The 57,671-nt window shown below is 35.5% G+C and carries 46 protein-coding genes (2 of these 46 only partly in view); 28 read left to right on the top strand and 18 right to left on the bottom strand.

The features are described from left to right. A protein-coding gene (gene alaS, locus BD809_RS02510) for an alanine--tRNA ligase (RefSeq protein ID WP_148781377.1) crosses the window boundary here: on the bottom strand, window positions 1–2,347 show its 5' portion. Its footprint begins 290 nt before the window's first position; 2,347 of the gene's 2,637 nt are visible here — the first part of the coding sequence; the start codon lies at window positions 2,345–2,347; its stop codon lies beyond the left edge, outside the window. A 200-nt stretch (window positions 2,348–2,547) separates the two neighbouring features. Between alaS and BD809_RS02505 the strand changes: the two genes are divergently transcribed. From BD809_RS02505 to BD809_RS02480, 6 genes are read left to right on the top strand one after another with little or no spacing between them, the layout of a single operon-like run. Further along, window positions 2,548–3,525 carry a M23 family metallopeptidase gene (locus BD809_RS02505; RefSeq protein ID WP_148781376.1) on the top strand — a complete coding sequence of 326 codons (978 nt, stop codon included), beginning with the start codon at window positions 2,548–2,550 and terminating at the stop codon, window positions 3,523–3,525. Window positions 3,526–3,529: 4 nt separating this feature from the next. Next, window positions 3,530–4,645: a CapA family protein gene (locus BD809_RS02500; protein ID WP_148781375.1), complete on the top strand. Its 1,116-nt coding sequence runs from the start codon at window positions 3,530–3,532 to the stop codon at window positions 4,643–4,645. A gap of 2 nt (window positions 4,646–4,647) precedes the next feature. Beyond that, the gene (locus BD809_RS02495; protein ID WP_148781374.1) at window positions 4,648–4,977 is read left to right on the top strand and encodes a MerR family transcriptional regulator; all 330 of its coding nucleotides are present in this window, start codon (window positions 4,648–4,650) and stop codon (window positions 4,975–4,977) included. 30 nt (window positions 4,978–5,007) lie between these two features. Beyond that, entirely contained in the window at window positions 5,008–5,610 is a 603-nt protein-coding gene (locus BD809_RS02490) for a LemA family protein (protein ID WP_148781373.1), read from the top strand. Further along, on the top strand, window positions 5,610–6,047 hold the full coding sequence (locus BD809_RS02485) for a TPM domain-containing protein (RefSeq protein ID WP_148781372.1): 438 nt from the start codon (window positions 5,610–5,612) through the stop codon (window positions 6,045–6,047). The genes BD809_RS02490 and BD809_RS02485 overlap by 1 nt, the downstream gene beginning before the upstream one ends. Then, complete coding sequence (locus BD809_RS02480; RefSeq protein ID WP_148781371.1) at window positions 6,048–6,854, top strand: TPM domain-containing protein; 807 nt, start codon at window positions 6,048–6,050, stop codon at window positions 6,852–6,854. A gap of 85 nt (window positions 6,855–6,939) precedes the next feature. Here BD809_RS02480 and BD809_RS02475 read toward each other — a convergent pair whose 3' ends face one another. From BD809_RS02475 to era, 7 genes are all read right to left on the bottom strand, one after another. Further along, window positions 6,940–7,521, bottom strand: coding sequence for a biliverdin-producing heme oxygenase (locus BD809_RS02475; RefSeq protein ID WP_148781370.1), 582 nt, complete (start codon window positions 7,519–7,521; stop codon window positions 6,940–6,942). Beyond that, a complete protein-coding gene (locus BD809_RS02470) occupies window positions 7,502–8,065 on the bottom strand; it encodes a response regulator (RefSeq protein WP_148781369.1) in 564 nt (187 codons plus the stop codon). Before BD809_RS02470 ends, BD809_RS02475 begins: the two co-directional genes overlap by 20 nt. Beyond that, on the bottom strand, window positions 8,052–8,480 hold the full coding sequence (locus BD809_RS02465) for a response regulator (protein WP_148781368.1): 429 nt from the start codon (window positions 8,478–8,480) through the stop codon (window positions 8,052–8,054). Before BD809_RS02465 ends, BD809_RS02470 begins: the two co-directional genes overlap by 14 nt. 11 nt (window positions 8,481–8,491) lie before the next feature. Next, a complete protein-coding gene (locus BD809_RS02460) occupies window positions 8,492–10,693 on the bottom strand; it encodes an ATP-binding protein (RefSeq protein ID WP_148781367.1) in 2,202 nt (733 codons plus the stop codon). 8 nt (window positions 10,694–10,701) lie between these two features. Beyond that, window positions 10,702–14,316, bottom strand: a complete 3,615-nt coding sequence (locus tag BD809_RS02455; RefSeq protein ID WP_246131398.1) for a chemotaxis protein CheB — start codon at window positions 14,314–14,316, stop codon at window positions 10,702–10,704. Between the two features lie 184 nt (window positions 14,317–14,500). Further along, window positions 14,501–15,808 (bottom strand): ribosome biogenesis GTPase Der, encoded by a 1,308-nt coding sequence (gene der / locus BD809_RS02450; RefSeq protein WP_148781365.1) that lies wholly within the window; start codon window positions 15,806–15,808, stop codon window positions 14,501–14,503. 168 nt (window positions 15,809–15,976) lie between these two features. Then, window positions 15,977–16,858, bottom strand: a complete 882-nt coding sequence (era, locus tag BD809_RS02445; RefSeq protein WP_148781364.1) for a GTPase Era — start codon at window positions 16,856–16,858, stop codon at window positions 15,977–15,979. Between the two features lie 126 nt (window positions 16,859–16,984). On the opposite strand from era, the gene BD809_RS02440 reads away from it, so the two are divergent. From BD809_RS02440 to BD809_RS02415, 6 genes are read left to right on the top strand one after another with little or no spacing between them, the layout of a single operon-like run. After that, the gene (locus tag BD809_RS02440; RefSeq protein ID WP_148781363.1) at window positions 16,985–17,146 is read left to right on the top strand and encodes a DUF2256 domain-containing protein; all 162 of its coding nucleotides are present in this window, start codon (window positions 16,985–16,987) and stop codon (window positions 17,144–17,146) included. Between the two features lie 6 nt (window positions 17,147–17,152). Further along, complete coding sequence (locus BD809_RS02435; RefSeq protein WP_148781362.1) at window positions 17,153–18,454, top strand: DASH family cryptochrome; 1,302 nt, start codon at window positions 17,153–17,155, stop codon at window positions 18,452–18,454. Between the two features lie 4 nt (window positions 18,455–18,458). After that, window positions 18,459–19,991, top strand: coding sequence for a cryptochrome/photolyase family protein (locus tag BD809_RS02430; RefSeq protein WP_148781361.1), 1,533 nt, complete (start codon window positions 18,459–18,461; stop codon window positions 19,989–19,991). Further along, window positions 19,981–21,465: a cryptochrome/deoxyribodipyrimidine photo-lyase family protein gene (locus BD809_RS02425; protein ID WP_148781360.1), complete on the top strand. Its 1,485-nt coding sequence runs from the start codon at window positions 19,981–19,983 to the stop codon at window positions 21,463–21,465. The genes BD809_RS02430 and BD809_RS02425 overlap by 11 nt, the downstream gene beginning before the upstream one ends. A gap of 12 nt (window positions 21,466–21,477) precedes the next feature. After that, on the top strand, window positions 21,478–21,756 hold the full coding sequence (locus tag BD809_RS02420; RefSeq protein ID WP_148781359.1) for a TIGR03643 family protein: 279 nt from the start codon (window positions 21,478–21,480) through the stop codon (window positions 21,754–21,756). Window positions 21,757–21,758: 2 nt separating this feature from the next. Beyond that, window positions 21,759–22,157: a DUF2452 domain-containing protein gene (locus BD809_RS02415; protein ID WP_148781358.1), complete on the top strand. Its 399-nt coding sequence runs from the start codon at window positions 21,759–21,761 to the stop codon at window positions 22,155–22,157. 5 nt (window positions 22,158–22,162) lie between these two features. On the opposite strand, the gene BD809_RS02410 is transcribed toward BD809_RS02415, so the two are convergent. Then, on the bottom strand, window positions 22,163–23,512 hold the full coding sequence (locus BD809_RS02410; protein WP_148781357.1) for an alanine/glycine:cation symporter family protein: 1,350 nt from the start codon (window positions 23,510–23,512) through the stop codon (window positions 22,163–22,165). A gap of 70 nt (window positions 23,513–23,582) precedes the next feature. Then, window positions 23,583–24,053, bottom strand: a complete 471-nt coding sequence (locus tag BD809_RS02405) for an RNA methyltransferase (protein WP_148781356.1) — start codon at window positions 24,051–24,053, stop codon at window positions 23,583–23,585. A 574-nt stretch (window positions 24,054–24,627) separates the two neighbouring features. Here BD809_RS02405 and BD809_RS02400 point away from each other — a divergent pair. The 9 genes from BD809_RS02400 to BD809_RS02360 all read left to right on the top strand — a co-directional run bounded on the left by BD809_RS02400 (window position 24,628) and on the right by BD809_RS02360 (window position 35,604). After that, window positions 24,628–25,194, top strand: coding sequence for a hypothetical protein (locus tag BD809_RS02400; RefSeq protein ID WP_148781355.1), 567 nt, complete (start codon window positions 24,628–24,630; stop codon window positions 25,192–25,194). A 142-nt stretch (window positions 25,195–25,336) separates the two neighbouring features. Further along, on the top strand, window positions 25,337–28,468 hold the full coding sequence (locus tag BD809_RS02395) for a ligand-binding sensor domain-containing protein (RefSeq protein WP_148781354.1): 3,132 nt from the start codon (window positions 25,337–25,339) through the stop codon (window positions 28,466–28,468). Between the two features lie 2 nt (window positions 28,469–28,470). Then, window positions 28,471–29,217: a LytR/AlgR family response regulator transcription factor gene (locus BD809_RS02390; RefSeq protein ID WP_148781353.1), complete on the top strand. Its 747-nt coding sequence runs from the start codon at window positions 28,471–28,473 to the stop codon at window positions 29,215–29,217. A gap of 213 nt (window positions 29,218–29,430) precedes the next feature. Further along, window positions 29,431–29,730 (top strand): hypothetical protein, encoded by a 300-nt coding sequence (locus BD809_RS02385; protein ID WP_246131396.1) that lies wholly within the window; start codon window positions 29,431–29,433, stop codon window positions 29,728–29,730. 136 nt (window positions 29,731–29,866) lie between these two features. Next, window positions 29,867–30,265 carry a DoxX family protein gene (locus BD809_RS02380; RefSeq protein ID WP_148781351.1) on the top strand — a complete coding sequence of 133 codons (399 nt, stop codon included), beginning with the start codon at window positions 29,867–29,869 and terminating at the stop codon, window positions 30,263–30,265. A gap of 6 nt (window positions 30,266–30,271) precedes the next feature. After that, on the top strand, window positions 30,272–30,697 hold the full coding sequence (locus BD809_RS02375) for a sulfur reduction protein DsrE (protein WP_148781350.1): 426 nt from the start codon (window positions 30,272–30,274) through the stop codon (window positions 30,695–30,697). A 26-nt stretch (window positions 30,698–30,723) separates the two neighbouring features. Further along, entirely contained in the window at window positions 30,724–32,382 is a 1,659-nt protein-coding gene (locus BD809_RS02370) for a bifunctional metallophosphatase/5'-nucleotidase (protein ID WP_148781349.1), read from the top strand. A 10-nt stretch (window positions 32,383–32,392) separates the two neighbouring features. Next, window positions 32,393–33,025, top strand: a complete 633-nt coding sequence (locus BD809_RS02365; protein ID WP_148781348.1) for a TlpA family protein disulfide reductase — start codon at window positions 32,393–32,395, stop codon at window positions 33,023–33,025. A gap of 518 nt (window positions 33,026–33,543) precedes the next feature. Further along, entirely contained in the window at window positions 33,544–35,604 is a 2,061-nt protein-coding gene (locus BD809_RS02360) for an N-acetylmuramoyl-L-alanine amidase (protein ID WP_148781347.1), read from the top strand. A gap of 90 nt (window positions 35,605–35,694) precedes the next feature. On the opposite strand, the gene BD809_RS02355 is transcribed toward BD809_RS02360, so the two are convergent. Together BD809_RS02355 and BD809_RS02350 are read right to left on the bottom strand one after the other, a co-directional pair. Then, window positions 35,695–37,440: a hypothetical protein gene (locus tag BD809_RS02355; protein WP_148781346.1), complete on the bottom strand. Its 1,746-nt coding sequence runs from the start codon at window positions 37,438–37,440 to the stop codon at window positions 35,695–35,697. A 235-nt stretch (window positions 37,441–37,675) separates the two neighbouring features. Next, on the bottom strand, window positions 37,676–38,746 hold the full coding sequence (locus tag BD809_RS02350) for a hypothetical protein (RefSeq protein ID WP_148781345.1): 1,071 nt from the start codon (window positions 38,744–38,746) through the stop codon (window positions 37,676–37,678). 110 nt (window positions 38,747–38,856) lie between these two features. On the opposite strand from BD809_RS02350, the gene BD809_RS02345 reads away from it, so the two are divergent. The 7 genes from BD809_RS02345 to BD809_RS02315 all read left to right on the top strand — a co-directional run bounded on the left by BD809_RS02345 (window position 38,857) and on the right by BD809_RS02315 (window position 46,815). After that, entirely contained in the window at window positions 38,857–39,372 is a 516-nt protein-coding gene (locus BD809_RS02345) for an RNA polymerase sigma factor (RefSeq protein WP_148781344.1), read from the top strand. Between the two features lie 63 nt (window positions 39,373–39,435). Further along, complete coding sequence (locus BD809_RS02340; RefSeq protein WP_148781343.1) at window positions 39,436–40,350, top strand: FecR family protein; 915 nt, start codon at window positions 39,436–39,438, stop codon at window positions 40,348–40,350. After that, window positions 40,343–42,850, top strand: a complete 2,508-nt coding sequence (locus tag BD809_RS02335; protein ID WP_148781342.1) for a TonB-dependent receptor — start codon at window positions 40,343–40,345, stop codon at window positions 42,848–42,850. The genes BD809_RS02340 and BD809_RS02335 overlap by 8 nt, the downstream gene beginning before the upstream one ends. 196 nt (window positions 42,851–43,046) lie before the next feature. Then, complete coding sequence (locus BD809_RS02330) at window positions 43,047–43,703, top strand: hypothetical protein (RefSeq protein WP_148781341.1); 657 nt, start codon at window positions 43,047–43,049, stop codon at window positions 43,701–43,703. A 123-nt stretch (window positions 43,704–43,826) separates the two neighbouring features. Next, complete coding sequence (locus BD809_RS02325) at window positions 43,827–44,501, top strand: hypothetical protein (RefSeq protein WP_148781340.1); 675 nt, start codon at window positions 43,827–43,829, stop codon at window positions 44,499–44,501. A gap of 30 nt (window positions 44,502–44,531) precedes the next feature. Beyond that, a complete protein-coding gene (locus BD809_RS02320; RefSeq protein WP_148781339.1) occupies window positions 44,532–44,945 on the top strand; it encodes a hypothetical protein in 414 nt (137 codons plus the stop codon). 1,054 nt (window positions 44,946–45,999) lie between these two features. Beyond that, window positions 46,000–46,815, top strand: coding sequence for an HAD-IIB family hydrolase (locus BD809_RS02315; protein WP_148781338.1), 816 nt, complete (start codon window positions 46,000–46,002; stop codon window positions 46,813–46,815). Between the two features lie 71 nt (window positions 46,816–46,886). Here the strand turns inward: BD809_RS02315 and BD809_RS02310 are convergent, their stop codons facing one another. From BD809_RS02310 to BD809_RS02285, 6 genes are all read right to left on the bottom strand, one after another. After that, the gene (locus tag BD809_RS02310) at window positions 46,887–47,768 is read right to left on the bottom strand and encodes a carbohydrate kinase family protein (RefSeq protein ID WP_148781337.1); all 882 of its coding nucleotides are present in this window, start codon (window positions 47,766–47,768) and stop codon (window positions 46,887–46,889) included. Between the two features lie 89 nt (window positions 47,769–47,857). Beyond that, window positions 47,858–49,555: a RagB/SusD family nutrient uptake outer membrane protein gene (locus tag BD809_RS02305; protein WP_246131395.1), complete on the bottom strand. Its 1,698-nt coding sequence runs from the start codon at window positions 49,553–49,555 to the stop codon at window positions 47,858–47,860. A gap of 59 nt (window positions 49,556–49,614) precedes the next feature. Further along, the gene (locus tag BD809_RS02300) at window positions 49,615–52,776 is read right to left on the bottom strand and encodes a SusC/RagA family TonB-linked outer membrane protein (RefSeq protein WP_148781335.1); all 3,162 of its coding nucleotides are present in this window, start codon (window positions 52,774–52,776) and stop codon (window positions 49,615–49,617) included. Between the two features lie 6 nt (window positions 52,777–52,782). Further along, window positions 52,783–54,393 carry a glycoside hydrolase family 32 protein gene (locus BD809_RS02295; protein WP_148781334.1) on the bottom strand — a complete coding sequence of 537 codons (1,611 nt, stop codon included), beginning with the start codon at window positions 54,391–54,393 and terminating at the stop codon, window positions 52,783–52,785. Window positions 54,394–54,403: 10 nt separating this feature from the next. After that, entirely contained in the window at window positions 54,404–55,720 is a 1,317-nt protein-coding gene (locus BD809_RS02290; RefSeq protein WP_148781333.1) for a sugar porter family MFS transporter, read from the bottom strand. A 554-nt stretch (window positions 55,721–56,274) separates the two neighbouring features. Then, window positions 56,275–57,671, bottom strand: the 3' portion of a protein-coding gene (locus BD809_RS02285; protein WP_148781332.1) for a hybrid sensor histidine kinase/response regulator transcription factor. 1,336 nt of this gene lie beyond the right edge of the window; the window shows 1,397 of its 2,733 coding nt (coding positions 1,337–2,733); the start codon falls outside the window, past its right edge; its stop codon occupies window positions 56,275–56,277.

Below are 57,671 nucleotides of genomic sequence, written 5' to 3'. Positions count from 1 at the left end.
CAACTGCTTTTGCCAAGAATTTAATTTCATCGACATCCTGAAATTCAAGTTTGAGTTCGCTTTTCAAATTCTTTGCTTTGTCTTTAAGCAAGGTCTCAATTTGTTTTTTAAGTTGCGTATTTTCTTCCTGTAACGTACTAATTGCTTTGACCGGATCTTTTGCATTTTTTAATACCTTCTTCACTTCAGTGAAAGCGTCAGATTGCGAAGTAAAATACTCTTTTGCTGCATCATTCGTAATTGCTTCAATACGTCGAATTCCGGCAGCAACTGCACCTTCAGATATAATTTTAAAATGCCAGATATTGCTGGTATTTTGTACGTGAGTTCCCCCACAAAGCTCCATAGATTCGCCAAAACGAATGGCTCTAACGTCATCCCCATACTTTTCACCAAATAAGGCTATAGCTCCCTCTTTTATCGCCTGATCATATGAAATGCCACGCTGCTCTTCAAGAGATAATCCTTCTCTGATTCTAGCATTCACAAAATCTTCTACTTCTTTTAGCTCTTCGGCAGTAACCTTAGCAAAATGAGAAAAATCAAAACGTAAATTACCACTATGCACCATCGACCCCTTTTGCTCTACATGGGTTCCTAAGATTGATCGCAATGCTTGATGTAATAAATGCGTTGCCGTATGATTTGCCGCGGTTCTGGCACGTTGTTTTGCATCAACAACTGCTTTAAAAGTAGTCTCTATATTGTTGGGTAAATTCTTTGTAATATGGATTATAAGATTATTTTCTTTTTTGGTATCAATAATATAGACAACATCACCATTAGCGGCCTCCAAATACCCTTTGTCTCCCACTTGTCCTCCTCCTTCGGGGTAAAATGGGGTTTGGTCAAACACAATTTGATACAGCTCTCCGTCTTTTTGACTTTCCACCTTGCGATAGCGCGTTATTTGTACATCAGACGTTAAGGTGTCATAGCCAACAAAAATTTCCGATTGATTGGCTTGTAAAATATTCCAATCTCCGGCAGACACTTTAGAAGCTGCTCTGGATCTATCTTTTTGTTTTTGTAATTCTGCAGTAAAACCAACCTCATCCAACGCATACCCCTGTTCACTTAAAATTAAAGCAGTTAAATCGATTGGAAAACCATAGGTGTCATATAATTCAAATGCCTTTTCACCGGAAACCTTCTGATCTTTGGTATTTGCAATCACCGCATCCAATAGTGACAATCCCTGATCCAACGTACGTAAAAAGGATTGTTCTTCTTCACGAATTACATTAGTGATTAAATTCTTTTGAGAGGTAAGCTCAGGAAATGCCGAGCTCATTTGAGCACTCAATGTCTCTACCAACTTGTAGATAAAAGGTTCTTTAGTATTTAAAAAAGTAAAACCATAGCGTATAGCACGACGTAAAATTCTACGAATCACATAACCAGCACCCGTATTGCTTGGCAACTGACCATCAGCTATAGAAAAAGAAACAGCTCTTAAATGATCTGCAATCACGCGAATAGCCACACTCACTTTTCCGTCGGTTACATTCGGATCACTATCTTTATCGTACGTGGTATTTGTTATAGTTTCAATCTCTCTGATCAAGGGTGTAAAGACGTCGGTATCATAATTGGATTTTTGTCCTTGCAATACCATACATAATCGCTCAAACCCCATACCTGTATCCACATGTTGCGCCGGTAATTTTTCAAGAGAGCCATCAGCTTTGCGATTAAACTGCATAAATACCAGATTCCAGATTTCTACCACCTGAGGATGATCCGCGTTTACTAAGTCTCTTCCGGAAACCTTTGCTTTCTCTTCTGCTGATCGAATATCCACGTGTATTTCAGAACAAGGTCCGCAAGGTCCCTGATCTCCCATTTCCCAGAAGTTGTCTTTTTTATTACCCATGATGATGCGATCTTCGGGCACAATTGCTTTCCATAAATCATATGCTTCCTGATCCATACCCAAGCCATCCTCTTCTGCGCCTTCAAAAACGGAGACATATAAGATATCTTTATCAACACCAAAAACTTCAGTCAATAATTCCCACGCCCAATGAATAGCTTCTTTTTTGAAGTAATCTCCAAAACTCCAATTCCCTAGCATCTCAAACATTGTATGATGATAGGTATCCATCCCCACCTCTTCAAGATCATTGTGCTTACCACTAACCCGAAGACATTTTTGCGTATCTGTCAGGCGATTGCTTTTAGGAATACCGTTACCTAAAAAGTACTCCTTAAATTGATTCATCCCAGCATTGGTAAACATCAATGTTGGATCATCTTTGATCACCATTGGTGCCGATGGAACAATGGTATGTTGTTTTGAAGTAAAAAATTCTAAAAATGTATTTCTAATTTCTTGGGATTTCATGCGCTTTTTTCTACAATTAATCAGGCTATTCACCTATTTTGCTTACCTAAAAATTTCACACCAATTTAACGTAGCATTACTATCGCTATATTGCTAGTTTATGTTGGACTTTACAACAATTTCTTATATTTGTTGCGTTCAACCGGGTTCAATTAAGCCTTTTTTGGCTGGCACCCTGCAAAAATAGCATATTTTAAATTATGTCAAAGGTTAAATATTACTATGATAGCGATACACTTTCATATCGCAAAATTGAGCAAAAGAAAGGACGCAAGCTAGGCTTGGCACTCATTGGAGTGTTAGGTACTTTTCTAGCCGGATTCGTTTTATTGGTAATCTACCTTAACATTCCGCAACTAGAAACACCTAAAGAAAAAGCATACAGGAGAGAATTGGAAAATATGGAATTGCAATTTGATATTCTTAACAACCGCTTAAAACGGGATGAAGATATTTTAAGAGAAATTGCAGAACGCGACGATAATATCTACCGATTGTATTTTGGCGCACCCCCAATTCCGCAAGAATTACGTAACGCAGGCTTTGGCGGAATCAATCGCTATAGAAATCTGGAGGGCTTTGATAATTCTGAAATGATTATTGAGAGCAATAAACGCCTAGACAAATTGACAAAGCAAATTGTTGTCCAGTCAAAATCCCTTGATGAAATAGCGGACTTAGCAGAACAGAAAGAAGAATTACTAGCGACAATCCCTGCGATACAACCTATCAAAAATTCAGATCTTAAGCGTATGGCTTCCGGATACGGATGGCGTAATGATCCTTTTACTAAAGCTAGAAAATTTCATCATGGTATGGATTTTTCTGCACCCACAGGTACACCTATCTATGCATCGGGAAATGGAATCGTAAAAAGAGCAGATGCTAACTCTACAGGTTATGGAAACCACGTACGTATTGATCATGGTTTCAACTACGTAAGTTTATATGCGCATTTAAGTAAATACAATGTAAAAAGAGGTCAGAAAGTTAAGCGGGGTGATATCATAGGGTTTGTAGGAAGTACCGGAAGATCTGTAGCACCTCATTTACATTATGAGATTTTTAAAGATGGAGAACGCATTAATCCAAGAAATTTCTATTACGGTAGTTTAACTTCGGAAGAATTCAATGAAATGCTAAAAGCTTCTTCCCTTATTAATGAAACTTTAGATTAACGCTATGCGCAAAGCACTGTTCTTTACAATTTTTATCGGCTTTACTTTTACAGGTCAAGCTCAAAAATTTCCTCAAAAAGTTCTGGATTCAATGACTGTGCTGGTTGAGCAGGCAATTGTTGCTCAACAAAAATTAGCTAAACCTGATCTTATTACCCTAATGGCTGTTGGTGATATTATGATGGGAACAAATTTTCCTAATGAGAGCTATTTGCCTCCTCCGGGAAAGGGTCCCTTTGATAACGTACAACACGTATTACAACAAGCCGATATTCTTTTTGGTAATCTGGAAGGTACACTTACTGATGAAGGTGAAAATGCTAAACGTTGTTCGGATCCATCCAAATGCTATTCTTTTAGATCTCCAGAAATCTATGGTGAATTTTTGGAAGCTGCCGGCTTTGATGTTATGAGTGTTGCTAACAACCACATTGGTGATTTTGGAGCTATTGGGATTGAAAACACAGCTAAAACTTTAGAAAAGCATGGTATTGCGTATGCCGGAATTTTTGCCCAACCCTCTATGATTTTTGAAAAAGATGGTATTACCTACGGCTTTTGTGCCTTTGCACCAAATAAGGATTGTTTAAAGATTCAAAATATAACGAAGGCCAAAGCTATTGTTGAAGAGCTTGAACGTAAAGTAGATATCGTTATCGTATCTTTTCATGGTGGTGCCGAAGGCGCAGACCACACCCATGTGACCCGAGAGACCGAACGTTTCTATGGTGAGGACAGAGGGAATGTTTACAAATTTGCCCATACAATGATTGATAGTGGTGCCGATGTTATTTTGGGTCATGGACCTCATGTATCCCGAGCTTTTGAAGTGTACAATAACAAATTTATCGCTTATAGTCTAGGTAATTTCTGCACCTATTCCAGATTCAATCTTAGAGGAATTAAGGGGTATGCACCCATTGCGGCTATTGAGATTGATGCTAAAGGTAATTTTGTAAAAGGAAGAATACACTCTGCCAAGCAGATTGACGAAATTTATCCTTTTATGGATGAAAAACAGGACGCTTTGAAAGAAATTCGTAAATTAACCCAAGAAGATTTTCCCGAAAGTAAGCTAATATTTAACGACGACGGGAGTTTTACTCAAGAAATCAAGTAAGCATGTTTGTCGAACTACCAAATAAAATGTACTACGGTATCGGTGAAGTTGCTGAAGCTTTTGCCGTCAATACTTCATTAATTAGATTTTGGGAAAAAGAATTTGATATTCTCAAGCCTAAAAAGAATGCTAAGGGTAATCGTAAATTTACACCCGAGGACATTAAAAACCTTGAATTAATCTATCATTTGGTTAAGGAGCGTGGATTTACACTTGAAGGAGCTAAAGTCCATCTAAAAGAACAGAAACAAGAAGCATTAGAAAGTTTTGATATTATTCGCAAATTGGAGTCTATCAAAGCACAATTACTTAAAATAAAAGAAAATTTATAAGCAATCACAGATCATTTTAATTTTTAATTTATGAAAAAAATCCTAGTTCCTATATTAGTAATTGCCGGTATCGCAATGGTGTTATATTTTGTATTTGCAGGTCGCTATAACAAAGCTGTTACCTTAAAAGAAGATGCAAAAACAGCCTGGTCAAATGTAGAAAGTGCATATCAAAGACGAAATGACTTAATCGGAAATCTTGTAAAAACAGTACAAGGTGCTGCCGATTTTGAAAGAACTACATTGACCGAAGTAATTCAGGCAAGAGCAAAAGCAACCTCTGTGACTATAGACCCAACCAATATCACTCCGGATCAGCTGCAACAATTTCAACAAGCGCAAAGTGGTTTATCATCTGCATTATCCAGATTATTAGTTTCTGTAGAGCGCTATCCTGATCTGAAAGCGAATCAAAACTTTATGAATTTGCAAACACAATTAGAAGGAACTGAAAACCGTATCAATGTAGAACGTAATCGCTACAACCAACAAGTTGGCGAATTTAACAAGTACATAAAAGTATTTCCTAACAATATAATTTTAAGCATGTTCGGGAGTTTTGATGAAATGGCACGTTTTGAAGCAGATGCCGGTTCAGAAAACGCACCTGACGTAGATTTTGATTTCAAATAATGTCCAAAACAGAACAATTTTTAACTCCTGCTCAAGAGAAGCGTATAGTAGATGCTATTCGTGTAGCCGAAAAGGCTACCTCAGGAGAAATTAGAGTACATTTAGAAAAATCTTCCAAGCTCGATCCTATTGATCGGGCTAAGGAGGTTTTTCACTTACTCAAAATGGATCTGACTGAGCTGCACAATGGAGTTTTAATTTATGTTGCCGTTGAGGATCGGAACTTTGTAATCTACGGCGATCAAGGCATCAATGATGTAGTTCCTTCTGATTTTTGGGAAACCACTAAGGACATAATTTTAGCACATTTTAAAAAAGGAGACTTTACACAAGGCTTGATCGACGGCATACTATTAGCAGGAAAACAATTACAGGAGCATTTTCCTTGGGATCATACTGACACTAACGAACTCTCCGATGAAATTTCAAAAGGATAAATGCAACAAAAAGTATCTACAATACAACTCCTATTTTTAGTTTTTTTAGGCTTTCTTTTTTTCAACAGTGGCTATGGTCAACGCGAAATTCCTAAAATTCCTACTCAACAAACAGCAGTCTATGACGAGGCTCAGTTATTGAGTGCCGGGGAGGCACAACAATTAGAGCAAAAACTTGTACGTTATTCTGACACTACCTCCACCCAGATTGTCATAGCAATAATTGTATCCCTTGAAGGAGAAAATATAGGGTTATACGCTGCAGAATGGGCGCATGAATGGGGAATCGGTCAGGAGAAAGAGGATAACGGTGTTTTTATTCTGGTCGCCAAAAATGAGCGGAAAATATGGATAACTACGGGGTACGGAGTTGAAGAAAAGCTGACTGATTTCAATACAAAAACAATTATTGATCAAATCATAACGCCCCAGTTTAAAAATGGAAATTTTTATTCAGGTTTAGACATGGGTACCACGGCTATCTTTGAAGTATTAGCCGGAACTTTTGAAGGCACTCGAAAAAAGGATGCTCCTAACTTTCCCATTGCACAAATTATTATTCTGTTTTTTGTGTTTCTTATTATTATCAGAGCTATTGCAAAGGGTAATAAAGGTGGAAAAGGCGGAGGCAATCGCGGTCATCGATCAACCACAGGAAGTATCCTTGATGCTATCATCTTAAGCAGTCTTGGTCGAGGTGGCTTTGGCGGTGGTGGTGGTTTTGGAGGTAGTTCTGGCGGTGGCGGATTTGGTGGTGGCTTCGGCGGCGGCGGCTTTGGCGGTGGTGGAGCCGGAGGAAGCTGGTAATTTACTCACTAATAAAATACTAAAACACGCATCTCTGCTTAATTAGCTATTAGATGCGTGTTTCTTTATTTTGTCATATACAACTTTAACTAACTACTAGGGGAGTCTCATAGGTTTGTTTGAAAACATTAAACGCGGCATTGGCACCTAAAACTGCTTCGTTGATATCGTGTTCGTTATAGTCACTTGCCTCTATGGTTGCGCAGAAAGATTTCCAACGAGCTACATGCACTTTAGGATCTCCTCCAAAAAAATGATGTTCTTTAATTTCTTGTAACGCTGGACATTTAGGTAAGTGCTTACTAATCATCATTCCCCCCAACATAGAACCCTCAATCACATATAACATGCCAATTAGTTGCATTGGAGAAGGCTTCTGCTTCAGACTGATCTCTGTTGTTTCATATTCCTCTGATAGCTGTGCTAAATCTTTACGCAAGACAGCAGACTTTTGAGTGGAAACAAATTGCTTGATTTGAGCTGGTAACCGATCACTATGCTCGTTTATGTAGTTCTCTATAGTGCTATATGCACGTAGGTTTTGTTGTAATAAGTTTCTATATGCCTCCAGACCAATGGAGTGCTCCATAATTAATCCGGCATCATTTGACTGTTCTACACCTTGGTGTAAGTTAGCGGTTTGTTCTTTAAGAATCTTCAGCATCATACTTTTGTCTTAATTTAAAAAGGTCATCCTTTATCTTTTTAATACTTTCTTTATGTATTTCGTTTTCTTCAAAAGAATTTTTGAGAAACTCCTCTATAATTACAACCGCTTCTTTACTTTCTTCAACTCTTCTTCTGGCTGATGATCGGATCGAACTGTTTTTTTCTACTGCTTGTAAGTAAGGGAGCAGTCTGGTGTGTAAATTTGACATATTTTTTTTCAGAATATATCCCGAAGCGCCGTTGAGAATAGTATTAGCCGCTAATTCTTCATTATTTATTGATCCGGTAACAAATATAAATGTGGTCGTTGGCGATATCTTCCGAATTAATTCTAAAACCTCCATTCCTGTACACCGGGGCAGGTTATAATCACAAAGTATAATATCAGGAGTAAAGACTCGCAACTTTGCTTCAATCTCGCTAAGGTCCATTGCTAGCATAAACGTAACATTATTGGCGATTTTAGCAATTTGTCTTTTGATTAGCATTGCATCTGTTTCGCTATCCTCAATCAATAATATTTTTATTTCACTCTCTATCATGATATGTCTTATTAAATTGCAACCAATAATTTACTATGGTTTGCATTGTATTTTTTAAGCTCAAATAATTTTTAGGTTTTTCTAAATAACTATTCGCGCCATTTTGATATGCTTTTTGAATGTCTTTGTCTTCGACAGAGGAACTAATAATTACGGTAGGTATATTTTTAATTCTAGCGTTCCTTCTGATATCTTTCAGAACCTCCAGTCCACTCATTCCAGTTAACTTATTGTCGAGTAAAATCAACCGAGGTAGATTATACGTAAGTTCCATTGACGCAAACCATTCTAGTAAGAGCTCTCCTGTTCCAAAGTGTTTTAATTGATAATCCTTTAGCTCATTTTTAAATATTCGTTCTACCAAAGCCACATCGCTGGGATTGTCTTCTACATAGAGTATATATTTATCGCTCATTTATCTTAACACTATTCTTTAAAATTAAAATAAAATACCGTGCCTTCATTAAAAACACTTTCTACCCATATAGCTCCATCATGCTTTTCAATTGCTCGTTTAACAATCGCTAATCCTATTCCTGAACCTTCATATTCCTGGCCTACCAAGCGATTAAAAACTCCAAAAATTCTCTCTTTATGTTTTTGATCAAATCCTATGCCATTGTCCTTAACGAAATATGCTGATTGTTGATCATCATAGCCAATAATTACTTCAGGTTTTTCTTTTTTTGACGAATATTTTAGTGCATTCCCTATTAAGTTACTCAACATTTGAAACACCATAGCGGTATCTCCATATGAACTAGGCAAATCATCCTGGATCGTTATCATTGCATTAGGGTATGCCACTGATGGCTGTATAAAATTCAGCACATCACTCACTAGCGATTGCATTGAGAATTTTTGAAAACTTAGACGTTTCTGACTCAGACCCGAAAAGGAAAGAATATCATCTATTAATTCATTCATTTTATTGGTTGAATTAATAATAGTTCGTATCGCATTTTGACCGTAATCATCCAATTGCTCAAAGTAATCCTCTTTAATAATTTGTGCAAAACCATCGATACCTCTCAACGGTGCTCTCAAGTCATGAGAAACACTGTAGCTAAATGCTTCAAGTTCTTTATAGGCCTGTTCCAAATTTTTATTTAAAGATTGCACTTCGTCATATTTTTGCACAATAATTTCAGAAATACTGCTTTTAAGCGCTTTGATAGCTGCAATTTCACTATCCGTCCAAGGTGTAGAGTAACCCGAAAGTTCTTCTGACCACTTGTCAAAAGATTTTCTGGGACTCAATCTTGCATCTTTGTTAATAAGAACCGATTTATTAGGGTTACCTCCCCAATTGACTGTTTGTTTTTTCTCAGGTTTAAACCATAAGACGCTGTTACGTTTTATTTTTGATATTGAGATCTGCAAAACACCAGAGACGGTAGCTTTGTATTCATTGGCAGCAGTGTACTCCTCACTCAAACATTCTGTATAGTATGTTTCATCATCATTTTGTTTAAGTATCCAGTTATGCAAAGCTCTTACTTGATCTTCGGTAGGCGTTTTACCCACTAGCGTAATAACATCATCGATAAAAATAGCTCCCCCTGTAGTATCGGCAATATCCAACATCGTTATCTCATTACCACTAAGGCCTGAAACAATATCCCATTCTCGACTCATTTGTTCTACGAGGGTATTACGTATCGAATTCGCATCGTTAATTTTTAGAAGCTCTACATTAGAAGATTTCATTCCTAATTGACTTGAAAACACCTGTGTCAAAAATTTACAGGAGAGCCTCTGTTGATAATTAATAAACTTTGGACTATAATGATGACATGCAATCAATCCCCAGAGTGTATTATTAAAGATGATGGCTGCGGTTAACGTAGCCCCTACCTTCATATTAATTAAATATTCAATATGAATCGATGATACAGCTCTGAGCTCTGATCGGGTTAAATCTAAAGGTTCTTGAAGTTTTGGATCCAGCTCGGGTACAATACTCACAGAGTCAGACGCGACATCAGCGATCATTCGCACCCCTTGTTTTAGAAAAAGCTTACGTGCTTGTTGTGGAATATCTGATGCCGGGTAGTGCAAACCCAGCCAACTTTCTAAATGTTCTTCTTTGGCTTCTGAGACAACTTCACCATTCCATTGCGCATCAAACTTGTAGATCATGACGCGATCATATTCAAGAAAATCTTTTATCAAATGAGCGGCTCTGTCACACATTTCCAAATCAGTTTCAGCACTCCCCAACTCGGTAATAATGTCGGTCATTTGTTGCTGATAGTAAATCTGTTCGATTTGTTGCCCTATCGGTTCTAATTCTAAAATAAGTTGTTTACCGGTGCTGTGTGCAATACAGGTAAACGTATTTTCTCCAATGATAATATCCAAAGGAACTGTCTTATTAGTATCCACCTTATTTTTAATAAAATCAAGGGTAGGTCTATCAACTATTTCAGAGAGCTCAAGTAATGCTTCACTGGAAATATTAAGCACCTCCTCAGCGTTATCACTATGCTGTAAAATTTTCAATGAATCTGGATCGCAACTAAGCAAAACCCCATGGTTCTGTATTTTTCCCAAAATATGTATCGGTTCTTTATCACAGTTAGTTAAATCCACTTTGCGTGGATATAATGTTGATGGACTTGCCATAAGATCAATTATGCTTTAATTTTAAAATAAAAGGTGCTGCCTACGCCTTCTTTTGAGTCTGCCCAGATATTACCTCCATGTAATTTTACTATTTTTTCACAATGCGCTAAACCTACTCCAGTACCTTCATAGGCATCATCGGTGGGTACGCGATTAAATATAGTAAATATAGATTCAAGATCTTTTTCTTTCATACCGATACCATTATCTGCAATCGAAAAAATATGATATCCATTGTCCTTGAATGAATTGATACGAATATCCGGATGTACACCTTTTTTACAATACTTGATGGCGTTACCTATTAGATTTTGAAACAAAAGTCTTAACTCTACCTTGAGTCCGTTTACAACAGGAAGCTTGCCTGAGTGTATTGAGGCACCGCATTCATTAATTCGTTTGCCCAAATCATATTTCACAATATCTACTATTTCTTTAGTATCAACCCGGGTCATTTTAATATCCCGTCCTATGCGGCTGTGCTCTAATAATGCCTTAATCTGATCACTCAATCGACCGGATGCATTATGAATGTATTCGATATATTCTTTAGCTTTGGGCTCTAGAGAATCACTATATTTCTTATTTAAAATATCACTTCCAAAGCGAATCGTACCCAATGGCTCCTGCAGATCATGAGAACAGATGGAAACAAACTGTTCCAAGTCTTGATTTGCACGTTGAAGATCTGCTTTTTGCTCTTCAATTTTGGCTTGTTTTTTCTTTAATTCAGAAATGTTAACTAATGTAGATCGGCTGGAAACGACATTCCCCTTTGCATCTCTATTTGCTTCAGCATTTAAAATGACAGGAATCTCCTTTCCATTTTTGGTAAGCAATATCAGTTCCTCACTTTCAATTTTACCTGTCTTTCTAAAGTTCTTATGTAAACCTAAAACCTTAACCTTATAGGCTTCAGCATATATATCAATAATGGGCATACCCAAAACCTCATCCTTGCTGTTATAGCCTAGTGTTTTTACTAATAACTTATTACATTCTATAATCACCAATGTTGTAGAATCTACACTTAAATGCATTACAGGATCCTCTTCATAGAAAGTCTTAAATTTTTCTTCACTTTTACGAAGTTTTTCTTGAGATTTATGAACGGTTGTGATATCAATAAAGGTTATAACAACCCCGTCTATTTTACCAACAGAGTTTATAAACGGTGAGATTCGCTGAATAAAAAATCGATCCGTTTTACTGGAGATTCTCTTTTCAAACACTTTACCGGTTTCCATCACTTTTTTTGCACTATCAACCAGTGTTTTACGTCGAGAGATGCCAAAATTAGAAATAAAATTCTCTATCGGTCGTCCAATATCTTGTTTGACGAGATTAAAGTGCTCTTTAACCTCTGGAGTGAATTTACGGATGGTTAATTCTCTGTCCAAGAATATAGTCCCAATCTTTGTACTATTAAGCAGGTTATCCATGTCTGCATTAAGATGTGCCAGATCATCAACCTTTTGAATATGCTCTGCATTCACCGTATGCAATTCTTCATTGACACTTTGTAACTCTTCATTCGTACTCTGCAGCTCTTCGTTCGATGCCAACAGTTCTTCATTAGCTGCCTGTAATTCTTCATTACTTGTTTCGGTTTCTTCAATAGAACTCTTAAGCTCTTGTTTAGCTTCTTCTAGCTCTTCCTCAAGATCTACTATTCTCTTATTAGATGTTTTTTCGGCATTTGCCTTTTCTACTAAAACTGTATCATCATTCTTTATTTCATGTTCAAACAAGGTAATAATAAATGAAGTTGTCTTTTCGACATTCTTTTTTACCAAAGGCTTCACCATTATATCGATCATCTTGGGAGCATCCTCCTTGTAAATCAATACATCTTTATAGAAATATTCTGAATTGGATCGCATTGCTTTTCTGACCGAAGTGGATACTGCAATTTTTAAATCCTCAGAAAGCATACGAAGTAAATTTACCGAAAACCCCTGACTCGGAAACGTAGCATACTTGTAAAATTCACCCTGAGCATCTATAATGTTAAACTCATCATCAACATGAATGCTGGCGGCACCAAACTGTTTTAAAACGGCTTTACTAATTTCATTGATAAATCCATTTTCGGGCTCTTTGCCCATGGCCCCAAACTTTGAATTTGTTTTAAATGAAGGCACTTTATGTCGATCACTTGAAGATTTTAGAACTTCTGTTCTCAATCGTGTTGACGCTTCGATATTTCGATAAATTTTCCATTTCCGATTGATCTCCTCAAAATATTGTTTTTGACTCCCTAAGCTCTCGCTGGTGCCCAAAAGTAAAACGCCGTTAAATCTCAGAGAATAATGTAGGACATGTAGCGCATTATTTTGAACAGAATTTTGTAAATAAATCAACAAATTGCGACAGACCACCATATCCATATTATTGAAAGGTGGGTCCTTAATTATGTTATGATTCGAAAAAATAACATTTTTTCGAACTTTATCCTGCACCGTATATTGATTGTCATCTTTCTTAAAGTATTCAGATAGTCGCTCCGAAGAAACGTCTGCGGCAATACCTTCATCATATTTTGCACTACTTGCAATATCCAAATGATATTGAGAAATATCAGTTGCAAAAATTTTCAAATCAATTTTCTTATTCTGCTTTTTGATTTCTTCTAAAAAGACGATAGCGAGCGAATAGGTTTCTTCGCCGGTGCTACAGCCAACATCCCATATCTTCAATACTTCGCCATCAAATTTTTGCCGCACCAATTCTGGCACTACTTCACTTTCCAGAATATCCCAAACCTTTAAATCTCGAAAAAACTTGGTGACCCCGATTAGAAATTCCTTGTGTAAGATTTGAATCTCTTCGGGATGTGCTTTTAAATAAGCTAGATAATCCGGTAAAGAATCTGCTTTAATAATTTTGATACGTCTGGCCATGCGACGTACTAGCGTTGGTTTTTTATACAGACTGAAGTCTAAATCTGTGCTTTTCTTGAGTAATGCTAAGATATCCTGAAGCACTTTTTCATCATACTCCATCTCATCATCCCCCGGAGCAATCACTGTAGGAGTTTTAAAATAATTATCAATTTCACTAATCATTTGTTGTACCGGTAATATAAAATCTACTGCGCCGGTATTAATGGCACTTTCTGGCATTCCGTCAAAATTTGCTTGCTCAGGTTGCTGTACGATCACGATTCCTCCCTGTTCTTTAATAGAAAGAATTCCTCGAGAACCGTCGCTACCTGTACCGCTAAGTACAATACCTACACAATTCTCCTTGAAATGCTCTGCCATGGACTCAAAAAACATATCTATTGGCAAGTTGAGTGTCTTACCTTTTGGTTTTTCGATCAGCACAAAATGATTTCCATCAATTCTAAGATTCTTGGTTGGTGGAATCATATAGATATGTCCGGGCTTAATCGGAGAATTATCACTGATTTCAACTATAGGAATCTTTGTGTTCTTCGCCAGTAATTCTCCCATCAAACTCTTATGGTCCGGTGATAAATGCTGAATAATCACAAAGGTATATTCACTATGTTCTGGAGTATTATCAAAAAAACTGCTCAGTGCTTGTAGTCCACCGGCACTAGCACCTACTGCCACGATGATGTTGTTCTTACTCCCGTTACTCACTTCGTACCCCAAATTAATCTTGATTGTGTTAAAAAAAAATCGAATTTCGCTATTCCTTTTAAAAATTTTACTTTCTAAAAAAAATAATGACATATACCGCCCTAAAGTACTAGATTACGCATAAAATTTCTTTTTTTTAAAGAAATTTTATGTTAAATTTAAGAGATACGTGGTACCACGCAAAGAGATTATTATGCTATTTTTTTCTAAAATACACAGATACAGGTACACCATGAAAATCGAACTCTTTACGTAACTGATTTTCTAAATATCGCTTATACGGTTCTCTAATATATTGTGGTAAATTACAGAAAAATGCAAATTGTGGTTGTGGTGTGGGTAATTGCATACAATACTTAATCTTCACATACTTCCCTTTGTATGCAGGCGGTGGATTACGCTCTATGATAGCTAACATCGTATCATTCATGACACTTGTTTTTATCTTCTTAGATCGGTTCTTATACACCTCGACAGCTGTCTCAATAGCCTTAAAAAGTCGTTGCTTTGTCAATACAGAGATAAAAACTATTGGAACATCGGTAAACGGAGCTATTTCCTTACGAATATGCTTTTCAAAATCCTTAAGCGTGTTACTCTCTTTATTCTCAACTAAGTCCCATTTGTTAACTAATATAACAATCCCCTTGCGGTTACGTTCTGCCAACCAAAAGATATTTTGCACTTGTGCATCAAAACCCCTGGTAGCATCGACTACTAACAAACATACATCACAATGCTCAATTGCTCGTACAGAACGCATGACCGAATAAAACTCCAGATCTTCCTTAACTTTGGCTTTTCGACGGATACCCGCTGTGTCCACAAGATTAAATTCAAATCCGTAACGATCGTATTTAGTATCAATTGCATCCCGTGTGGTTCCTGCAATATCAGTTACAATATAGCGATCCTCACCAATTAAGGCGTTGATAAAAGAGGATTTACCGGCATTAGGTCTTCCTACTACGGCAAAACGTGGTAACTCAGAATCCTCTTCTTCTTCTACCTCTGGCAGCGCTTCTATTAATGCATCGAGTAATTCTCCCGTGCCGCTTCCATTAATGCTGGCAATCGTATAATATGCTCCTAAACCTAAGGAATAAAACTCAACTGCATCGGCTTCACGTTGTCCGTTATCTACTTTATTGACCGCCAGAAAAACCGGCTTATCCACTTTGCGAAGTAAATTGGCGACATCCTCATCCATCCCGGTTACCCCGGATTCAACATCCACCATAAAAATAATGGCATCTGCTTCTTCAATAGCCAGTTCAACCTGCTTATCTATTTCTTCTTCAAAAACATCGTCACTTCCCTTAACATACCCACCGGTATCAATTAATGAAAATTCTTTTCCGTTCCAATCACTCTTGCCGTAATGACGATCACGAGTCACTCCACTCACTGCATCTACAATAGCTTCTCTTCGTTGTATCAACCTATTAAAAAAAGTAGATTTCCCTACATTTGGTCTCCCTACAATGGCTACAATATTACTCATAGAATTTTTTCTAAACTTTTTGCAAAATTAGCCTTTTTATTTTTGGTACGCTATTATTGCTCTATTTGTATTTAACTTACTATAAAAAAACAGGAAAAATTAAAAAAGACTTAGAGCGGTGCCCTAAGTCTTGTGTCAAATCTTAATGTTGTTTAACAAGTATACCGCTTACTTATTATAACCGAAACGCTTGAGTTGACGCTCGTTACTACGCCAATTTTTATTGACCTTTACATATAATTCTATATGAATTTGCTTTCCAAAGAATTTTTCTAATTCTTTACGCGCCTCAATCCCTACTCGCTTCAAGGCAGCACCTTTATGACCAATAATAATTCCTTTCTGAGAATCGCGCTCTACCATAATCACGGATCGGATTCTAATTATCTCATCTTCTTCAAAAAACTCTTCCGTTTCAATTTCAACCGAATACGGAATTTCTTTTTTATAATGCATTAATATTTTCTCACGAATCGCTTCATTTACAAAAAATCGCTCCGGCTTATCCGTTAACTGATCTTTTGGATAAAATGCCGGTGATACTGGTAATAACTCTACGATACGACCAAATACCTCCTTTACATTAAAATTTTCTAAGGCACTAATTGGATAAATCTCGGCGTTCGGCACTTTTTCTGCCCAAAATTTCATCTGCTCTTCCAGTTGCTCTTGATTCGATTTATCGATTTTATTCAATAATAAAAGTACGGGAATCTTGGCATTGGTTATTTTGGCAAAAAAGGCTTCATCTTTTAAGTCCTTTTCACCTATCTCAACCATATAGATTAAGACATCTGCGTCCTCGAATGCTGACTTTACAAAATCCATCATCGAAGCTTGCAATTCATATGCAGGTTTAATAATTCCCGGAGTATCTGATAAGATAACCTGAAAATCATCACCGTTTACAATTCCCAAAATACGGTGCCGTGTAGTTTGTGCTTTGGATGTTATTATGGATAATCGCTCTCCTACAAAAGAGTTCATCAAGGTTGATTTACCCACATTTGGATTTCCTATAATATTTACAAAACCGGCTTTATGTGACATATAATATTGTTTATGGATACAAAAATACAGCTTTATGATGGTTTAAATGACTTTTTGTGTTAAATACAAGATAATTGGCAATTACTTTGTTTATCTTTTTATTAAATTTGTTAAACAAAATAACATATGCGACTCAAATCTAATTTACCCACAAAAATCTGCCCGGTCTGTAAACGACCCTTTGCATGGCGAAAAAAATGGGAACCTAATTGGGATGAAGTACTTTATTGTAGTGAACGCTGTCGCAGAAACAAAAATAGTGTTCTCATAAAAAAATCAGAGGAATAACAACATATGAGTTCGACTGCATTAGTTTGGTTTACAAATAATTTAAGGGTATCTGACAATAGCTCCCTGATAAATGCTCATGCTCAAAATGACCGCGTTATTGCAGTATATTGTTTTGATCCCAGACATTTTGAGCATACCGGATACGGTTTTAAAAAAACTGAATATTATCGCACTCGCTTCCTCTTAGAAACGATGCAAGAACTGCGAGATACATTGCAGCTTCACAACATTACCTTATTTACCTATGTTGATCTTCCTGAAAACATACTTCCCAAAGTGATAGAAAGCTATAGTGTAAACAACATTTATTTTCAAAAAGAATGGACAAAGGAAGAATGTGATGTGATAAATAATGTTAAAAAGAACACCTCTCATTTATCGCTTCAGTGGAACTTTTCATACGACCAGTTTTTGTACCATCCGGAGGACCTTCCGATAGCTGTTGATTCTTTACCGAAAGTATTTACCGACTTTCGAAAACAATGTGAAAAACAGAGTAGGGTACGTGAATCGGTCTCTATTCCAAAACTTCCGGAAACTAATCTGATTATAAACGATACATTATTACCAACCCTGGAAGACTTAGGATACCAAGCTCGTCAACAAGATTTCCGTTCCGCTTTTCCTTTTAAAGGCGGAACACTACAAGCCCAAAAGCGTATTAATGAGTACTTCTGGCAATCGCAACAGTTGTCGACCTATAAAAAAACACGTAACGGCTTGATGGGAACCGAATATAGTTCCAAATTATCTGCTTGGTTAGCGAATGGCAGTATTTCTGCCAGAACTATTTATTGGGAAGTGAAAAAATATGAGAAAGAGGTTACCAAAAATGATTCAACCTATTGGTTAGTTTTTGAACTTATGTGGCGTGACTTTTTTAAATATGTATCGCTAAAACACGGAAATGACATTTTTAAAATTGGCGGTATCCTGAATAAAAGTTACACTTGGTCAACTGATAAAGAAGAAGTAAACGCTTGGATTCATGGACAAACAGACGAACCGTTTGTTAACGCCAATATGATCGAATTGCGCAAAACAGGATGGATGAGTAACCGAGGTCGACAGAATGTAGCTTCTTACTTTGCCAAAGAGCTACAATTAGATTGGCGTATCGGAGCAGCTTATTTTGAAGCCTATCTGATAGATTATGATGTACATAGCAATTATGGAAATTGGATGTACGTAGCAGGCGTTGGAAACGACCCCAGAGATCGCAAATTTAATATCGCATCACAGGCAGATCGATACGATCCTCAGCAAGAATATCAACAAATATGGTTAGAACCCTCTTTATTTTAAACTTATGATACTACGCTTAATTCTTGGTGACCAACTTAACTTACAGCACTCCTGGTTTGCTGATGTCAATGATGATATTCTTTATTTTATGGCAGAAATGCGACAGGAAACTGATTATACGAAACACCATATTCAAAAAATAGTAGCATTTTTTGATAGCATGCGCAACTTTTCGGAAGCATTAGAAAAACAAGGACATCAAGTGTTGTATTATTCTTTAGATCAAAAAGAGAATTTACAGGATTTATCTAAAAACATTAAACATCTTATTAAAGAAAAAAACATAACTACGTTTGAATATCAGCTGCCTGATGAGTATCGATTGGATCAACAATTAACCGACTTGAGCAAATCGCTATCCATCGAACATAAAGCATCTGACACAGAGCATTTTATGACTACCCGAACGACTGTTTCCGATTTTTTTGAAGGAAAAAAGCAATTGACTATGGAATATTTTTATCGTTTCATGCGAAAGAAATATGACATTTTAATGTCAACTGTTAAAGATCCTGAAGGCGGTCAATGGAACTATGATCAAAGTAACCGTAACAAATGGAAAGGATCGCCGCCTATACCTGAAGAAAAACAAACTACAAAAGATATTACATCATTAGTTGATTTGCTCAAGAAGGAGAAGGTAAAAACTATAGGAAATATTGATCCGAATAGTTTCAACTGGCCTACATCCAGAAAAGAAGCACTGGACACGCTGGATTACTTTTGTGAAAATTTATTAATACATTTTGGCGATTATCAAGATGCAATGCATCCCGATCAAAACTACTTATTTCATAGTCGCTTGTCCTTTGCTATGAATAGTAAAATGTTACACCCGAAGGAGGTTATCGATACTGTGATTGATTATTGGAGACATCATAGCGATGCGTTTGATATCTCACAAGTGGAAGGATTTGTTCGTCAAATTTTGGGTTGGCGAGAATATATGCGCGGAATTTACTGGAGAGAAATGCCCGCTTACGCGAAAAAAAACCATTTAGAAAACCATAACAAACTCCCTGAGTTTTATTGGACAGGAAAAACAAAGATGAATTGTCTGCATCATGCAATTAGCCAGAGTCTTGATGATGCCTACGCACATCATATCCAACGATTGATGATCACAGGAAATTATGCGCTACTTACTCAAGTGCATCCTGATGAAGTCGATCAATGGTATCTAGGTATCTATATCGATGCTATAGAATGGGTTGAAATCACTAATACCCGTGGTATGAGCCAATTTGCTGATGGTGGACTCGTAGCGACGAAGCCCTATGTTTCCAGTGGAAGCTATATTAATAAGATGAGTACATATTGCAAAGGATGTCTCTATAAAGTTTCAAAAAAAACTGAAGAAGATGCCTGTCCTTTTAATAGCTTGTATTGGAATTTTTTAGAAGAGAAACGAAACCACTTCAAAGATAATCCCAGAATGAAAATGATGATGAGTCTGTTAGATAAAATGAGTCCGGAGAAAAAGGAGGCCTATAGAAAGAGAGCACAACATATTATAGCCCACCCCGATGCGTATTGAAAAAGAGGAAATAAATGTGGTTTGGTTTAAGAGAGATTTACGTCTTTTAGATAACGAGGCGGTCTATAATGCCATCCAATCAAAAACACCAACGCTTCTCTTGTATGTTTTTGAACATTCACTACTGGAGGATAAGCATTATAGTGAGCGACACTGGAATTTTGTTAAGCAATCACTCATTGTAATCAATGAACAACTAGTGCCATACAACACTAAGCTTCTAACCGTCTTATCCGAAATAACCTCGGTCATAAGTACATTACAACAATTTTGGAAAATTAAGACGGTTTTTAGTCATCAGGAAACTGGTATTCGTCTAACGTTTGATCGTGATAAAAATTTTTCCAGATTTTGTAAGAATAATCGAATCTCTTGGAAGCAGCATATAAATAATGGTGTTTTTAGAGGAGAAAAAGATCGGAAGCATTGGAAAGAAAAATGGATTGAGTATATGCAACGTCCGCTATTAGATTTTAAACCCAATCCTTCAAGTTTTATTCCGTTAGAGACCATTGACAACTTAAATAAATATTTTAATTCTGCAAGATTAGAAACAAAACAAAATCCCTTAATGCAACTTGGCGGTTCTGTTATGGCAGAACGTTATATGATTTCGTTTTTTGACGAACGGATCCAAAATTACAATGCTCATATCTCTAAACCCGCCCTTGCGCGTAAAGGATGTAGTCGATTATCTCCATATCTGGCCTGGGGTAATCTATCGGTACGACAAGTGTTTCAGTATGCCAAGGAGAAAAGAAAAACTTCGGTCTATAAGAAACAAATTGATTCATTTACATCACGTCTGCGCTGGCAAGCACATTTCATTCAAAAATTCGAAATGGAAGACACCATGGAATTTGAAAGTATCAATAAAGGATATCACAAACTAAAAAAACAAGTTTCTGATGACTACAAGATTGCCTGGAAAACAGGGCAAACCGGTTATCCACTAATAGATGCCTGTATGCGATGTCTCAACGAAACAGGCTATCTTAATTTTAGAATGCGAGCTTTGGTGGTGTCGTTCTTTACCCACAATTTATGGCAACCATGGCAAGAAGCTACCTCGCACTTATCACAGATGTTTCTTGATTTTGAACCCGGTATACATTTTCCGCAGTTACAAATGCAAGCAGGAGAGACGGGCACTAATATGCTTAGAATTTACAATCCGGTAAAGAATAGTATCGAACATGATCCGCGTGGAGACTTTATAAAAAAATGGGTAAGCGAGCTACGCGATATTCCGTCTCAGTTTATACATGAACCTTATAAAATGACAGCTCTGGATCAAAAATTTAACGATTTTGTAATCGGAGTTGATTATCCAAAACCTATTGTAGCATTATCTCCTACTCGAAAACATGCAAGTTATACCCTTTGGAGATTACGAGATGATGAATTAGTGAAAGAAGAAAGTCTACGAATTTTACGAAAACACACACTACCTGACAGAAAAGCTTTTGATTAAAAAACAATAACAATGGAAACATCATTAACACCAAGAGAAATTGACCGTATTATAGAAATGGCATGGGAGGACAGAACCCCTTTTGACGCAATTTTATGGCAATTTGATCTTGCCGAAGAAGAAGTTATCAAACTAATGCGTCGTGAGATGAAACCATCAAGTTTCAAAATGTGGCGAGCCCGAGTACAAGGAAGAAAAACCAAACATGCCATGAAGAGAAATTTTGAAGAGGGACGATTCAAATCCACCAGGCAAAAACAAATAACACATAACAAAATTTCAAAACGATAAAAATGACAACAAAGAAACCCGATGCAGTAGTTTTTGATGAAAAAGAGCAACGTTATGATGCCGGACTTAAGGCGTATGCAACCAATGTAAGTGCCCCTGCAATAACCATAGAAGATACCGCCGCCTGGAAAAATAGGGGCATTGCAAATGTAAATCACCAAATTCAAACCAAGTTTGATGAATTAAAGCAAGAATATGAACAATTAATGCATCAATTTGAATACAACAACCTCATTTATAGCTCAAAATTTAATTTTGAGCCCGTCATAGGAGCGACTTATTATTTATATAAAAGAAAAAATGAGGAAACTTTCTTATCGGTTATCGCTCCTCAACAATGTAATTTTAAATTTATCGGAACATTTCAGTTAAAAGCAGATCGCATGTGGGAAAAAATATGATATAGCTAGACGACAGAATTTAAGCTTTTAAAATAGGCTTTTGCTCTTTGATTTACCTTTGGTGCCAGTAGTAAACCCGAAATCACTGTGGGAATAGCCATTAATGCAAAAGCGCTATCAATAAGGTTGATGGCAAAATCTATCTTAACCACGGCTGCAACTACTATGGATGGAATATAGATATAGTTATAGTACTTCCCATATTTTGGTTTGGTAAGAAACCCAAGGCATAAATTTCCATAATACGAATATGAAAACAAGGTAGAAAAAGCAAAAACTAAGATCATAATAATTAATATAATATCTCCAATTCCGTAAGGTAAGACCGAGTTGAATGCTTTCAATGTAAGTGTTATACCATTTTCATCTCCATCTTTCCAAACCCCTGTAGATAAAATTGCGAGGGCGGTTAATGTACATACCACTAATGTATCGATTGCCGGTCCTGTCATTGCTACTAAACCTTCTCTGATAGGCTCTTTGGTTTTGGTAGTACCATGCATCATAGGTGCGGTACCGATTCCGGCTTCATTAGAGAAAGATCCGCGTTTAATACCCGTCTTAATTAAATAACCCAATGCCCCTCCGGCTACGGCTTCTCCGCTAAAAGCGTCTTTAAAAATTAAAATAAACATTTCGGGAACATATTCGATTTGAATAATCAATATGGTGAGCACTGTAATAAAATATAAAGCTACCATTGCAGGAACTAAGCGACTTGCCACTGCTCCTATTCTCTTGATACCCCCCAGTATTACAAATGACGCGATAATTGCCAAGGTAACACCAATATAGAACTTATCTCCCTCTGTCCATCCCATGACATCCACCAAAGTTTGGGTGAGTTGATTAGCGGTAAACGCAGGTAAGGTACCTACCAATCCAGCCAGAGCAAATAAAATTGCCAACGGTTTCCATTTTGAGCCTAATCCCGCAGTAATTACATACATCGGTCCCCCTAAGGGTATATTTTTCTCATCTCTGGATCGGTACATTATGGCTAAGGAACACGTATAAAATTTTGTAGCCATACCAATAACGCCACTCACCCACATCCAGAATATAGCTCCGGGACCTCCTGCGACTATAGCAATTGCGACGCCACTTATATTACCCATACCAACGGTAGCAGCAATTGCCGATGACAACGCTTGAAAGTGTGTAAGCTGTCCGTCTTCTTTGCTATCATCAAATTTGCCACGCAAAATATCAATAGCATGTTTAAAGTACAAAAAAGGGGTAAACCGAGAATAGATTAAAAAGAACATCCCCCCTCCAATTAATAAAAATAATAACGGCCAATCCCAAATCCAAGAGCTGAAACCGGCTACGAGTTGTTCTATTTTTTTAAACATAGAGTGTAGTTAAAACTTATATATCCAAAGGTACTATATAAACAAAGATAGATTATTTGATAAGTTCCCATTAAGTTGATTTTATAAACCTTGGCTTTTCAATACCACGATCGTACATAACAATACTGCCTGCAACTGCTACATTAAGACTTAGTTCGGATTTAAATTTGATCAAGAAATGTGATCTATCGATTGCTTCTTTTGATAATCCATGGTCTTCTGCACCTAATAAATAAACGCAACGCTTGGGATGTTGAAATGCTTCGAGGGCTTCAGCAGACTCTGTTAATTCAACCCCTACCAACATGGCTCCTTTAGGTAAATGCCTGTAGAAATCCTCAAAATCGCTGTAGTGGAAATAGGGCATTGCTTTTATGGCATTATGGGTATCACAAGCCTGCTTGGCATATCGATTACCAATCGTAAAAATAAAGCTTGCTCCCAGATTTTGTGCGGATCGCCAAAGCACGCCCAAATTTTCTGGTGTTTTACCATTCTGAATTCCGATACCAAAAAATTCATTTTCAAAGTTATCTACCATACTGCAAAAATAGCAAAGTAGTTTGAAAGTTATGGAAACACTATCAACCTGTATTGCGAACTCAACAATCATCCTCAAAATCTGAAGTACATGCGGTTATCTGTTCCCCACGGGCTTTTAAAAGAGAGCTAGTAATTTTGGTAGTGACAGGTTCCTTTAGTTATCCTATTAAAAAAAATATGAATTTAAATAAAGGAAATTTATTTGAACAAAAAGGTTTGTCAATCACATCAAAAACTTTCTTTTTATAAAGAGTTTCTTTCTCACTTCTGACTATTATTTTTTAAAATCTAAATAAATAAAACTACAAATGTACAGGGGTTGCTGTAGAAAAAAGACGGGAGGTTGAGTTGTTAGGTAGTCCGAGAGTACTACGCCTGATTAACGTGATCCAAAAAAACCGCACAACATACTTGTAAATAAACAATTATATGTGATTTTTATAAAACAAATCTAGAGTGGTTAATTCTCATTAACGAATACTAGATAGATGATTGCGAATACTAAAACATCATCCCTTGTACCAAATACGTATTGTATTTTTGAATTGAACAACCATCTAAACTATTACATCATGAAGAAGTATCTACCTTTATTTTCTCTGATATTCATACTTTATATCGGACGCTCTCAAGAGTTTGAGCGATCTACCGCATATATAATAAAGAAGCATGAAGTAAACAATCAAACAGCTGCTCCTACCTTTATTTTGAAATTAGCTGATGCTCAAGGCAACGTCATCAACGTAGATCCACTTATCATTAGCGACACCGAGCTTTACGAAGAAGTGTTTATAAGCAGGCTAAAGAATCCGGGCTTAGAGGGTGTGCAGGAAATTATAAAACTGGAAGTAGAGTATTACGCATGTTGTGCCCATGTGGATGCCTTTTATTATATGCTTAAAGATGATCAAACGGTGGTTGAAATACCTCAGCTTCAAAATGTATATTGCGAAGGTACTACGAGTGATTATCAATATATTTTTCCGAATCAGGAGTTTGGTGTTGACGGTAATATTCTGAAAACCAAAGTAGGCTATACCAAAGATGCTACTATGAAGTATGTAAGTCTAAAAGAACGTTATACATTTACCAATGACATATTGATTCTAAATCCAACAAACGCATTGACATCGAATTAAAACAAAGGTTCCCCAAACTTTGCCTCATTGCTGCCATGATACACCAAATAAAAAATTGCTATCAAGTAAAAGCAACAAAACGTTATACTCAGCACATAGTATATCTAATTATCCAACCATTTTTAACTCACTTTTTTTGTAAATGGAGTTACCCTATATTTGTAGTTACAACCGAACCTACTCGGTTGCGAATCTACTTTTTACAATGTATAAAGGAACTATCGCGCATTTGAAATTACCACATATAACTACTGCTGTTGTATTTTGTTTTTTCTCTCTATTTTATGGAATAGTAACTGCACAAGAATATCAGCTTCGTGGTTATGCCTTAGAAGACGGATTGCCGCAATCACAAGTTTATGATATTACACAAGATGAAATCGGATACTTATGGCTAGGTACTCAAGGGGGTGGTCTTTCCCGATTTGACGGAGAGCAATTTACTACCTGGAATGAAAGTGATGGCTTGCTCTCAAATTATATTCATTCGCTGAAATTTTATAATGACAGCTTGTTTATTGGTACAAAACGCGGACTTTCAATAAAATATAAAGACTCATTTATTAACAGTGAAGGTCCCAGAGTAAATAAAATTTTTCGTTTTCAGCACAGCACGCTCCTCGCTACTAACGTGGGTCTATACTCGTATCACGTAGATCACGGCATGCTAAAGCTAAGCCTAAATGCTGATATCAATACCAGCATAATTAATGATATTTTGTATGACGGAAAACGCTATTGGATTGCCACCAGCAAAGGTCTGTGGACCACTACAACATTAGATAAAGAATCGAAAAATTTAAAAAAGAAAGTGTCTAAAAACTTTACAGCACTTCATAGGTATGGGCACAAATTATATGCTTCTGCTTTTAACACAGGTTTTTTTGTGTTCGATTTAAATTCAAAATATCGTTTAGGGCTAGCCGTAAGACAACCTTTACGCATTAATGCTATCTCCAGACAAAATACGAATGAATTGTGGATGTCTTCTGATAACAATGGAATTTATAGGGTAGATCCAGACACTTATAATATTATTAGCAATATTAACCGAGAAACTGGCCTGGGTGTTTCCCATATTCGTAAAGTAGTGAACGACCGCAACGGAAATATTTGGATCGCTACCTCGGGTGCGGGATTTTATAAATATTACTTTAATAATTTCACCCATTATAATCAACAAAACGGTTTAAAAGGAAACCGGGTGTATGCGGTACATGCGACTGACGCCAATATTTGGGCTTCGAACTCTGAAGCGGGTCTGGTTAAAATTGATTCATTGAGCGTACAATCTATTCCCTTGGAAGATGAATTAATTTCAACAAAAATCAAAACTATTACCAGTGATGGTTCTGGTAATATCTGGGCTGGTACGGATGGTAAAGGAATTTTATTAAAAGAACTTCAACAGAGGGATAGTATAGTAATTGATAGCAGCAATAAGAAGTTTCCAACCATTGATACCTTGGTCACTACCTCCTTTACAGCCCATATATTAAATAAAAATTCGGGTCTGCCATCAGAGTGGATTCGTAGTATTTATGCTCGTAATGATACGGTCTGGGTAGCTTCATACTCATCCGGAATCTTTAGGTTCACCTATGATTTTAATAAAAAACGGATCAGAAGACTCAAATTTTTCAGTACCCGCAACGGTATTGACGATCTACTGATTCGGGATTTAAAAGCCGATCCATCAGGTAAGCTGTGGTACGCTACCCAAAATGGACAATTAGGGTATTTAAAAGGAAATAGAATAAAACATTTTACGAATCCCTTACCGCAGCGTGTTGCTATAAGCAGCATACTTTTTCATAATAACACTATGTATTTAGGCACAGCAGGAAGAGGCATTTGGCACGGAGATCTAACTGCTGATGATCTCAAGTTCACTAAGCTTAAGGGAGTCAAAAATCCATTTTCCAACAACATCTATCAAATGATATTCGATAATGATGGAAACTTATGGGTAGGAACTGAGCGTGGCGTAGATAAAATTATACTTAACAAATATAACGAAATCGTGGATTTGTACCATTATGATCGTAATGATGGTTTTTTAGGTATAGAAACTTGCCTCAATGCTATTGATAAAGATGCGGAAGGCAACCTGTGGTTTGGAGCTATTTATGGTTTATCAAAGTATCAATTAGGACAGGCTTCTAAAAAAATTACTCCTCCCAAACTTTATTTTGAAGATGTAGAAGTGGCTTATAAGAGTGTTGATTCTATTAATTGGACTCGGTGGCAAAATGAATCACAGGTTTTACAGTTAAAACCTACCCAGACTCAACTTACCCTAAGCTATCAGACTGTTGATATTGATCACCCTAACGAAATTGAATATCGTTTTAGATTAGACAATGCTATCTGGAGTCCATGGACCAAAGAAAATAAACAGAATTTGGCTGGTTTAGCTTATGGTGATCATTTGTTTACTGCGCAATCCAGAAATTACCGTTGGAAAGAAAGCAAACCCATCTCATTACAATTCTTTATTGACAGTCCGATCTATAAGAAAACCTGGTTTATTTATTCCATGTTAGCCACGGCTATCGTCTTGATTTCCCTCTGGACACTATGGTATCTTTCAAAACTCAAACAAAAAAACCTCGCTATACAGGAAAAACTGCAAATGCAAAATCATCTGCTTACCTTAGAACATAAAGCCTTGAGACTCCAAATGAACCCACATTTTATCTTTAATGTACTCAACGGTATCAAAGCTATGGGAACCAGTAATCCTGCTAAAATGAATAGTACAATTAATAGTTTTGCTACATTGTTACGCGAAACTTTATACAATTCAAGAAAAGATTATATTACCTTAGACCAGGAAATCAAAACCTTAAAAAACTATATTGAGGTTGAACAGTTGATGGCCAGCAAACCTTTTTTATACCAGTTTCACTTGGAAGAGGAGATCGATACAGAAGAGGTGCTTATTCCGCCAATGCTTATTCAGCCGTTTGTAGAGAATGCCATCCGACATGGAATATTGAAGGGAAAGCAAAAAGGAAATCTTCAATTACGATTTGAGATTAAAAATGATTTTTTACATTGTACGATTATTGATAACGGTGTGGGAATATTTCAATCTAATAACAGTAAGACTAAAACGGATCATCAATCTATGGCACTAACGGTTACGCGGGAGCGTTTGGATTCAATTACGGGTAAAGGAACACTGAAAATTAAGGAAATAGTCCTAGACGACAAAAGTATTGGAGGAACAGAAATCTCTTTTAAAATTCCGGTAACCACAGACTATTAATTATGCTTACAGCGATTATAGTTGAAGACATGTTTGATGCGCTTCAGCTCCTTAAAAGTGATATTGAAACCAATCACAACGATATACAGATCATCGACACTGCACAAAGTGTGGTCGAAGCAGCCAAAGCATTACGCAAGAAGGAACCTGATATTCTATTTTTGGATATCATGCTTGGAGATGGAACCGGTTTTGATATTTTAGAAATATTTCCTAATCTAAAGTCGAAAATCATATTCGTTACAGCAAGCGATGAGTTTGCTATTCGTGCTTTTCGTTTTGCAGCGATCGATTACGTACTAAAACCTTACTCTAATGAGGAACTAAGTCAGGCTATTGAACGTGCTAAGGAACAATTACAGCCTACAAAAGAGCGTTTGGACATTCTTAAATATACGCTGTCGGCACCCGAACAAAAGCCGGATAAAATCAGCCTGCATACCTTAGATAAAATTAGTATTGTCAATCTTGATGATATCGTACGTTGTGAATCCGATAGTAACAATACTATTTTTCACTTGGTTGAGGGTGAAAAGGTATTTGTTACCAAAACATTAAAACATTTTGCAGAGCTCCTGAAAAATTATCAGTTCTTACGTGTTCATCAAAGTCATTTGCTCAACCTACAATATATCAGCGCATATATCAAAACAGAAGGTGGATACTTGCTGCTCAAAAATGGAGAACGGGTACCGGTTTCCATTCGTAAGAAATCTGAGGTTATTGAGATTTTGGATACGATGCATTAATTCATTTTGGTGGTATAATTATCTAGATAAAAAGATGCTTGTGTACTAGTGACTGTGTCTTTAAATTAAGAAAATAAAGGAAATTTTAACGTAGCTGAGTAACAAAAGTTACATACGCCCATCGGGTAATCCATTATTTTTGTTCCATTCGTGAAAATAAAAAACTACATAGCAATTCTATTGATTACGATCTTTATGGTAAAATTTGTTGCCATGGATTCGAATTGGTTAAATCTGGTATTTAACGGAAATGATATTGCTTTTTTTAATCCCAAATGTAAAAAAGAAAATTCTCCAAAATTAGTGAAGGATACTGCTGATTTTTCGCAAATTGATATTTCTTCTATACAAGTGGTTGCTCTCAATGGTTATTGTACTCCGCTATTTCAATTTCACATATCCTCTTGGGAAGTAAATAACCCGAACCCAGTTCCTGAAGTTAATTCATTTTTTACTTCAAGGTTAAGCTATCGCTATTTGGAGAATATTTCTCCCCCTCCCCGTTTCATATAATTGTTCCATAGATAGATGGACGCGTTACTTTAGTACCCTTTTAAAAATTCACATTTCAAAAGGTTAAATAGGCTATGATATAGACTAGAAAAACGCGTGCAACATACATCATTTATCAACTTTCTAACACAATTTTATGACTGACAAAATTTTAATTAATCGTCGTTCCATACAACTTTTACGCATATTAGTTAGTGGTATTTTCTTAGTAGCCGGTGCGAATCATTTGCTCAATACTGAGAAAACAGCTAGCAGAATAGAAAAAGCAAGTTTTAACGGTATTGCCCATTTTTTTGGGGAACCGGAATGGCTTATAGCGCTTTCAGGTATCGTAATGCTTGCGGCTGGTTTTATTTTCCTTATTGGATATAAGACAAAATGGGCAGCCATTATCCTCATGATGGTGCTAATTCCGATCACATTAACGGTTCAAGTAGGTCAAATTACTACCCTTGGGCCACTTTTCAAAAACATTGCAATTTTAGGTGGACTTTCATTTTTTATAATGAACGACACCGATAATCTTTTAAAATAAATCAAAATGAAAACACTCTTTTTTAGTTCAGCGCTTTTACTGCTAAGTCTTTTTAGTAGCGCACAGCTTCACGCTCAACATACTGAGGGAAACATAAAGCAAAATTATGTTGTACTTACCAAAAAAATACCTCAATTACAACCCATCATTATGACAGCTGAAGCTCTCAAGGTTGAAGACAGCAAGGCTTTTGGCGATTTTCAAGTTATCATCTGCGGAAAAGAAATTGGAGATATTACAGATCCCGAAAAAATAAACGGTTTTATTGAAAAAGCCACAAAAGCAGGTGTTCAACTTGTTGCTTGTGGTTTTTCGATTAATAAATTTCAAGTCGATAAAACCAAAATTCCCGAAGAAATTGAGGTTGTTGAAAACGGAATTCTTCACAACTTTCAACTTCAGAAAAAGGGGTATAAAAGTATTAGCCTTTAATGATGAAAAGAATAAAACATACACTTATGAAAATATGTAGTAGAACTATTGTGTCAACCCTTGGACTCATCGGAGTTTTGACCGTTACAGTTGCGTGTAAGACGGATACGTCTAAGATGGTGAACAATCCTGCCATATCAAAGGATACTTTGAGTATTACCGTACTACAAACAGCAGATATTCACGGACAGCTCGACACACATCCAGAATTATTTTGGGAAGATGAAAAAATAGTTTTTAAAGACCGTGGTGGCCTTGCCAACATCAAAACCCTTTTTGAGCAGGAACGTCAAAAAAACCCAAACACCACCCTCATTGTCGATGGTGGTGACCTAATTCAGGGTAGTGGTTACACCGCTCTATCGAATGGAAAAATCATGTCTGAAATAATAAAAGAAATGGGATATGATGTTATCATACCTGGCAATTGGGAAGTTGTCTATGGCAAAAACATCATGATGGACATTATGCAAGCTTATGACACAGATGTCATTGCACAGAATATGTATCACGAAAAAAGTGAAGCACCTTTGTTTCCTGCTTATTCCATTAAAGAAATAAATGGTATTCGCATTGGGTTTATGGGCATAAACGACCCTGACGTTCCGGTTAGGCAAAATCCAATTTTCAGTAGAGGGATTACCTTTAGTGGCCTTACCAAAGATTTGAAAAAGCAGGTGGATGAGTTAAAGACCAAAGAAGACTTGGATGTACTCTTTTTAGTAACACATATTGGAATTTTTAAACAAGTAGAACTCGCCAATAATCCCATTGCCGAAAACGCAGACTATATTTTAGGGAATGATACCCACGAACGGGTAAGAAAACCCATTACAGGCAAATTCGCAAAGGTAACCGAACCTGGTGCTTTTGGTTCCTTTGTAGGAAAATTGGCACTGCATTTTGTCGATGGTGAATTGGTAGGTGATGATTATGAGCTTATTGAGGTGGATCCGAAGGTGTTTCCGGCAGACAAAACAATACAGTCACTTATAGATAAGAAAAAAGCTCCTTATAAGAGCCATTTAGAAACCGTGATTGGTTATACGAGCACCCCTCTCTACAGATATTTAACTGTTGAAAATCCCATGGATAATATGATTACTGATGCTGCCCGATGGAAAACTGGTGCTGATATAGCTATTTCAAACGGATTTCGATTTGGGAACCCCATCGTACCAGAAAATGAAAAACCTGCGCCTATTACCAGAGCAAACCTATGGAATTTGCTTCCGGTAAACGAAAAACTAAAAACAGGAAAGGCTACGGGCCAACAGATAAAAAATTGGTTAGAGAAAGAAATGCACAATGCCTTTTCCCAAAATCCGACAGAACGTTTTGGTGGTTGGTTGGTGCGTTTTTCAGGAATGAAGGTAAATTTTAATAGTAAAAACAAGATGGGTAAACGTATTTCTTCCATAACTGTAAACGGAGAGCCAATGCAAGAGGATGAGTATTATACCATCTCTGCCTGTGTACGACCAGGTGATCCGTTGGATAATTTATGTAGGATGCCAAATGTCAAGGATATTGAAGTTAAGAAGTATACTATACATGAGGTTGTTGAAGAATATCTAAAGAAACATTCGCCAGTATCGCCAACTTTGGAAGGGAGAGCGTATTGCGAATATCTCGGAACCTATTCTTTTTCGACGGTTCCTACAACCGATTATACCTTTCAATAAAATATAGATTATGAAAACAAATCAAATATCAAAGAACAAGAGAAAAACGTGGATTCAATATGGAGTATTTGCCGTAGCGGCCATAGCACTTTACGCAACCGGTATGCATACCGAAGTTATCGGTTTTGCACAACGTGGATTGCTCGCTACCGGCTTGATGAATCCAGATGTAGAAGAAATAGCCCAAATAAGGAACAATCAAAATAATCAGGATGTGCCAGTAACATCAAATCTCATAAAGGCAGATTTGAAACTGAAATTGATTGACAGGGATGGCAAACCAGGCTCCCTGGAAGATTTTAAAGGCAAAGTAATCTTCTTGAATTTTTGGGCAACTTGGTGCCCGCCCTGCGTTGCTGAAATGCCAAGCATAGATACGTTGCACGAAGAAATGGGCGATGAAGTTGCTTTTGTAATGTTGTCCTTCGATGACGATTTTGAAAAGGCTAAAGATTTTGATAAGCGTAAGGGTTATAACTTACCTATTTACGCTCCTGGGAGTAATCTTCCCGCCATGTTTCAATCATCCGCATTACCAACAACCTATATAATTGATGCGGCTGGCAATTTGGTTTTGACACATAAAGGCATGGCCGACTATGGTACTGATGAGTTTAGAGAATTTTTGAGAAGTTTAAAATAAAGAATCTCCTGAAATGGAGCGGAAAAAATGAATGCATTCATCCGCTCCATTAGGGAGATTTTCAATACCAATAAAAACTATGCACTATCTAAAATTAATTTAAAGCTTATTCAGATCCTCTCAATTATACAGTTTGAATCAATAATATATGGTTGTATATATTTCATCTTTTTATCATTGAAAATGAGGTTAAACCTTTGAAATTTTGATATTTAACAACAATAATTTTTTATAAAACAGTCAGAGTATCGCTCTTATTTTTCCGATTTTAGTTTACCTAATATAAACCCCAACTATTTCGTATCACAAATAAAATTCTACTAAGCTTTATAAGTTGTCTATTTATAGCTTTAACAACTTTTGGGCAAGAAAAAAGATCCTTCTTCAGAGGAGAAGGTTCCACTAATATCAGAATCGATTTATCCAAAGAAAACAGCGTTCTCAACACTGGTAAATTCACCAAAAAAGCAACTGGCTTAGCTATAAAACAAACTGCACAGGAGGAAACAGAACTTATTTTGAAACCTGTAAAAATTAACTTAAAAAAACCAAAACCTTTTATTTCGGTCTATACTGTATGGGAAGGAATCAATCTAGCTTACACCAGCAGTAAATTGAGCTATCGAACTTCAAAAAACGGAAAATCCTGGTCCGCATGGGAAACTGCCGTTTTTGATGGGCATCAGGAGCAAACCAGTAGTCGCATAACCTCAAAAATGATGTTTCTGGATAAGAAAACGAAATACATTCAGTATAAAGTTTCCTTTGATCAAACCGTAGACGATATGACGCTTACCGATGTTCAATTGTTTCATTATAGTCCTGGAAAAACACCGAAAACTACGCAGAAGAATATATTGCAAACAACCAAAAGTCAAGCTAGAGCTGTATGTTCAAAACCTACTGTTGTAAGCAGAAGTCAATGGGGAGCAATCTATAGAAATCCTGCGTCAACCTCTACTGTTTCTCATCTTATTTTACACCATGAGTATGGATCAAACTCCAGTAATGACTGGGCTGCCAGAGTACGTTCTATACAAAATTATCATATCAATGGTAACGGGTGGTCAGATATAGGATATAACTTTCTGGTAGATCCTAACGGAACAATTTATGAAGGTAGAGCTGGAGGAGACAATGCAATTGGCGCTCACTTTTGTGGTAAAAACAGAAACACTATGGGAATATGTATGCTAGGTGATTATTCTTCTATAAGTCCCACAGCAGCTACACAAACTGCGCTAAAAGATTTATTAGCCTGGAAAGCGAATAAAGAAACTATTGATCCTTTAGGAGCTTCCTATCATTACTCTGTAAATGCATCGTTGAAACATATCGCCGGTCATCGTGACGCGGGTTGTACCGTATGTCCCGGTAATGGAGGATACGCCTCTATGCCCAGCATCAGAAATGGAGTAAATCTTTTGGTTTCCAATGGTTGTTCCGGTGACACCACACCCCCTACCACCTCAATAACTGCTGTTGGAGGCAACACACAAACCGGAGATTTTACTGTCAACTTTTCTGACAACGATAATATTGGAGTAACCAGAAGATTTTATCAAGTGTTAGAAAAATATGGCACCAGTTATCTCGCAAATAGAACAAATGGTTTTTTTAATGAAAATTTTGATCAGGATTTTGGTGTGTATGATAAAGGTGCCGGAAGTTGGACTGTGACAAATGGAAGATTAAATCAAACTAATACAACTTCTGATAATACCCTATGGAGTTCTTATTTAATTCAGGACTCTGGATTACCTTATCTCTATGAATTTGCTGCCAAAGTAACTTCAACAACGGGTCCTCGCAAGTTCGGAATGCATATAATGGCTTCTGATGCAACCTTGAGTCAACGCGGGAACTCGTATCTTATATGGTTTAGTGGAGAGGACAACAAAGTTCGGATTTATGAAACCGTAAATAACGCATTGTACACTAGAGCTATTGCCGATGTATCTTTAGATAATAACTGGGCTGCGTATCGGGTTACCTATAGTCCGGCGTACGGAGTGCTACAAGTCTGGAAAAACAAGGAATCTCTACTTACTTGGGTGGATAGTAGCCCAATACCATCAGGAGTAGCCATCTCACTGCGAACAAATAAAACATCGGTACTATTTGATGATGTAAAGGTGTCAAAGTTCCGATCAACCGGGAGTGCATTAATCACCGCTGGGTCTCTGGATAATACAAATGATCTTAGAACCACTAACGGAAAGATTAAAAGTATGGTGAGAGACGAAGCCGGTAACTGGTCGCAGCCCGGTAACCTTGATATAACTTTGAATACTGCTGGAACGTTGGCGCGAACACAACCGAGTAGTGTAACGCTTTATCCCAATGAAGTTAGCGATAAAGCAATTCTCGCGTGGAATCAACGAGAGGATAGTGCTGTAGAGATTACTATTTATGATACGCAGGGAAATTTAATCTCCAAGCTCCCTAAAAGCTATATCCCCCAGGGGCAAGGCAACCTTGACATCTCAACGTCCACGAATCAGTTATCTCCGGGATTATATATTCTAAACCTATCAACCGGAACGGAGAGAGAAACGATAAAACTTCTAAAAAAATAGCGGGAGATCAAAGTAGAAAAATGTATAAAATGAAGTAGGCCGCCTCTTAGACAGCCTACTTCATTTTATCTATTCACAAATTTTGCAAACTTAGAATATGGTTAGCATACTACCTCCAATTGCTGCACAAGCTGATATTATAGCACTTACAACTAACCACCAAGCAGCTGCAGCTGCTGTTTCTCTAGCGTGCTCTGCCTGTATGATTGCTTTCCTTTCTACAACTTTTAATTTTTCACGTGCAGAATCTTCTATACTTTGGATGTTGTGTAGAACTTTAGTTTTCGCATTCTCGAAAGAATTTACGACACTATCAATGTCTTTTCTATCAATTTTAGTATTGTTTGTTACCCATGAGATAACATCATCCTTATTTATATTGGAAAGTTTTCTTTTAATATCATCTAGATTTTCTTTCTGATCATCCATTTTATTTTGTAAAATTGTACTTAATTGTGCAAAATCAAAACCCGAATTATCACTTTCTCCTTTAAAATTGTTTATAATATTCTCTGCTTGCATTTTGATATCTTTGATAACTGAATCTGAATCATCATCATTAAGCTCTCCTTGAATATTTCGGAGAACCCGATCAATTTTTTCAGCATAGCTATCTAATTGAAATTTCTCCAATGAGGTGCTCTCTGAAAGGAAGTCTATTATTGCCGTACGATCTAACTCACCCATTTTTTCTCCTAATTTAGAGGCTTCCACTTTCGGGTTTTTCACTATCTCCTTTATACGTCGACCCAGCTCATCAATGTCCATGTCATTAGAGCTATTTAGAGAAATAAATTCTTTCACTTTATCAATATACTTATCAACTTCTTCTTCATCTACAGAGGTTAGTTTAGCGATCACTTTTTGAGCTTTTTCTTCTTTATTCTGGCCGCCCTCGTAAGCTTCCTTCAACTCCCTAAATAAACGCTTGAGTTGATCAGTCTTATTTTGACCTTCCTCAGTATTATTTTTGGATGATTCATTTATCGCACTGTTGAGTACACTTTGCACAGTCATCCATTTCGCCGTACTACCACCACCACTATTTGAACGATTCTGTTTATTCGATTTCTCCACCGAGTTCTCAACAATATTCTCAATATCTTGTTTTACTTTGTCATAATTAGGAACTTTTTTGTCGAATTTCTCAAAAAAGTCATCCACTGCACTGTTCAGCATATCAGAATCGAATCCTTTGTTAAATTCTTTTCTAACTTTTTCTATTGTATGATCTGCAATATGTTCGATTTTCTTTGCATCAGATGGGACGAACATTTGTTTGACAGTACTGGCAGAGGATCGTAAACCAGATGTCGCAGCATTTATCAGGCCGCCAATTATAGTATTAACCACTTTACTCTCTAGATAGAATAAAAGAATAAAAAAAGTAGCCCATATAACTAAAGCAAGGGTGGTACCAATTAATGGATTCGCTATCAAACTTAAATTCATGGCAAGAGCAGTCGCTCCAAATAGTGAAATAGCAACCGTAAGTGTGCTCCAAATCCCAAAAGTTGTGGTAACAAGTGTTCTCGTAGTCATCCCATCTTTTTCATTATCATTATTTTCATTATCATCAAAATGATCTTTACCTGAAGTATGATTTTTACTTTTTACATAAGATTTTTTAACATCCCCAATAGCACTAATCCCCACTGCTACCGAAAGTGCAGTAAGTATAAATTGAAAACCCAATGCAAGAATTACTCCAGCTATTACAGTAATAAAAAATTGTGGACTTATTATGGCTTCCGCGAAATTACTAGACTCCAACTCTTGAGAGTACATAGTATTACTTATCAAAATAAAGCTCAAAGCTAGACTAAATTTTTTCATATCAACAAATTTTTGGTTGATATGCAATTTATTACTTGAAATTTCTATATTCTGTTTAAACTAAGTTAATTAACGAAATTTTGGAAGCTACAAATGGTTTGAATTACTTTTTGTTTCTATAATTGAGGTTGCATGAGATGTAAGGGATTATTTCTTTTCAGATTAGCCAATATATAGGCGTCACACAAAAATTCTTTTTCTTAAATCTTCTTAATGAAAATTAAAAAGCACCTAATCACGGTTTTTCAAAAACTAATATTCGAAGGTCATCTGTTAGCTCACTACCTACCCGCAATGCAAGTAGTCCCACTTCACTTTCTTCTATCAACCACTCTTGGCTGAGAGCTTCAAATGGGGAAATCGCTTCAAAATTTAGAATAAATCGTTGGCTCGCCGGATTTGAGGAGTCTATTAACCAAGAGCCTGGTACTACTTGCTGTCCGTTATTTGCAGAAACTGTACCATCTGTCTCAAACTTAAAAACATAGTTTGAATAATTTACAGTAAGATCCTCTTCCTTTTCACTATACTCATCAACAATCCAGTTTCCATTAGTGAGAAAATCAGCCAATACCATGCTATCATCATCATTGTAATCAAAGTCATCATCTTCATCACAATCGTCCATGACTTCTTCGATATAGTTTTCTAATTCATCTAAATTGCTAATTGTAATTTCTTCATCATTAGAGTTGATTAAGGTAATAGGAAATGTTAAACTAATAATAGTTTCCTCTTCTGCATTTTCAAGGAAGTCATATAGTTCTTTATCAGTTACAATGTTGAAGGTATTGGGAACAGATCTTCCGATGACAGCTACTTTGAGTTCTAATGGATATTTGAAGTTCACACATTCAATATCATCGTCAAGTTCGTTTTCACCATTACATTGATTTACATAGACTTCCAATTCATTTTGGTCTGCGACTATTTGCTGCATATGATCTTCTAACGTAATTGTAATTGGAAATTTAATTATTAAAACATCAGTATTTGAATCAGAGTCTTCATAAATATTTTCAATCAATTGAAAATCATCCTCATTCTTAACAGTAAGTAACGTATCATTAACTGTAACAGTGATAGGCAAAAGAATGGAAACACAGTTAGCATTATCAATGATGTTATCTTTAGAACCATCGCTTAGTGAGATCTTCTGGATAAGATTTGCCAACTGTGAGTTGGTTTGAAATACATTCTCCTCCTGCACTTCCAAAGTTTCCGGTTCATTATCCTGACAACCAATTACTAGTGAACAAATAAATGATACAAAGATCAGTCTGAAAATACTTCTTAAAATGTTCATATTCTTTATTAATAATTCAACAAACTCTATTATATAAACAACTCAAAATGAATAAATGCCCTGTTGGATTTGTTAATTTTTCCTAAATTGCTCCAAATTCATCCCAAAATATGGATAAAAAAATTAACGATACTGTATGTGAGGAAAATTTGTTTTCCAGGATCTACAACAAATACATACAGGATATCACTAATTTTCTTTACTACAAATATGGTGAGTTACTGGATCCTCATGATAAAGCTCAGGAATCGTTTGTGAAACTTTGGGAGCATTGCAAAGATGTGGCACCGGATAAAGCCAAGAGTTTTCTCTTTACAGTAGCAAATAATTTAATGCTTAATGAGATCAAACATCAAAAGGTAGTTTTAAAATACCGTGAAATAAAACCGAAAGATTACACGAATGAAGATCCGGAATTTATACTGGAAAAAAAACAATACCTAGCAAAGTATCAAAATGCATTATCGAAACTTTCAGAAGCGCAACGTGTGGTTTTTTTGATGAGTCGTGTGGAAGGTAAAAAGCACCAAGAAATAGCAGAAATACTCGATCTTACGGTTAGAGCAGTACGAAAAAGGTTATACATGGCAGTTGAAAACTTAAGAAAAGAAATTGATGGAATTTAATTTCTGTATGTTTTATGGGGTAATTAAAACATAGTTAGTTGTTGTATATACAAAAGGGATAGTATGAAAAAAGAAGAATTAATAGTAAAATGGTTAGAAGGAGAGCTAAGTGAAGAAGAACTTCAGGAGTTTAAAAAGATTGAAGAATATGATTCCTATCAGAAATTATATGAGCATGCAGAATTCTTTAAGCCCCCCTTAAAGGTTAACAAAGAAAAAGGTTTTATAGATCTCAGGTCCAGATTGGATAATGCAACTACTAAAGGGACTGCAAAAAGCCGGATGTACCCACTACTTAGAATTGCCGCAGTATTTGCCATTATTTTTGGAGTGTATTTCACTCTTTTTAATGATGATAGTACCAAGATCCAAACGATTGCTGCTCAGAATAAAACCATAGCGTTACCGGATGCTTCAGAGGTTTCTTTAAATGCTGCATCTTCATTACAATATGATAAAGACACTTGGCAAATAAACAGAGAAGTAAAATTAAAAGGGGAAGCCTACTTCAAAGTTGCTAAAGGTGCCAAATTTGATGTCACTACAAAGATGGGTACTGTAACCGTTTTAGGGACTCAGTTTAATGTAAAGCAAAGAAAAGATTATTTTGAAGTGAAATGCTTTGAAGGTCTGGTAAGTGTTACAATAAATAAGGAGACCACGAAATTAAAGCCCGGGGAAACCATTCGATTATTAGATGGAAGGATTCAGCAAAACAACACTTTGTTAGCAAGTCCTTCTTGGATAAATGGTAAAAGTAATTTTGAAAGCGTTCCTTTTGAATTAGTCATTGAAGAATTCGAGAGACAATACAATACTAAAGTTTCTATTCAAGGTTTTGACACCTCAAAAATATTTTCGGGAAGTTTTGTTCATGATAATAAATCGTTAGCCCTTCAATCTATTACACAGCCTTTTAAATTGAGCTTTGAAGAGAAAGAAAACTCTGTAAAAATGTTTACATTTAAGAATGATTAACAAGTATAACTTCTTTGTAATCATTGTCATTTTTTTCAACATCTTTAAAAGTTATTGTCAAGAAAAGTTACCGCTTCAAGAAGTACTAATTGATGTTGAAAAGCGTTTTCAATGCAATTTTTCTTACGCAAATGAAGATGTAAATACTGTGCTAGTAATACCACCTGACACTGAACTTAATTTCGTTGACACCATAAAATACTTAGAAAACAATACTAACTTGGTATTTAATACCCTAGAAAGTAAATTTATAACTATTATTAGCAAGGAAGTTTCAAAAATTTTGATATGTGGTATTATCCGAGACTTTGAAACCAACGAACCTTTGCAAAATGTAACTATCAAAACTTCTGAAACATTTATAATAAGCAATTTCAAGGGCTATTTTGAGCTTGACCAAGTTAAGGCCAATGATTCTGTTTATGTTCGACATTTGGGGTACAATCCATTGCTCAAAAGTGTAGATCAATTCAAAAAAAGAGGGTGCGAAACCCTTTATTTATTACCAAAAACAGAAGAGCTTGAAACGATAATTATTGAAAACTATCTTACTCAAGGGATTAACAAAACTACAGAAGGCTCCCTTTATATAAATTACGATCAATTTGGGATTCTGCCAGGACTCATTGAGAATGATGCACTTCAAACTATTCAGACGTTACCAGGCATTAATAGTTTTGATGAAACGGTTACCAATATAAACATACGAGGAGGAACACATGATCAGAATTTGATTACCTGGAACGGGATAAAAATGTATCAATCCGGTCATTTTTTTAGCTATATCTCTGCTTTTGACCCAAATCTTATACATACGACCACCCTAATTAAAAATGGGACACCAGCTTCTTTAACTGATGGTGTGTCCGGCTCAATTCAAATGCAAAGTAAGAATGCACGCTCTTCAGAGTTTGGAGCTTCAATAGGGGTTAATTTTATAAATGTTGATGGTAGCATTGATATTCCTTTGGGTAAAAAAGCTTCATTGCAAATTTCCGGACGACGATCTTATAACGATATTTTAGAAACTCGCACCTATCAGAATTACTTCGAAAAAGCCTTTCAAAACACAGAAGTTGTTAGCAATGAGTCCAATGTAATTGAAGCCAGTGATAATTTTCGCTTTTTTGATATTGGGACAGTGCTTTTGTATGATGTGACACCTAATGATAAAGTAAAGGCAAGTCTAATCGCAATGGATAATAATTTTTCTTTTTTAGAAAGTGCTTTTATCAACAATGAGGAGCAATCTCGGGAAAGTAGCAGCACCCAAAGAAATTTAGGTGGAAGCATAACATATCAAAGAAATTGGAATGAAGAATTAAGTACAACTATTGAATTTTATGGAGTAACATACAGATTGAGAGCTGAAAACGTTGATATCTTAAATGATCAGAAACTCACACAGGAAAATAAAGTTTTAGAGAGTGGCATTAAAGTTATATCGGATCTCACATTAAAAGAAGGGTTATATCTACATAGCGGATATGAATTTGTAGAGACGGGAGTGTCTAACCTCGAAGAAACCGATAGTCCTTTTTCACGACTTTTTGGAAAAGATCTAATCCGGAAACATGCTGTGTTTACTCAAATTGACTATACTCCTTGGCGAGGCAGCCATTTAAAAGGTGGTATTAGACTCAACTACATTGATCCTTTTGAAGAATTTATTTTTGCACCCAGAATTCATTTTAACCAAAGATTATCCAATCGTTTTATAATAGATGTGGCAGGAGAATTTAAAAATCAAACTATGACACAGACCATCGACTTTCAATCTGATTTTCTGGGAGTTGAAAAAAGAAGATGGATTTTGTCTAATCAGAATGAAGTTCCTATACTAAAAAGTAAACAAGGCTCCCTTGGACTAACTTATAAGAACAAAAGCTGGTTATGCAATATAGAAACCTACATTAAAAATGTGGATGGAATTGTGGCACAGAGCCAGGAGTTCAGAAATCAATATGAGCGTAGCCAGGCAATCGGCTCGTATCAAATTGCGGGGATTGACTTTATTTTAAATAAAAAAATTCATCAATTTAGCGGTTGGTTGAGCTACTCATACGCAGACAATAACTATACTTTCAAAACGCTTCAGGAAGATACTTTTCCAAGCAACCTTAACATTAGGCATATTATCGCATTGGGTGCAAATTATAATGAAAAAGGATTTAAGGTTTCTGCAGGGTTGAACTGGCGAACGGGAAAACCTACCACAAGACCGGTACCAGGTAACGAAGTAATTGATAACAGGATCAATTACCAACCTGTAAACAGCAAAGTGCTTTCAGAGTATTTACGATTCGATGCTTCTGTAACCTATGATTTTAATGTAACCAATACAGTTAAGATGCATACAGGTTTTTCTATTTGGAATCTCACTAACCAACAAAGTGAACTTAGCAATTATTATGAATTCACCGATATTAATTTCCCGCAAGAGGTGATTCAAAACGCTCTTGAGTTAACAACAAATGCTGTTATAAAAGTATCTTTTTAGTAGTTAGGTTACATTTGACTCGTTACTTCTTATTAATTATATTAAATTAATTATAAAAAAAATACAAAACAAACACCTCATTATCAATAAATAACAACTTAAAAACTCCTTTTATCAAAAAAAACAAAATTTCCAGGGGTCACTTTTCTGATATAAGTTGTTTTATAAACAGTAACAATAATTAAATCAAAATATCATGAAAAAATTAGCTTATCTACTTATGTCTTTTGCCCTTGTACTCTCTTGTAGTGACGATGATTCAAATCAAGAAAGTACATTAAACGTAACTGCAGGTTACGCATTTACAGCCAATAAAATGGTTAACAGCTTAAAATTCACTTCCGGATATATCTGGCTTACCGAAGTTGAATTTGAAGGACATTATGCTTCTGGTGACTCTATTGAGGTTGAAGTAAAACGTTCTTCAAAAATTGATCTTGCCACAGGAGTAGCAACACCAAGTTTAGATGATATTGTAATTCCAACAGGAGATTTTGTAGAATTGGAGTTAGAAGTAGAATTGAGAGATGAAGATGCTCAGCCTTCAATAGTTATGGAAGGAACCTATACTCGTACAGATGGTTCTCAAGCACCTATTCGCTTTGAATATAACTCAGGAGAAACTTTTGAAGCTGAGTATGAAAAGCCAGTGACAATTTTAGATGGAGAAACAGTACTTTCCAGAATTGTTTTTGATCCAAATATCTGGTTTAGTGTAGTTCCTAATGACGCTCTTGATAATGCAACAGTAAATGCTGACGGGGTAATTGTAATTAGTGGAACCAGTAACCAAGGAATTTTCGATTTAGTTGCTGACCGTCTTGACGAGAGTACAGAATCAGAATTTGAATAATTAAAACTTGTTTTAGGGGGAATAAAGGCCGTCGAGATCTTCAAACTATATTAGACGGCCTTTTTCAATTTTGAGAAATTAACAAGAAAGCTGCGTTGTTCTAAAACCATAAAATCAAGCAATATGAAAAATTTAACTTATTTAATATTAGTTTTTTTAGTACTGGTTGGTGTTACAGGTTGTAGTAGTGATGATGAGATTGGTTCAGGAAATGCAATTTTAAAAATTTCTGCTGAACTGAAAGATCAAAGTTCTGGTATAACTTCCGGAAAATTAGTCTTTTCCTCGGGGTATGTGTGGGTAAGTGAAATTGTCTTTGACGGCACCTTGCAAAGGGGTACATCCATTAGTAGAACTGTAGAGCGATTTTCACAAATTGACTTTGCGACAGGTATTGCTAATCCGAGCCTTGACGACATTATCATCCCCGCTGGCGATTACACCTTTGTTAACCTAGAAGTAAAGCTTCGGGATGAAGATAGCCAACCTGGTATTGTAATGGAAGGGATCTATATTCGTACCGATGGATCTGAAGTCTCGATTCGCTTTGAGTTTAACTCGGGCGAAGTTTTCGAGGCAGAAACTTCGCAACAGGTTAGTATTGAAGAAAATACTTCGCTACTTTCTAAAATCTTATTTGATCCAAATATCTGGTTTAGTGTTGTATCCAATACCGCTTTAGATAATGCTACTGTTAATTCAGATGGAATTATGATTATAAGTGAAAGAAGTAATGAAGCTATATTTGATCTTGTAGCAGATAGATTGGATGTATCTACAGAATCTGTTTTTAAATAAAAAATAACAAGCTTAAATAAATTTTATACTATGAAAAATATACTTAAATTTTCTTTATTCGCATTAACCTTAACCTTATTTATTGCTTGTAGTGATGATGATGGGCCTACCGCTCAGATCACAATTAATTCTGAAACCACAGGTGATTTAGGAGGTGATTTTACGGGTAATGGCGGGACTGCCTCAGAAACTTTTACATGGCAAAATGCTCGAACTACCGCAGATTATAATGCTGATATAACGGCTACTGCATCGGGAGTCCTTTTAATGAACATTAAAGATGCTGATGGAACAGAAGTATTGAATAGAACATTAGGAAACACTCCCGAGCCAGATTCATTCTCGGGTGTTACGTCTGCAGGTACTGCTGGTGAATGGACAGTTACCATTACCGTGACAAACTTTAGTGGTGACGGAAGCTTTTCGGTAAGTGCTGGAAATTAAATCAAAAATTCTGTTTTTATATTGATTAGGGGGCGTTAATGCCCCTTTTTCAAATCACATAAGAATCCTGTCATAAGCTTTTACTTACATAGTTTTTCTCCCAAACCCAATCTAGACTTTTGGCTTTAACAAATTTTTTAAAAATTGAATATCAAAAAATTTAATAGTAATTCATAAGTTACAGAATAAACAAAAACCTTTATAAAATAAATATTCACAAGGTCTAAAAATAAAAGTAGCGGGAACTGAACTAAATCGCCTTACTCGTTGGCCGTTAAAGGGAAGCTTACACAAATCATGCCCTTCCTGCTTGACGCATTGCATCTTTTGTATGGTTTGAAAGTTAAAATAAAATTACTGCCTCCAAAAACAAAAACCTCTTAATTTCTCAAGAGGTTTACTTTGTCGCGAGAACTGGACTCGAACCAGTGACCTTCAGGTTCTTTTGAGATTGAACTCTATGTGGTTTAATAATTATGAAGTTCATTTGTAGCAAAATGATACAGATTCCGATTCAATTCAATTTTATTCACTTACTTCCCATAGCGCCATCGCCGTTACCTTTTCGGTAACCGACACTAAAATTGTGAGCGAGTAAAGACTTATAAAAGGGAGGCAACCACCGGCTATGCAGTCTGTCTCGGTTTAAATTTTAAAATTTGTGAAGAAAATGTAATAGTGAACAGTTTCTAATATAGAATCCATATTAGAGAAAGTTTCAAAATAAAATAATTAAAAACTAATTATTTCATTCTCATCTCCTTCTCTATAAGTTATTGAAAACTTAAAAGTCTTTAAATTTGCTTGTAATTGCGCAATATTCTCATTATTTGACCGTGTTACATCAATTTGGTTTTCAGAAGAGAGTGTCTATTATTACAAAACTTCTGATTTTGTAAAACAAAAATTCAGCAATTACCATAAAAAAGGTTGCAATATTGATTCAACTTTTTTGATAATGCCTTAACTTTAAATAAAACTAAATATCATTCAGCTTGCTAAGCTACTGCTACAAATTTTAAAAAAATAAGCTTCTGCTAAAGAATACTTTATTATGATAATATCAGATAACAAGATAAATTATAAAATAGTAAGTAATTTTAGAAATAGTGTTTTTATATTTGATATTGATGGAACACTTATACCTAAAAGTGGCAGTCGTATTTCTCAAAGCCTACTAAATTTATTATCAAAATTATCTACACACAATAAAGTTATTTTTGCATCTGCTCGTCCCATTACCGGAGTTTGGAACTTAATTCCATTTAAACCTAAAACCCATTTTGACTATATCTCACTGAATGGGGCTTATGCCATAATAGACCATAAAGAATATGTATCAAAATCAATTAAAAAAAGACAGATTCAGCTTCTATTAAGCCGTTTTATAAAGAAGAATTTATGGCTCTATTCTAAAGATAAATGGTTCAGTTTCAACTTAGGTAGTAAAGAATATAAGAAGAAAAGAAAAGCCGTTAAAATGGATGCTATCCCTATTAATTTAATCAAAGACTCCACAAAAATCCTAAAAGCTATACTGATATCTAACTCAAAAGATGATTTAGAATGTTTAGAAAACTTCGGGTTCAATTTTTGTTATTCAAATACTAACTATATAGAAATAAACTCTAGTTCAGTCAATAAAGCTTTATTTCTAAATAGAGATACTATTAAAGATAAACTCATCTATTCTTTTGGTGATGCAGAAAATGACCTTTCACTATTTGAAGTTTCTAATACTTCTATTGCTATGAAAAATGCCCACCCTAAGCTAATTGCAAAATCGGACTATGTGACAAATCACAATTATTATAAGGGTATCCAGGAAGGTCTAAATTATTTTTATCAAAAATTTCAATCAACGAATTAAAACTTGAACCTGATACAAATGACTTAGACTATATTGAGTTCGCCAAATCCTCTGCGACCTCAATAAATCATTCAAGGATTCATAAAACCGACAATATCAGAGCTTGATAATATAGGGTTTGCACCTTCGCTTTGAGCTACTAAAGCTCCAACAGCGCAGGCAAAATCTATTGAATCTTGTGGATTACATTTATTTAATAATTGACTTATAAGTGATCCTAGAAATGAATCGCCAGATCCTACCGTATCTACTACTTTGATTAGAAAACCACTGTTATAAAATAGTACATCATTATATAATAAAACGGCACCATGTCTCCCTTTAGTAACACAAATATGTTTCGTATTTGTCTTATCGCTTATGTATTTTAAATTTTGTTCTAAAGAATTGTATTTAGAATCCATGTATTTACTGACTTCAAAAAGCTCATCATCATTAAACTTTATAAAATCAGCCTTTTCCATAAGATGGAACAATACTTCTTTTGTATAATATGGAGGTCTTAAATTAAGATCAAAAATTTTATACGTAGCAAGCTCCAGAAGTTCGTACAATGTTTTTCTGGAAGTGTCATCTCTAGCCACCAAACTTCCATAAACAAAAGCATCTGCATTTTTCACAGCACTTTTAGAAACTTCTGTAATACCTATTTTGTCCCAAGCGCGCGGATATTTAATATCATATGATGCAGAACCCTTATCATTGAGCATTACTTTTACTTTACCGGTTTTATACTCGTAATGAACTTGAATGCAATCTGTATTTATATTATTTTCATTTAAATAGCTTACCAGTTTATCACCATTTTCATCTTTTCCTATTGCACTAATCATAGTTACTTCATTATTAAAAGAACTTAATCTACTAGCAACATTTAGTGGCGCCCCACCAATTTTTTTGTGAGTTAGAAATACGTCCCATAATACTTCACCAAAACAAACTACTTTTACCATACCTAGAATTTAAAAAAATCTAGGAGAAATTATAGAAACTCCTCCTTAATTTTACAATCAACCCAAAAATTAGACTAATCAATTAAAATTTAGTATCCAGGATTTTGTGTATACAAACCTCCTGTAAAATCAATTTCTCTTTGCGGAATTGGGTAATATTCATCTCTTCCAGAAGTGAATGCGGCATTAGTTAAGAAATCTCTTCTTGTTCTTTCTACTGCTAAATATCCATTAAGAACTTGTTCTGCTACTCCCCATCTTACAAGGTCAAAAAACCTAGGGCCTTCCATACCAAATTCTAAACGTCTTTCAAATACTAAAGCTTTTAATGCATCTGGCTGCAACAATCCCATTGGATAAGTACCCACATTATAAACATCAGTTGCACCTGCATCTAATTGACGTTGTGTACTTGCTGCTGCACGAGTTCTTATTTGATTAATTAAAGCTATTCCAGCGTCTACTTGTCCCATTTGAATTAAAGCCTCAGCTTTAAATAACAGTACATCTGCGTATCTTATAAAATCTACGTTCTTAGAAGTTCCAACAAACGGACCTTCTTTTACATAACAAGAACAATCTGGTGCTTGTTGTTCTTTCATATTTCCAAAATATCCATACACTCCTGGATCTCTAGCCCAACTGAAGTTATAAATCATATCACCAGTTTCATTAACGGTGTTACGATATTTAAACGGACGACCTGGTACACCAACGGTATGATCTATTCTTGGATCTAAGGTGATACCAGCTGCTAAAGAGGTTTGACCATTTCCATCAACAGTATCAAAAATACTAACATCATTAAATGTATCTAATAAAGGCAATCCGTCAGCATCCGTTTTAAATGCATTTACCATATTTTGACTAGCCAAATGAAAACCACAACAACCGTATAAACCAGTACCATGAGGGGAATTTAATCCGGTTACAAAACTTACTCGACTCACAGTAGTCCCATCATTAATGGAAAATTGAGCTGCCCAAATGGATTCTGGCCCGTTATCAGATCCATCTAAATAATTGTTGCCATAATCTACTTCTAAACTACCAGTTACTTCATCAGCAAAGTCTACTACCTCCTGTAATCTTGACATATTGATATTAGTTACTTGATGTGAATCATTTTGCTCATAAGCTTGATATAAACGTAGTTTTGCCAAATATGCAGCAGCAGCGTTTCTATCTGCTCTACCGACTTGATCTTGTGCTTGAGGCAAATTATTATAAGCAAACAAGAAATCATCAGCTATTGTATTCCATAAATCATCATTTTGTACATCATTTGAAACTTGAAGAATTTCTTCCTGAGTTAAGTCCTCGGTGATATATGGAATTTTTTTAAATAACAATTTAAGCATGAAATGCGAATGCGCTCTTAAAAAATGAAGTTCTGCTTGTCTAGTTACTTTTTCTGGGTATTCGGCATCTGGAATTTGATTAATAACTCTTAATGCAAAATTAGCTCTAGAAATCGCTTTATAATAATTAGTCCAAGTTCTTGGTCCCATCCAATCCAAAGGATCGTCTGCCACTGTTAAATTATACTGCTCATATCTATCAACAATATCTACATCACCGCGTCCACCTCCGCCTTTGTAAGCATCATCTGAACGAACACTTCCATAGACCCACATGTGGGTAAGTGGGCCTACCATATCATCATTCGCGATACCTGCATAAGCTGCTACAACCAATGCATCTGCGTTTTCCGCAGTAGCAACGTTTTCATTAGATAACACACCTTCTGGCTCGTAATCTAAAAAGTCTTCTGAACATGCCACCACAATAAATGCAGTAACAATTCCGATTAACCATGCTTTTATATTTTTCATTTTTGCTATTTTTAAAAATTTATGTTAAGTCCAAGTGAAAGTGTAGTAGGGATAGGAATATTATCTACATTTATTCGCTCTGGGTCTGCACCTATATAATCCTTTGGTGTAAACCAAAATAAGTTTTCTCCTTGAATATAAATCCTGAAACCTGTCATAACAGCCCAATTATTAACTATTTCTTCGGGTAGTGAATAACCAAGTAGCATGTTTCGTATCTTAAAATACGAATTCTTTCTGTACAGGTAATCCGAAGTTCTTTGGTCATTAAAGGCTAATGATAAAGAAGGAATATCACTGTCGGTATTAGTTGGTGACCAAGCATCTAATGTACCCAAACCAGAATTTTCTCTTCCTGAAGCAAAATTATTCCAGAAGATATATGGATCTAATCCTATTCTTCCAGCCACACCTGATCCAAATATAGAAAAGTCGAAATTTTTATAGTTTAAATCTATTCTAATACCATATTCTAGGTCAGGTAAGGTATTACCTATAAAATCTCTATCTTCAGGACCGATACTCCCGTTGCCATCTAAATCTTGGAATTTTAGTCCTCCTAGTCTTGCTCCAACCTGAGTCGGACTTGCATCTATATCTGCTTGGTTTTGGAATAATCCATCTGATCTATATCCAAAAATCGAAAACTGAGACTGGCCGATGATAGAGTTTTCTAGAGTTCCTGGAAACGATGATACAACATCGTCGGGCAACTCTGTTATTTCATCTTTGAAAGCACCAAAGTTTGTCGCAACAGTTATTGACAACCCATTATTAAATTGTTTAGAATATGCTAATGCCAATTCCCAACCTCTAGTTTCAGTAGTGGCTCCATTTAAGACCCTTTGTTGCCCTTCTCCTATAGCGGATGCAATTGGAGGTGTTGTTAAAATATCACTAGTTTCTCTTGTAAAATAATCAAAAGAACCAATTACAGTGTTTTTAAATAAAGTAAAGTCCAAACCAAAGTTTAGTTCTTTTGTTGTTTCCCATTTTAATCCTGGATTAGCGGCTTGGATAGATACAAATCCTGAAGGTAGATTACCTGTGTCATTACCATTTAAATCGTAAGCTGTACCTACATTGTAAAAAGTATTAAAAAAGAAGGTGTCACCTGTAGCTTGTATTTGGTTTTGTCCATAATTAGATTGAAATAATCCAAAACGAGCAACATCTCCAATAGATTGATTCCCTACTTCACCATACCCAGCTCTAAATTTTAGTGAGTTCACATAGTCATTTTCTTTCCAAAATTCTTCATTATTAATTCTCCATCCAACTGTTGCAGCAGGAAAAATTCCGTACCTATTATCTGCACCAAACCTAGAAGAACCATCACGACGGAGTGTAAAAGAAGCTAAATATCTATCATCAAAGGCATAGTTAATTTTTCCAAATTGTGATAATAATCTGCTACCTGTTGAAGCACCAACATTTGTTTTAGCTCCTGTTGCTGCATCTAATTGAAAAAAGGATTCAGTCTCTACAGCAAAACCATCAGCTTGTGCAATAACTCTGTTTGTGTCATCTTTGATAGATTCTGCACCGACTAAAATACCAACTTTATGCTTTTCGTTGATCTCTAGTTGATAATTTAATGTATTGGTAAAAACAAAACTTGTAAACTTATTTGTACCTTGAATTAATCTGTTATTGCTTCTCGTAATAAAACCATTGTTTACCGTGGTTTCAATATCTCGTCTATCAACACTGTTATAGTCTATACCTAAGCTAGTTCTAAATGTCAAGTTTTCAATAATATCAAATTCACCGTATACATTACCAAAAAAAGTTAATCGATTAGTATTATCCCAACGGTTTAGATATTGCATTAATATTGGATTATTTCTATCAGAGTAACCAGCACCTAATGGACCCGCAAATTCTCCATTGGCATCATAAACGGGTAACGTTGGTGCTAAGGTTATTGCTAAACTTGGTATCCAAGCACTACCAACATCACGAGAGCTTAAAGTTTCATCAGATGTTATAAATTGTGTATTAACTCCAACTCTAAGTCGATTATCAAATAGGTGAAAATTAGAATTTAATTTTGCGGTAATTCTTTCATAACCCGTATATTTCAAAACACCTGTATTTCTTAAATGACCTATATTTATTAAGTGAAAAGAATTATCCGTACCGCCCGAAATAGATATATCATTATTATAAACATAACCTGTTTTATAGGTTTCGTCTAGCCAATCTGTATCTCCAGAGGGCACATTGGTGTCACCTCCTACAAATGGTTGCACTAAGACACTATTTAAAACAGGATTGTTAAAATCGCCATTCCAGTCAAAATCATAGATTTCACCATACCCAGCATTTGGATCTGCACCATCATTGACAGAGGCTTGCCATAATACTTGGCCTCTTTGTTGTGCATTAAGCATATCATAACGTTGCTTCTTTTCAGAGAGTGTCGAGATATTAGAATTTATACTGATTTGAAATTTCTCACTCCCAGCAGCTTTTGCACTATTCTTTGTAGTTACAATAATTACCCCATTACCCGCTCTTGATCCATAAAGTGAAGCGGCAGAAGCATCCTTTAGCACTTGCACCGATTCAATGGTACTTGGATTTATACTCGAAAAAACTTCTTGCCTCTGGGTTGGTACACCATCAATAACAAACAATGGATTATTGTCTCCTAGCGTGGTCGCGCCACGAATTAAAATATTATTACTAGTTCCTGTAGGATCTCCATTCTTTTCTATGAACAAACCAGGAACTCTACCTTGTAATCCTTGTATAGCACTACCTGAACTCATACTTACCGCTTTGGTAGGTCCAAGCTCAACTACTGTAATAGCACCTGTTACATCAACCTTGCGTTGTTTGGAATATCCGGTAACCACAATTTCACCAAGTTGAGCTGCATCTTCTACTAGAGCTACATCAATAAGGGATCGATTGTTTGCTTGTATTTCTTGGGTTTTATAACCCAGATAACTATAAACCAAAATTGCATCACCACTAACATTTTCTAAAGTATAATTTCCATTAAAATCAGTAGCAGTTCCTTGGCTAGTTCCCATTACTACCACAGAAACACCAGGAATTGGCATCCCATCCGCCTGGTCAGTAACGGTACCCGTAATTTGTCCCTGTGCAAATACGCTGGCCAGAGCAAATATGGATAAAAATAAGAGTTGTTTACATTTCATAATTGATTAGCTTTTGTTAAAATTCAGTTTGTTTATTTCGATACTATTCAGAATGAATTCTTTATTTTCTGACGTGATGCTTAATTTTTCATAAGGTGCATTTGGAAAGAAAATTTCTGTCATTACAGTTTCTCCATTATCATAGAATAATTCTATAGATGTTTTATCTAATAGGATAGTTCCAGTTAAATTATCATTGCTTGATGTTCTTACAGCTGTAGATGGTTTATTAGCAAATTTTTCAGAAAAAGCTGTTTGCCCTGATTTTGATCTATCTATAAAAAAAGTTTTATTCCCGTGGTTATAACCAAACAATAATTGGTCTCCTTGTTTATTAGAAAGTTTAAATGTGTAGACCGTTTTTTTTAAATCTGATATCTTAAAGTTAATTTCTGTACTCGCTAAATCAATAGCTTCAGAAGCCATTAGTTTTGTCTCTTCTTTTATTTTAATATTCTCATTTTTATATTTTGTGCTTCTGTATTTAGAAAGCTCATTTACTGGACTAAAAAACAATCTGTAGCCATTATTATCTTTTTTTAGCTGTACTTTTCTAGCCACAGTCATTGCACTTCTCCATTTTTGTGTTGGTACCTTTTGAGCATAATCCCAATTAGACATCCAACTGAGCATGAGCTTACCGCCATCTTTTGTCCTTACATTAGACCAAGACACACCCGCATAATTGTCCCTTCCAAAATCTATCCAATAATTATGTTCTTCATTTAATCTTTTTTCGAATTCTTTATCGATAATAAAATGGGTACCATCAAAATCTCCAATAAAATATTGTGTAGCACTACCTCCATTTGGTCCTCCAGGATTAATACTAACAAAAAGCACCCACTTAGATTCGTCAGTGCCCAATACTGGTAGTTTAAATAAATCTGGACATTCCCAAACACCTCCATGACCTCCTATACCTTTCCCGAAATCTGAAAGTAGATTCCAATCTTTTAAGTTTTTAGATTCATAGAACATTATCTTGTCTCCAGCTGCTAGTGACATAACCCATTTGTTTCTTTCTTCATCCCAAGTAACCTTTGGATCTCTAAAATCCTTTATATTATTATTATCAATAACAGGATTATTCTCATACTTGGTAAACGTTCTTCCTTCGTCATTACTGAAAGCGATGCTTTGTGTCTGTTTGGAGTTATCATCACCTTCTAATTTTTTAAAATTGGTGTATATAGCAACAATTGGTGTAGCTTTACTCACTTCGCCTAATCCAGAGCTGTTACTAATATCAACAACAGCACTTCCAGAGAAAATAGTTCCTAATTTATCTGGATAAATAGCTATAGGTTGCTCTGTCCAACTAATCATGTCTGTGCTAATGGCGTGTCCCCAATGCATAGGCCCCCAAACATTGTCGTCTGGATGATATTGAAAGTATAAATGATAATAGCCATTATAATAGAACATACCATTAGGATCGTTCATCCAATTAGCTTTTGGTGTAAAATGAAAATTGGGACGATAGAGTTCTTCCTCTGAAAAGGAAACATCAGTTTTTAATTCTTCACTTTCTATTCTCTTATCTACTCTTTGTTTACAATTAACAAAGAACAACAGTGAAAAAAGGACTGGAATCAGATTGCTTGATTTTTTCATTTTTGTTATCTTACTTAATTAATTTTTTACTTAATCCTTCCAAGGAAATGCCCTTGGTTTCTGGCATCATAAAAATGACAAATAGTAATTGGCCCACCATCATAATTGCAAAAAATAAAAACACCATACTTGCACCTATTGTAGAAAATAGCACAGGGACTAAGGAGGGTACAACAGCTGCCAATACCCAATGCACAGAACTACCAAATGACTGACCAGAACCTCTTAAATGATTAGGAAATATTTCTGAAATAAATACCCAAATAACCGTGCCTTGTCCTATGGCATGTGCCGCTATAAACATAAATAGGAATAAAGGCATTGTACCGCCTTCCCAATTAAAAAAGAACGCAGCCGACACTAAGGATAATGAGACAATATAACCTATCGAACCAATATACATCAGTTGTTTTCTACCTAGCCTATCAATAAGAAAAATGCCTAAAACTGTGAACACTAAGTTTGTTGCCCCAATTCCAATACTACTTAATAATGCTGAACTCTCTCCTAATCCTGCCTCTCCTAGAATTCTTGGTGCATAATAAAGCAATGCATTGATTCCAGATAATTGATTAAAAAAAGCTACTAAAAATGCTAAGATTAACGGAAACCTGTACTTCCTTAAAAATATATTTTCATTTGGCACAGTATTCTCCATTTCATCTTTAATTTCCTTCATTAACTTTTCTGAATACTGTTCTGGATTAATAATTTCAAGAACACTTACAGCTTCGGCATTTCTCAACTTAGTTAATAACCATCTGGGACTTTTTGGAATTGTCAATACAAAAATCGTATAAATGGCGGCCGGAATTGCCTCAATACCTACCATCCATCTCCATGCAGTTTCTCCTATATTATTCAGCAAATAATTGGACAGAAAAGCTACTAGGATTCCAAACACAATATTAAACTGATATAAACCTACAAGTTTGCCCCTATCTTTAGCAGGCGCTATTTCTGAGATATAGGCAGGCGCTGCAATAGTTGATGCGCCAACTCCCAAACCTCCAATAAATCGAAAAACCGCGAATGTTACAGGGTCGTTTGCAAGAGAAGAACCTATTGCCGATATAGTGTATAGGACACCAATCCAAGCTAAGGTTTTTTTACGACCAAGCTTATTGGTTGGAATCCCACCAAAAAAGGCACCAATTACGGTTCCCCAAAGTGCCATCCCAATAACAACAATACCATGGAACACATCTGAAGTTCCCCAAAGGAATTGTAATTTTTTCTCTGCACCGGATATAACCACAGTATCAAAACCAAATAAGAAACCTGCAAGTGCTGCAGTAATTGACCAAATGAGTATTTTTCTATTCATGTAGTTGTAGGAGTTAATTTTACTGTTACAATATCCATTGAAAAGAAAAACCTCAGCTTTAGTTATGTTTCAATAAGTTATAATATTGCTTATGAAACATTAAACTGTTGTTAAAACATTGCTTTACAATTGTTTACATATTAAATTAAAAAATTTCGATCATGTATTCTTATAAAATTGTTACACAAACTATTAAAATTGATTCAAAGAAATAAGATTAACCATTATCATTTTATTAGAAAACCAATCTATTTTTAATAATTTTCAAACTAATACAATAAAAAAATACTATATTGATTAAAAAAATAATATTTTTTTGTCAAATTAATAATACCATGTTAGCTTTTAAATGTCGTATAAAGAAATTGAATTATTTTTTAATTTATTAAGATATAAAATCATTGCATAGCCTTAGCTACGGATTTATTTTGTAACGAAGAGAAATTGGAAAAGAAACAATTTATATGCGCCATTTGAAGAGTATTTTGATATAATAGATAAGAAAGTGAACTCCAGGAATAACCTTTATTAAATCATACAACAGCTAATTAAGATTAATCCTTATTAGTGCGGTAAGCTTTAGGTGTTTTATTGAATTTATTTTTAAAACTCGTGGAGAAGTAATTTGGTGAAGAAAAACCGACTGCGTACGCTATCTCTGAGATGGATAATTTAGAATCATCTAGCATAGCTCTAGCTCTATCAAGTCTAATGTTATGAATATAATCACTAATATTTATACCTAAAATTGCTTTAATTTTTCTATAAAGTTGTACCCGAGATATATTTAATTTATCTGCTAATTGTTCTACTGAGAAACTAGAATTATCGAGATTCTCTTCGATAAACCTATTAATACTGGAAATAAAGTCTTGCTCAAATAATCCAAAATTATGATGGGTATCTACCTTGTGAATATTATTTATGTAATAGTATCTCAATTTTTCTCTATTATAAAGCAAGGTCTTAATTGATTGAAATAAAATGGCGAAACTAAATGGCTTTGTCAGATATAAATCTGCCCCGGATTGAAGACCTTGAATATAGGATTCTTTGTTATTTAATGCAGTAAGAATAATATTAGGAATGTGTGATGTTCTTAAGTCATTTTTGAGGGTTTTACATATCTCAAATCCACTAAGCTTTCCAGATAAATTAATATCAGAAATAATTATATCTGGAATGAGTTCGAGCGACTTTTCCACACCATCAGATCCATCCGAAATACAAATTTGATATTCTGTAGATAGTTTGCCTTTTAAATACTGAGCTAAATCGGAGTTGTCTTCAATAATTAATATTGAATATTTTTCTTCTGAATTTATTTTTTTACTTATTTTGAAAGTGTCTTCTTCATAATCTTCCGAAAAAGTTAAAACTCCATCATCAATGATGTCTGGTTCAAAGATCACTTCATCTGAATTTAAATGTGCACTCCCTTTGTATAAGGAAATGATAAATTCAGCACCATGCCTAGATCTGACCTCAATAGATCCTTTATGCAATTCTACAAACTCCTTTGAAAGATGTAACCCAATCCCTGAACTTGATTTGTTGTTATTTGAACCCTGATAAAAAGGTTTGAACACTTTATTTATTTCTTCCTTTGGAATTCCTATACCTGAATCTTTAAAACAAATATTGGCAAAATTACTTTCCTTATCATCATGAATCTCTATATGTATAGTTCCGTTATGGGGAGTAAACTTAAATGCATTGGACAGTAAATTAAAATAGACTTTATCCATTAAATCCCTATCGATAAAAATTTTTAATTCCTTATTATTACAGGTAAAAGAAAAATTGATATTCCGTTTTTGTGCTTCACGTTTAAAATCATTAAATATCAATTTTGAAAACTCATATAGATTAGTTTCAGAAGCTTTTAAGATAAATTTTCGGTCTTCAATTTTTCTGAAATCAAGTAGTTGATTTATTAAACGTAAAAGCC

The organism is Aquimarina intermedia (assembly GCF_008124785.1).
Lineage (GTDB): Bacteria > Bacteroidota > Bacteroidia > Flavobacteriales > Flavobacteriaceae > Aquimarina > Aquimarina intermedia.
This window is presented reverse-complemented; position numbering and strand designations above follow the sequence as displayed.

Bases quoted from the DNA above. Each gene is read 5' to 3' on its own strand.
- BD809_RS02505 (WP_148781376.1), top strand. From the start codon at position 2,548: ATGTCAAAGGTTAAATATTACTATGATAGCGATACACTTTCATATCGC.
- BD809_RS02500 (WP_148781375.1), top strand. From the start codon at position 3,530: ATGCGCAAAGCACTGTTCTTTACAATTTTTATCGGCTTTACTTTTACA.
- BD809_RS02495 (WP_148781374.1), top strand. From the start codon at position 4,648: ATGTTTGTCGAACTACCAAATAAAATGTACTACGGTATCGGTGAAGTT.
- BD809_RS02490 (WP_148781373.1), top strand. From the start codon at position 5,008: ATGAAAAAAATCCTAGTTCCTATATTAGTAATTGCCGGTATCGCAATG.
- BD809_RS02485 (WP_148781372.1), top strand. From the start codon at position 5,610: ATGTCCAAAACAGAACAATTTTTAACTCCTGCTCAAGAGAAGCGTATA.
- BD809_RS02480 (WP_148781371.1), top strand. From the start codon at position 6,048: ATGCAACAAAAAGTATCTACAATACAACTCCTATTTTTAGTTTTTTTA.
- BD809_RS02475 (WP_148781370.1), bottom strand. From the start codon at position 7,521: ATGATGCTGAAGATTCTTAAAGAACAAACCGCTAACTTACACCAAGGT.
- BD809_RS02470 (WP_148781369.1), bottom strand. From the start codon at position 8,065: ATGATAGAGAGTGAAATAAAAATATTATTGATTGAGGATAGCGAAACA.
- BD809_RS02465 (WP_148781368.1), bottom strand. From the start codon at position 8,480: ATGAGCGATAAATATATACTCTATGTAGAAGACAATCCCAGCGATGTG.
- BD809_RS02460 (WP_148781367.1), bottom strand. From the start codon at position 10,693: ATGGCAAGTCCATCAACATTATATCCACGCAAAGTGGATTTAACTAAC.
- der (WP_148781365.1), bottom strand. From the start codon at position 15,808: ATGAGTAATATTGTAGCCATTGTAGGGAGACCAAATGTAGGGAAATCT.
- era (WP_148781364.1), bottom strand. From the start codon at position 16,858: ATGTCACATAAAGCCGGTTTTGTAAATATTATAGGAAATCCAAATGTG.
- BD809_RS02440 (WP_148781363.1), top strand. From the start codon at position 16,985: ATGCGACTCAAATCTAATTTACCCACAAAAATCTGCCCGGTCTGTAAA.
- BD809_RS02435 (WP_148781362.1), top strand. From the start codon at position 17,153: ATGAGTTCGACTGCATTAGTTTGGTTTACAAATAATTTAAGGGTATCT.
- BD809_RS02430 (WP_148781361.1), top strand. From the start codon at position 18,459: ATGATACTACGCTTAATTCTTGGTGACCAACTTAACTTACAGCACTCC.
- BD809_RS02425 (WP_148781360.1), top strand. From the start codon at position 19,981: ATGCGTATTGAAAAAGAGGAAATAAATGTGGTTTGGTTTAAGAGAGAT.
- BD809_RS02420 (WP_148781359.1), top strand. From the start codon at position 21,478: ATGGAAACATCATTAACACCAAGAGAAATTGACCGTATTATAGAAATG.
- BD809_RS02415 (WP_148781358.1), top strand. From the start codon at position 21,759: ATGACAACAAAGAAACCCGATGCAGTAGTTTTTGATGAAAAAGAGCAA.
- BD809_RS02410 (WP_148781357.1), bottom strand. From the start codon at position 23,512: ATGTTTAAAAAAATAGAACAACTCGTAGCCGGTTTCAGCTCTTGGATT.
- BD809_RS02405 (WP_148781356.1), bottom strand. From the start codon at position 24,053: ATGGTAGATAACTTTGAAAATGAATTTTTTGGTATCGGAATTCAGAAT.
- BD809_RS02400 (WP_148781355.1), top strand. From the start codon at position 24,628: ATGAAGAAGTATCTACCTTTATTTTCTCTGATATTCATACTTTATATC.
- BD809_RS02395 (WP_148781354.1), top strand. From the start codon at position 25,337: ATGGAGTTACCCTATATTTGTAGTTACAACCGAACCTACTCGGTTGCG.
- BD809_RS02390 (WP_148781353.1), top strand. From the start codon at position 28,471: ATGCTTACAGCGATTATAGTTGAAGACATGTTTGATGCGCTTCAGCTC.
- BD809_RS02385 (WP_246131396.1), top strand. From the start codon at position 29,431: ATGGATTCGAATTGGTTAAATCTGGTATTTAACGGAAATGATATTGCT.
- BD809_RS02380 (WP_148781351.1), top strand. From the start codon at position 29,867: ATGACTGACAAAATTTTAATTAATCGTCGTTCCATACAACTTTTACGC.
- BD809_RS02375 (WP_148781350.1), top strand. From the start codon at position 30,272: ATGAAAACACTCTTTTTTAGTTCAGCGCTTTTACTGCTAAGTCTTTTT.
- BD809_RS02370 (WP_148781349.1), top strand. From the start codon at position 30,724: ATGAAAATATGTAGTAGAACTATTGTGTCAACCCTTGGACTCATCGGA.
- BD809_RS02365 (WP_148781348.1), top strand. From the start codon at position 32,393: ATGAAAACAAATCAAATATCAAAGAACAAGAGAAAAACGTGGATTCAA.
- BD809_RS02355 (WP_148781346.1), bottom strand. From the start codon at position 37,440: ATGAAAAAATTTAGTCTAGCTTTGAGCTTTATTTTGATAAGTAATACT.
- BD809_RS02350 (WP_148781345.1), bottom strand. From the start codon at position 38,746: ATGAACATTTTAAGAAGTATTTTCAGACTGATCTTTGTATCATTTATT.
- BD809_RS02345 (WP_148781344.1), top strand. From the start codon at position 38,857: ATGGATAAAAAAATTAACGATACTGTATGTGAGGAAAATTTGTTTTCC.
- BD809_RS02340 (WP_148781343.1), top strand. From the start codon at position 39,436: ATGAAAAAAGAAGAATTAATAGTAAAATGGTTAGAAGGAGAGCTAAGT.
- BD809_RS02335 (WP_148781342.1), top strand. From the start codon at position 40,343: ATGATTAACAAGTATAACTTCTTTGTAATCATTGTCATTTTTTTCAAC.
- BD809_RS02330 (WP_148781341.1), top strand. From the start codon at position 43,047: ATGAAAAAATTAGCTTATCTACTTATGTCTTTTGCCCTTGTACTCTCT.
- BD809_RS02325 (WP_148781340.1), top strand. From the start codon at position 43,827: ATGAAAAATTTAACTTATTTAATATTAGTTTTTTTAGTACTGGTTGGT.
- BD809_RS02320 (WP_148781339.1), top strand. From the start codon at position 44,532: ATGAAAAATATACTTAAATTTTCTTTATTCGCATTAACCTTAACCTTA.
- BD809_RS02315 (WP_148781338.1), top strand. From the start codon at position 46,000: ATGATAATATCAGATAACAAGATAAATTATAAAATAGTAAGTAATTTT.
- BD809_RS02310 (WP_148781337.1), bottom strand. From the start codon at position 47,768: ATGGTAAAAGTAGTTTGTTTTGGTGAAGTATTATGGGACGTATTTCTA.
- BD809_RS02300 (WP_148781335.1), bottom strand. From the start codon at position 52,776: ATGAAATGTAAACAACTCTTATTTTTATCCATATTTGCTCTGGCCAGC.
- BD809_RS02295 (WP_148781334.1), bottom strand. From the start codon at position 54,393: ATGAAAAAATCAAGCAATCTGATTCCAGTCCTTTTTTCACTGTTGTTC.
- BD809_RS02290 (WP_148781333.1), bottom strand. From the start codon at position 55,720: ATGAATAGAAAAATACTCATTTGGTCAATTACTGCAGCACTTGCAGGT.